The organism is Azospirillum sp. TSO22-1, assembly GCF_003116015.1.
In the GTDB taxonomy this organism is placed as follows: Bacteria; Pseudomonadota; Alphaproteobacteria; order Azospirillales; family Azospirillaceae; genus Azospirillum.
This window is the reverse complement of sequence record NZ_LGQZ01000120.1, coordinates 1-43,089: the sequence shown is the minus strand read 5'-3', so window position 1 is coordinate 43,089 and position 43,089 is coordinate 1. Positions and strand designations below refer to the sequence as shown.

The window sequence follows — 43,089 nt, the reverse complement described above, 5'->3', positions numbered from 1 at the left end:
GCAGCGTCACCTCGCCGCCCGCCGGCACGGTCAGCGTCAGCGCCATGCCGCGCCGCTCGAAGGGCAGCGGCTTGCCGCCCGCCGTGGCCTCGGCGACGGTCAGCTCCGGCGCCAGGACCAGGGTCTGCGGGCCGGGCGGCAGGCTCAGCCGGTCGCGCACCTCCAGCCGCCGCGCGGGCGGATCGAGCGTGACGTCGAGGTCGTGGTGCACGCCGGCCGCCAGCGCGGGCCAGGCCATGAGGAACGCCGCGAGGGCGGGGAGGATGCGGAGCATCCCCCCTATATAGCGCGTCAGGCGACGCGCCGCTTCACCGCGCGCAGCAGCGCCGCCAGCCGGGCGTCGTGGATGCCCAGCTGCTCCAGGTGCTCGACGGTGTTGGTCAGGTACTCGATGTTGGGGCCGCGCTCACCGGCGCAGCAGGCGATACGCTCGACCATCTCCGCCTCGTCCAGGCAGGGGCAGTACTGCGAGTGCTCGCGGTCGACCACGAAGGTGCAGGCTTCGGTCACCCGCCGCCCGCAGCCGAGGTGGACCGGCAGCAGCCGCGGGCGGTAGGTGCGGTTGATCATCTCCCGCTCCCACAGGCAGTCGAGCGTCGCCGCCGCGTGCTCCGCCGCCACCCGGAAGGCCATGCCGCGGCACGAGCCGCCGCGGTCGAGGCCGAGCACCAGCCCCGGCCGCTCCGGCGTGCCGCGGTAGCGGTGCGAGGCGACGCAGAAGCGCCGGTGGTAGCCGTGCAGCACCGCCATGTGGTGCTCCAGGTACGGGAACCCCGGATTCCACATCAGCGAGCCGTAGGCGAACACCCACAGCTCCGCGTCCGCGGCGACCGGAATATCAGCGGCCCAGGCGGAGGCCGGCTTGCAGGGGGCCGGCTTACAAGGGGAAGGGGAGAAACGCGTGTCGAGCAGCATGGCGTCGCAGGTCGCAGAAGGCTCGGGGTCGAGCCTAGCACGCACACCATATGGGAGCTATAACACGCCCGTCACAGTCCGGACATACCACCGATGCTCCTCTCCAAGCCCCTGCGGAAGCGCCTGACCATCGCCGCCTCGGTCATCGCCGCCGCGCTCCTCGCCGCGTGGTGCGCGGCGTGGTGGATCGTCGCCGGCACGGTGGAGCGCGGGCTGCACGCCTGGGCCGAGACCCAGCGCGCCCAGGGCGCCACGGTGGAGTACAGGGACCTCAAGGTCGGCGGCTTCCCGCTGCTGGTGCGCGCCAGCGCCTCCGACGGGCGGGTGGCGGCGCGCGGCATCGACTGGCGCGGCCCGGCCATCGTCGCTGAGGCGCCGCTGTGGGACCCGGCGCGCATCGAGCTGAGCCTGCCTGGCGAGCAGCGCCTGCGCCTCAACCCCAACGCCGGCCCGCCGGTGGAGCTGGCGGCGCGGCACGGCGGCGCCGGCTACCTGACGATGTCGAGCACCGGCACGCCGCTGGAGGGGCGTCTGACCTTCCCTGGCGCGGCGCTGGCGCCCGAGTTGCCCGGCCAGCCGGTGTTCACCGCCGCCGGGCTGGAGCTGACGCTGACCCAGCCGCCGGAGCCGCCGGCCGACCCGCAGCAGACCGGCCTGGGCGCCACGCTGACGGTGACCGACATGCAGCTTCCCGGCGCACCGCCGGCGGGCCTGGGCAGCGTGGTGCACCGGCTGGCGGTGGCGCTGCGGGTGCAGGGCCGGCCGCCGCAGATCCAGCCCGAGGCGCTGGCCGCCTGGAGCCAGGGCGGCGGCACGGTGGCGGTGGATTCCGCTGCACTGCACTGGGGGCCGCTGAAGCTGGCGCTGAACGGCACGCTGGCGCTGGACAAGGATTTGCAGCCGCAGGCGGCGATGACGGCCGAGGTGCGCGGCGCGGCGCAGGCGCTGACCGCGCTGAAGGACCAGCTGAAGCCCAACGAGATGAACATCGCCCGCAGCGTGGTCGGCATGCTGGCCCGCCCCGACGAGGACGGCGAGCCGGTCATCAAGGCGCCGGTGACCATCCAGTACCGCGGCGTCTTCGTCGGCCCGCTGAAGGTCGCGGCGGTGCCGGCGATCCAGTGGTGAGCCGCCACTTGCCCCCACCCTAACCCTCCCCCGCTGCCGCAGGGGAGGGAACTCCGCCGCTCCGCCCCCTCCCCTGCGAAGCGGGGGAGGGATGGGGTGGGGGCAATACCTTACGCCTGCTTGGCGTCGATGATCCCGCGCCGGATGGCGCGCGTCTTGGTGAAGGTCTCCTGCAGCGTGTCGCCCTCGCCCCAGCGGATGGCGCGCTGCAGCGCGGTCAGATCCTCGGTGAAGCGCTGGAGGATCTCCAGCACCGCCTCGCGGTTGTTGAGGAAGACGTCGCGCCACATGATCGGGTCGGACGCGGCGATGCGCGTGAAATCGCGGAAGCCGCCGGCCGAGAACTTGATGACCTCGGACTTGGTGTCCTCCTCCAGGTCGGAGGCGGTGCCGACGATGGTGTAGGCGATCAGGTGCGGCAGGTGCGAGGTGATCGCCAGCACGCGGTCGTGGTGCGCCGGCTCCATGATCTCCAGCTTCGAGCCGCAGCGGCGCCACAGCTCGGCCACTTTCTCCACCACCGCCTCCGGGGCGCCGGGCGGCGGGGTGAGGATGCACCAGCGGCCCTGGAACAGCGTGGCGAAACCGGCCTCCGGCCCGGAATGCTCGGTGCCCGCCACCGGGTGGCCGGGGACGATGTGCACGCCCTCGGGCAGGTGCGGGCTGACGTCGCGCAGCACCGCCATCTTCACCGAGCCGACGTCGCTGACGATGGCGCCGGCCCTCAGGTGCGGCGCCATGCGCTCCGCCACCTCGGCGCAGGCGCCGACCGGCACGCACAGCACCACGAGGTCGGCCGCGGCGACCACCTCGCCAAGGTCGGGCGTGGCGGCGTCGAGGAAGCCCAGCTCCAGCGCCTTGGCGCACACCGCCTCGCTGCGGTCGCTGCCGACGACGCTGCGCGCCAGCCCATATTCCTTGACCGCACGCGCCAGCGACGAGCCGATCAGCCCGATGCCGATGATGGCGACGCGGTCGAAGAGCGGAGCGGAGGCGTTGGTCATGGTGCGGGGCCCTGGCGCGGCTGTCCGGAAGGTCGTGGGGTTTTACAGCACCAGAGCCGCGGGGGGCCACGGCTTATTTGCCGCGCGGGGGGCCTGTGGAACGGAATGGAACACTATGGAACAGTGTGCAGGGGCTGTTCAGTACGCCTTCCCGAGGTGCGGGCACACCGACGCCCTTTGAGGATTTTCATCCTAACACGTTTCAGCTACGCCGGCAAGCGATAAAACCCCTCCCCCAGCCCCGCTGGGGGAGGAAGGGGCCCACGCCACAGGCGTAGGAAGGTGGGGGCAGCGGCGGAACTGGCAGGCATTGATTCTTGGGCGCGTTGCTGCCCCCACCCAACCACCGGTCGCCCGCAAGTCGGGCGACCGCGCTCCGCCTACGATCGCCTTCGGCGCTCGTTGCCTCCGGCATCGGCTCTACGCCCCTGCCGGAGGCGGGGGAGGGCTTTTGCAGGTCACCCCCCCGCCAGAAAGCCCTTCAGCGCGTCCACCACGGCGCGCATCTCCTCGTCGGTGCCGATGGTGATGCGCAGGCAGTCGGGCAGGCCGTAGGCGTTCATCTGGCGCACCAGGATGCTGCGGTCCTTGAGGAACTGCCGCGCCGCCTCGGCGTCGTCCTTGCCGGGCTTCTGCCCCTGGAAGGACACCAGCACGAAGTTGGCGATGCTCGGGTGCACGGTCAGGCCCAGCGCCTTCAGCTCGCCGACGAACCAAGTCCGGCAGCCCTCGTTGTGGGCGCGGGCACGCTCCAGGAACTCGCCGTCCTCCAGCGCCGCGACGCCGGCCGCCTGGGCGGCGCCGGAGACGTTGAACGGACCGCGCACCCGGTTCAGCACGTCGGCCACCGGCGCCGAGGAGTACGACCAGCCGAGCCGCAGCGAGCCCAGCGCGAAGATCTTGGAGAAGGTGCGCGTCATCACGACGTTGGCGTGCTTCTCCACCAGCTCGACGCCCGAGGAATAGTCGCCGCCCGGCGGCGCGAACTCGGCGTAGGCGGCGTCGATAACCAGCAGCGCGGTCGGCGGCAGGCCGGCGTGAAGGCGGGCCAGCTCCTCGCCGGTCAGGTGGGAGCCGGTCGGGTTGTTCGGGTTGGCGACGAAGACGATCTTGGTGCGCGGCGTGACGCGCGCCAGCATGGCGTCGACGTCGGTCTTCAGGTCGGTCTCCGGCGCCGCGACGGGGGTGGCGCCCACCGACTTGGCGGCGATCGGGTACATCAGGAAGCCGTGCTGGCTGTACAGCACCTCGTCGCCGACACCGGCGTAGGCGCGCACCAGCAGGCCGATCAGCTCGTCCGAGCCGGCGCCGCAGACGATGCGGCCGGCGTCCAGGTTGAAACGCTTGGCCAGCGCCTCGCGCAGCTCGGTCGAGCCGCCGTCGGGGTAGCGGTGGATGCTGCCGGCCACCCGCGTGTAGGCCTCCATGGCCTTGGGGCTCGGCCCCAGGGCGCCCTCGTTGGAGGCGAGGCGGATCGTCCCGGCGGCCTCGCCGCCGATGTAGGGGGCAATGTCCATGATGCCCGGACGGGGCACCGGCGCAATCGGCGTGCTCATGTCGAAATCCGCTGCAGCAGGTGGTTGAAGGACGAATTCCCTTTCACCGTCATCCCCGCGAAAGCGGGGATCCAGGAAACGCGGCAACGCCGAGGCCTTGCAAGGTGCTCTGGATCCCCGCTTTCGCGGGGATGACGAACAGGGGAAAGACTTAAGGAAGCCTCAGCGGCACCGCGTAGCCGCCGATGGTGTTGACGCGGGCCGGGATGTCGCCCAGGCGCTCGACCAGGGCGCTCAGCCGCGGGTCCTGCGGGTCGACGAAGTCGGCGACTTCCACCAGATGCACCGACGCGCCGTGCAGGTCGCGCGCGTGCCAGGTGCAGAAGCCCACCGCCGGCAGGCCGACCGATTCCAGCATGTCCTTGAAACGGCCGCGGCTGAGGTCGCCGCCCAGCTCGATGCCGAGCAGCGTGCGGTCGTCGCCGGTCGGCTCGTGCGGGATAAGCCCGATGGCCAGCGCGTCGCGGTCCTCGCCGCGGGCGTTGCCGCGGCCGCCGAACGGCAGGCGGGCCACCACACGCGGCGTGCGCACGTCGCCCGACACCAGGAAGCGCCACCACGGATCGGCGTCGTCCTCGGCCGGATAGGGAACGATGCCCACCGTCGCCGTGCCCTCGGACACCGCGCGCACGGCGGCGACCGGCGAGTTGACCGCGGTCATCGGCACGAAGCTGCCGAAATGGTCGCGCGCCACGTCCCAGAAGCCGCGGCGGTCCTCCGGCGCGTACACCGCGACGGCGAACGGCCCCTGCAGGCGGGTCAGCGCCGAGATCATCTCGCGCCATATGCGCACCACGACGCCGGCCGGGAAGGAGCCGGTGTGGCGTGCCATCAGGCGGCGCAGGATCACCGCCTCGCGCCCGGGGCGCAGGAAGATGCCGCCGGGGCCCTTGGCCGCGCCGATGCGCTCGACCACCTGGGCGCGCCGCATCAGCAGGTCGTGCAACTGGTTGTCGATCTGGTCGATCTCGCGGCGCAGGTCTTCCAGGGGGGCTTTCGAGGGCGGCATCGGAGCGGGAACCATGTCTGGCAAAGCCGGATAGTAGTAGTCTGCGAAGCCGCTAAAATCAAAGAAAACGTTGACACCTTCGGACCTTGGTCGGTACGTCTACGCTCCCGCTCCGGAACAGGCTTTTTGCGCCCCCGATGTCCGCCTCCAAGCCCTCCGCGACCGCCCCGATCGACACGGCGGGCCTGCCCGGAAAACGCGTCCGGCTGGGCGCCGACCGGCCGATGCCGCTCGACAGCGGGCTCGACCTCGGCCCGTTCACGGTGGCCTACCAGACCTACGGCACGCTCAACGCCGACCGCTCGAACGCGGTGCTGGTCTGCCATGCGCTGACCGGCGACCACTACGTCCTCGACCGCCACCCCGTCACCGGCAAGGCCGGCTGGTGGGAGCAGATGATCGGCCCCGGCAAGCCGGTGGACACCGATCGCTACTTCGTCATCTGCTCGAACGTCATCGGCGGCTGCATGGGCTCGACCGGCCCGGCGGAGGCCGACCCGGCGACCGGCCGTCCGTACGGACTGAACTTCCCGGTCATCACCATCGCCGACATGGTGCGCGCGCAGAAGCTGCTGATCGACCACCTGGGGATCGAACAGCTGTTCGCCGTCATCGGCGGCTCCATGGGCGGCATGCAGGTGCTGCAATGGGCGGTGTCGTACCCGGAGGCGGTGTACGCGGCGATTCCCATCGCCACCGCGTCCATCCATTCGGCGCAGAACATCGCCTTTCACGAGGTCGGCCGCCAAGCCATCATGGCCGACCCGGAATGGGCCGGCGGCGACTACCTGAACCAGGACCGGCGGCCGCAGCGCGGGCTGGCGGTGGCGCGCATGGCGGCGCACATCACCTACCTGTCGGAGACGGCGCTGCACCGCAAGTTCGGCCGCAACCTGCAGGACCGCACCACCGTCACCTACGGCTTCGACGCCGATTTCCAGGTGGAGAGCTACCTGCGCCACCAGGGCATCAGCTTCGTCGAGCGGTTCGACGCCAACTCCTACCTCTACATCACGCGCGCCATGGACTATTTCGACCTGGCGGCGGACCACGGCGGGGCGCTGGTCAACGCGTTCCTCCCCAACGGCAAGCCGACGCCGGTGCGCTTCTGCCTGGTCAGCTTCTCCAGCGACTGGCTGTTCCCGACCCGCGAGTCACGCGCCGTCGTGCACGCGCTGAACGCCGCGGCGGCCAACGTCAGCTTCGTCGAGGTGGAGACCGACAAGGGGCACGACGCCTTCCTGCTCGACGAGCCGGAGTTCCACCAGGTCATCCGCGGCTTCCTGGAGGGCTGCGCCGAGCACCGCGGCCTGACCGCGCGCCGCCACGCCCGCACCGCCTGAGGCCCCGCCTTTGAGAGCTTGCCCGTGACCGTCCTCGACGACCGCCCCGCCTCCGCGCTCAACGGCACCGGCCGCCCCGCCGACATCCGCATCGACCTGCGGCTGGTGGCGGACATGGTGGAGCCGGGCTCGCGCCTCCTGGACATCGGCTGCGGCGACGGCCAGTTGCTCTACCACCTGACGCACGAGAAGAACGTCGACGGCCGCGGCATCGAGCTGAGCATGGACGGCGTGCACCGCTGCGTGAAGCAGGGCCTGTCGGTGATCCAGGGCGACGCCGAAACCGACCTGAAGGACTATCCCTCGGGCGCCTTCGACTACGTGGTGCTGGGCCAGACGCTGCAGGCCATGCGCGAGCCGCGCGCGGTGCTGGAGCAGCTGGTGCGCATCGGCAAATACGCCATCGTGTCGTTCCCCAACTTCGGCTACTGGCGCATCCGCCTGCAGCTGCTGCTGCAGGGGCGCATGCCGGTGACCCAGCGGCTGGGCTACCAGTGGTGGGAAACGCCGAACATCCACTTCTGCACCATCGCCGACTTCGTCGACCTGTGCCGGCGGTGCGGGGTGAGCATCGAGCGCACCATGATCCTCGACCGCGCCGACCGCGTGGTGTCGCACAAGCACGGGCGCCTCGCCAACCTCCTGGGCGAGCAGGCGGTCTTCCTCCTCAAGCGCCGGTAAGGGAACCCGCGCCGGACCGGCGGGTTGTTGCTTGGGCGCGATCCGTCACCGGAGGGTGCCCATGCGTTCGCTTCGACTCGTTCCGCCGGCCCCATTCCTCCTCATGGGAGCCCTGCTCATCGCGGGCCTCGCAGCGGCCCAGCAGCCGCAGCCGCTGACCATGCTGCCGCCCGACGGGCGCGGGCTGCCGCGCGTCGCTCCGGCGGCGCAGCGCCCGCTGACCGCCGCCGAGGCGCAGTCGCTGATCGGCAAGAGCGTCGTCACCAGGGACGGCGAGCCCGCCGGCGAGATCCGCGACTTCGTCCTGGGCGGGCCGGACGGCCGCATCGACAGCATCGTGCTGGCGCAGGGCGGCTTCCTTGGCATCGGCACGCGGGTCTACGCGGTGCCGGCCTCGGCCCTGCGGGTGGGCGCGGCGCAGCGGGTTCCGGAGCGCGGCCAGCGGCACCCGATGGAGGTCAGCATCGACCTGACCGCCCGCGAGCTGGCCGACGCGCCGGAGTTCGCCTACGGCGCCGAGACGCTGTCGCTGGTGCGGCGGCGGTAAGGGGGGTCACTCCACCGGCGGCGGCGGGGCGGTGAGGGCCAACTGGCTGGCGATCACCGCCGCCTGGGTGCGGGTCAGCACACCCATCTTGCGCAGGATGGTGGTGACGTGCGCCTTCACCGTCTTCTCGGAGATCGTCATCTCGTAGGCGATCTGCTTGTTCAGCTTGCCCTCGGCGATGCCGGCCAGCACGCGCAGCTCCTTCGGCGTCAGGGCGGCCATGCGCTGTTCCGGGTCGGCGTCGGTCGAGTCGTCCACCGCCTCCACCGTCGGCATCCAGATCTCGCCGTCCAGCACGGCGCGGATCGCCTCGCCGATCTCGGTGTTGGGCGCCGACTTCGGCACGAAGCCGGAGGCGCCGCAGTCGATGGCGCGCCGGATCGTCGCGTGGTCCTCCGACGCCGAGACCACCAGCACCGGGATCGCCGGATGGTCGGCGCGCAGCATCATCAGGCCGATGAAGCCGCTCATGCCCGGCATGTGCAGGTCGAGGATGATGATGTCGGTCGGCTCCGGCCCCTCCAGCAGCGGGGCGATCTGCTCGAACCGGGCGGCCTCGGCGACCTCGGCCTCGCCCAGCGCCTGGGCGATGGTCTGCCGCAGCGCGGTCCGCATCAGCGGGTGGTCGTCGGCAACCAGAACGCGATAGGACATGGACGCCCCAGGGGGTGAGAACCGTACGCCAGTATTCAACGCCCACCCTGCGGTTGACAACCACAGTTGGCGTGTGGGCGCATCCGCCCCGGAGCGAGGACGCCGAACCGCTTGACGCCCGACTCCCCGGCGTGAGAATCCGCAGTACGCCATTGACGGGATGGTGCGGTGCGCACACGTCACCTCAAGGGCCGGACAACCATAACGCCACAACAACACGGCAGGAGCGACGCATGGAGCCCAAGACCACAATGCCGGGGCATGCCCCCGTCCGACAGGTCGGCACGGTGACGGTGACCGACGACACCACCGGACGCACGTTCAAACTGCCTCTGCTGGAAGGTGCTACGGGCCCGCGCACCATCGACATCCGCAAGCTCTACGCCGAATCCGGCTACTTCACCTTCGATCCCGGCTTCACCTCGACGGCCAGCTGCGAGTCCGCCATCACCTACATCGACGGCGACGAGGGCGTGCTGCTGCACCGCGGCTACCCGATCCAGGACCTGGCGGAGCACTGCGATTATCTGGAGGTCTGCTACCTTCTGCTGAACGGCGAGCTGCCGGACGCCCAGCAGAAGGCGGACTTCGAGCGCACCATCACCTACCACACCATGGTGCACGAGCAGCTGATCCGCTTCTACAGCGGCTTCCGCCGCGACGCGCACCCGATGGCGGTGATGTGCGGCGTCGCAGGCGCCCTGTCGGCGTTCTACCACGACTCGACCGACTTCACCAATCCGGTCCACCGGATGATCACGTCGCACCGGCTGATCGCCAAGATCCCGACCATGGCCGCCATGGCCTACAAGTATTCGGTCGGCCAGCCCTTCATGTACCCGCGCAACGACCTCGGCTACGCCGAGAACTTCCTGTACATGACCTTCGCCACGCCGTTCGAGCCGTACAAGGTCAACCCGACCCTGGCGAAGGCGCTGGACAAGATCCTCATCCTGCACGCCGATCACGAGCAGAACGCGTCGACCTCGACCGTGCGCCTCGCCGGCTCGTCGCACGCCAACCCGTTCGCCTGCATCGCGTCGGGCATCACCGCGCTGTGGGGCCCGGCGCACGGCGGCGCCAACGAGGCGGTGCTGAAGATGCTGGAGGAGATCGGCTCGGCCGATCGCATCCCGGAGTTCGTCAAGCGCGCCAAGGACAAGAACGACCCGTTCCGCCTGATGGGCTTCGGCCACCGCGTCTACAAGAACTACGACCCGCGCGCCAAGATCATGCGCGAGCTGTGCTACGAGGTGCTCGGCGAGCTGGGCATCAAGGACGAGCCGCTGCTCGACATCGCCATGAAGCTGGAGAAGATCGCACTGGAGGACGAGTACTTCGTCGAGAAGAAGCTGTACCCGAACGTCGACTTCTACTCGGGCATCATCCTGAAGGCGATGGGCTTCCCGACCAGCATGTTCACCGTGCTGTTCGCGCTGGCGCGCACCGTCGGCTGGATCTCGCAGTGGAAGGAGATGATCGAGGACCCGCAGCAGAAGATCGGCCGTCCCCGCCAGCTCTACACCGGCGCCACGCCGCGCTCGGTCGTGCCGCTGGCCCAGCGCTGACACCCGTGAACTGACGGGCGGCACCGAAGGACGCCCCGGCCCCGCGGCCGGGGCGGTCCCGCGCGAGAGCGCCGAGCCGCCGCAAAGGAAAAGAATGCCCGACAGCCCCCGACCGAACCACCACTCGTCCAGTTTCCGTCTCGCCTTCGAAGACCGCGACTTCCTGCTGAGCCCGTCGATGCGCGGCGTGCGCTTCATGCTGGAATACTCCAAGCCCGAAGAGATCATGCAGGCCTGGGGCGTGCGCTCCACCATCGTCGTGTTCGGCAGCGCCCGCGTGCCCTCGCCCGAGAAGGCGGCGGAGCTGCGCGCCAACGCCCGCACGCCGGAGGAGACGCGGCTGGCCGAGCTGCGCACCGAACAGGTCGCCTGGTACGAGGAGGCGCGCCGCTTCGCCCGCCTCGTCTCGGAGAAGGGCGGCGCGCTGGCCCCGGATGAGAACGGGATGCGGGACAACGTCATCGCCACCGGCGGCGGGCCGGGCCTGATGGAGGCCGCCAACCGCGGCGCCAGTGAGGCCGGGGCGCCCAGCATCGGCTACAACATCGTGCTGCCGTTCGAGGAGCACCCGAACCCCTACAGCACGCCGGATCTCACCTTCCGCTTCCACTACTTCGCCATCCGCAAGATGCATCTGGCGATGCGCGCCAACGCGCTGGCGGTCTTCCCCGGCGGCTTCGGCACGCTGGACGAGGCGTTCGAGATCCTCAACCTGCAGAACACCAACAAGGCGACCCGACTGCCCATCGTGCTGGTCGGCACGGCGTTCTGGAACGAGATCGTCAACTTCGACGCGCTGTCCCGCCACGGCATGATCAGCCCTATCGACCTCGACCGCTTCGACATCGTCGACACGGCCGAGGAGGCCTGGGAGACCATCCTGAAGCGTGGCCTGAAGCGCGGCATCCCGCCGCTGGGCCCCGCCGGCACCGGCAAGTCGGCGGAGGACGAGCCGGCGTAGGCCCGCCCCATCCGTGGCAATCGCTTGAAAGCCCCTCTCCCCTTGAGGGAGAGGGGTTGGGGTGAGGGGTAGAGCGGCCGGCAGGCCGTAAAAGAGTTCCTTTCCCGCCTGTCGGCGGTAATCCCCCTCTCCCCAAACCCCTCTCCCTCAAGGGGAGAGGGGCATTTCGGGACGTCGATCCTTCAGGTGATCGCCCTGGACCCCATCCGTGGGCGTATTGACAATCTTCCTCCCCGCCCTTTAGCTTTGTCGGATAAACCCACATTCCGCAACGCGGACAGAATGGGAGCAGGGAGGAGAGAGTGTCCAACGACAGCGCGCCGGTCCTGCTGGACCGCGACGGCGCCGTTGCGCGGCTGCGGCTGAACCGGCCGGCCGTTCTCAACGCGCTCGACGAGGCGACGGCGCAGGCCTTCCTGGCCGCCGTGCGCGCCGTCGCCGACGATCCCGACGCCCGTGTGCTGGTGGTCTCCGGCAATGGCCGCGGCTTCATGGCCGGCGGCGATCTCGGCCGCTTCCGCGCCGACCCGGAGCACGGCGCCGACACCGCCCGCGCCATCATCGGCCCGCTGCACGAGGCGCTGCAACTGATGCAGCGGCTTCCCATCCCGGTGCTCGCCTCGGTGCACGGCCCGGTGGCCGGGGCGGGGATGAGCCTCGCGATGGCGACGGATCTGTGCCTCGCCGCGGACGACGCCAAGTTCACGCTCGCCTACGCCCGCATCGGCGCCTCGCCGGACGGCTCGGGCAGCTACTATCTCCCGCGGCTGGTCGGCCTGCGCAAGGCCATGGAGATCGCGCTGCTGGCCGAGACCATCGACGCGGCGGAGGCGTTGCGCCTCGGGCTGGTCAACCGGGTGGTGCCGGCCGCCGAATTGGCGGCGGAGACCGACGCGCTGGCGCTGCGGCTGGCGAACGGCCCGACGGCGGCGTACGGGCGGATCAAGGGGCTGCTGTACCGCTCCGGCACCGCGGGCTTCGCCGACCAACTCGCCGCCGAGGAGGAGAGCTTCGCGGCGCTGGCCGGCACCGCCGACTTCCGCGAGGGCATCGCGGCGTTCTTCGAAAAGCGGGGGGCGCGATTCGATGGCCGGTGACGGCACGCCGATCCTGGAGGTGGACGCCCTCACCCTCGCCTTCGGCGGCGTGCGGGCCTTGAGCGGCGTGACGTTCCCGGTGGCGCGCGGCTCCATCACCTCGGTCATCGGGCCGAACGGGGCGGGCAAGACCTCGCTGTTCAACTCGATCTCCGGCTTCTACCGGCCACAGGGCTCGGTGCGCTTCGAGGGGCAGAGCATCGAACGGCTGGCGCCGCCGAAGCGGGCGAAACTGGGCCTCGCCCGCACCTTCCAGAACATCGCGCTGTTCCGCGGCATGACCGTGCTGGACAACATCAAGCTCGGCCGCCACGCGCACATGCGGACCGGCGTGCTGGACGCGCTGTTCTACCTCGGCCGCGCCCGGCGCGAGGAGATGGAACTGCGCCGCGACGTCGAGGAACGGATCATCGACTTCCTGGAGATCGACCACATCCGCAAGGCCCCCGTGGGCTCCTTGCCCTACGGGTTGCAGAAGCGGGTCGAGCTGGCCCGCGCGCTGGCCATGCGGCCGAAGGTGCTGATGCTCGACGAGCCGGTCGCCGGCATGAACCGCGAGGAGACCGAGGACATGGCCCGCTTCATCCTCGACGTGCGCGAGGAATGGGGCGTCACCGTGCTGATGGTCGAGCACGACATGGGCATGGTGATGGACATCTCCGACCATGTGGTGGTGCTGAACTTCGGGCAGGTGATCGCGCAGGGGCTGCCGCGCGACGTGCAGGCCGACCCGCAGGTGGCGGCGGCGTACCTCGGCTCGGGGAACGTGGACGATTTGCGAGCGAAACTGGGTGCCGACGCGCGGAAGGTGGCGTGATGCGGAAATTTCATCTTTGCCCTCCCCCCGCGGAGCGGGGGGAGGGCCGCATAAGGGTGCCTGATGGAAACCGACTGGCTCCTCCTGTTCGAGGTCAGCCTCGCCGGCCTGGGCACCGGCGGGCTGTACGCGCTGACCGCGCTGGCTTTCGTCGTCATCTACAAGGCGACGCGCGTGGTAAACCTCGCCATCGGCGAGATCCTGATGCTGGGTGCCTACGCCTTCTTCGGGCTGGCGGCCGGCTGGGCGCTGCCGTGGTGGGCGGCGGCGCTGGGGGCGCTGGCGGTGGCCGGGCTGTTCGGCGCGGTGGTCGAGCGGACGGTGATCCGGCCGATGCTGGGCGAGAGCCCGATCTCGGTCTTCATGGTCACGGTCGGGTTGGGCAGCGTGCTGATCGGCATCGTCGAGATCGTCTGGACCGCCGACCCGCACCGCCTGCCGGAGTTCATGCCGAACGCCCCCGTCTTCATCGGCGAGGCGTTCCTGGCGCCGAAGATCGCCTACTCCTTCCTGGTCGCCGCGGTGGTGATCGCCGTGTTCGTCCTGCTGTTCCGCTTCTGGCGCGGCGGCGTCGCCCTGCGCGCCACCGCCAACGACCAGGCCGCAGCCTATTCCATGGGCATCAACGTGCCGGGCGTGTTCTCGCTGGCCTGGGTGGTCGCCTGCATGGTCGCCGCGGGGGCGGGAATTCTAGTGGGAGCCATCGGCGGCATCTCCTCCACCATGGGCGTGTTCGGGCTGTCGGTGCTGGTGGTGGTCATCGTCGGCGGGCTGGACAGCGTGCCGGGCGCGCTGGTCGGCGGGCTGCTGATCGGGCTGGTCGAGGCGCTGGCCGGCATCTACCTCGGCGGTGAGTACAAGCTGCTCGCCACCTTCACGCTGCTGATCGCGGTGCTGATGGTGCGCCCCTACGGCCTGTTCGGCACCCACGAGATCGAGAGGCTGTAGGGCATGCGCATCGCCTCCGCCAAAGAGAGCTACGCCACCGACGAGGCGCTGTTCGACAGCGCGGTGCAGCGCGCGTGGTTCGCGGTGCTGCTGCTGGCGCTCGCCCTGTTTCCGTTCACGGTCAATCAGTACTGGGCGTACCTTGCGTGCCTCGCCGCCATCAACGTGATCAGCGCGACCGGCCTCAACATCCTGACCGGCTACACCGGGCTGGTCAGCCTGGGGCAGGCGGCGTTCATGGGGGTGGGCGCCTACACGGTGGCGGTGCTGGAGGCACGGCTGGGCACGCCGTTCCTGCTCAACCTGCTGCTCGGCGGGTGCATGGCGGCGGCGGTCGGCATGGTGTTCGGCATCCCCAGCCTGCGGGTGAAGGGGCTGTACCTCGCCATCTCGACCATCGCCGCGTCCTTCATCCTGCACTTCGTCTTCGCCAACTGGACGAGCGTGACGAAGGGCGTCAGCGGCATCAACGTGCCGCCGGCGCGGCTGTTCGGCATCGACCTGGACACGCCGTTCAAGCTCTATTGGGTGATCGTGCCGCTGGCGGTGCTGATGCTGCTGGGGGCGGCCAACCTGTTCCGCACCCGGGTCGGGCGCGCCTTCATCGCCGTGCGCGACCGCGACATCTCGGCCGAGGTGCTGGGCATCCCGCTCTTGCGCACCAAGCTCACCAGCTTCGCGCTGTCGTCCTTCTACGCCGGGGTGGCCGGGGGCCTGTGGGCCTACTTCTTCCGCGTGGTGACGCCGGAGAGCTTCCCGCTGCTGATGTCGATCTTCTTCCTGGCGGCGATCATCGTCGGCGGCATGGGAACGATCCTCGGCGGCATCCTGGGCGCGGTGTTCATGACCCTGGTGCCGGAACTGCTGAAGCTCGGCGTCGGGGTGGTCAGCCCGTTCTGGCCCGAGGCGGCGGTGGTGCTGTCGCCGGTGCGCACGGTGGTGTTCGGCGCGCTGATCGTCGGCTTCCTGGTCTTCGAGCCGCAGGGCCTGACCGAGATGTGGCGGCGCACCCGGCGCTTCTTCCACCTGTGGCCGTTCAAGACATGACAATAAATGGGGAGGACACGAGATGCTGAGGCTTTCGAGACGCGGGCTGGGTGCGCTGGCACTCGCGGCCGGCATGGCGGCGGCGGTTCCCGCCAAGGCCGCCGACGACATCGTGCTGGGCGGCTCCATCCCGATGACCGGCGTGTTCGCCTTCGCCGGGATCGGCATCCAGGCGGGCATCAGCGACTACCTGAAGATCGTCAACGACGCCGGCGGCGTGAAGGGCCGCAAGGTGCGCTTCGCCTTCGAGGACACCGCCTACAAGGTCGACGCCTCGGTCGCGGTGTTCAACAAGATCGTCGCGCAGGACAAGCCGAACCTCTACTACGGCGACTCCACCGCCTTCTCCAAGACCATCAACCCCGAGCTGGAGCGTTCGGGCCAGATGATCATGGCCGGCGCCTCCTTCGCCACCGAGCTGAACGACCCAAAGAAGTATCCCCTGCAGTTCATGGCCGGCCCGGACTACACGGAGATGTTCGGCATCCTGCTGCGCTACATCGCCAAGGAGAAGCCGGGCGCCAAGGTCGCCTTCGTCAACTCCGACACCGAGTTCGGCCGCGACCCCATCGCCACCTCCGAGAAGAAGGCGGTCGAGCTGGGCCTCAAGGTGGTCGAGAAGATCGTCACCCCGCCGGGCAGCGTCGATGTCTCCACCGAGGTGCTGAAGCTGCGCCGCTCCGCGCCGGACTACACCATCTTCCACGGCTACGTGATGGCGCCGATCCCGGAGTTCATCGCCCAGGCCAAGCAGATGGGCATGACCAGCAAGTTCATGGGCACGTTCTGGAGCATGGACAACTCCATGGTCCAGAAGATGGGCGAGCTGGCCGACGGCTTCATGGGCGTGATGCCCTACCGCTACTACTACGACGAGGACGGCAACGCGCCGATGCTGGCGAAGATCCGGCAGATGCGGCCCGAGTACCAGTCCACGCCGTACATGCAGGGCTTCCTCACCGCCATGCTGATGGTCGAGGCGGCCAAGCGCACGCTCGACAAGGGCGAGCCGCTGACCGGCAAGACCCTTAAGGCGGCGCTGAACTCCATCAAGGACTTCGACACCGGCGGCATCATCGGCGTTCCGATCTCGGTGCCCGGCAACTCGATCCCGGTGGGGCGCATCTACAAGGCCGACGTGCAGAAGAAGCTGATGGTTCCCGCCTCCGACTGGATCAAGCTGGAGCAGTAAGGCCATGGCCGCGGAGCCGATCCTCGAGGTCAACAACGTCGAGGTCATCTACAAGAAGACCATCCAGGTGCTCCGCGGCCTGTCGCTGGCGGTGCCCAGGGGGGAGATCGTCGCCCTCCTCGGCTCCAACGGGGCGGGCAAGTCGACGACGCTGAAGGCGATCTCCAACCTGCTGGCCCTGGAGAACGGCGCGGTCAGCGCCGGGCACATCCGCTTCGCCGGGACCGAGACCGCCGCCAAGCGTCCGCACGAGCTGGTGCGCGCCGGCCTGTTCCACGTCATGGAGGGCCGGCGCATCTTCGACGAGCTGACCGTCGAGGAGAACCTGACCGCCGCCACCTATGCCCGCGACGGCAAGTCCGGTTCGGCGGCGGCGCGGTTCGAGCTGGTCTACGAGTACTTCCCCAACCTGCACACGCGGCGCGGCGTGCGGGCCGGCTACCTGTCGGGGGGCGAGCAGCAGATGCTCGCCATCGGCCGCGCGCTGGTGGCCGAGCCGCAGCTGATCCTGCTGGACGAGCCGTCGCTGGGGCTGAGCCCCAAGCTGGTCGAGGAGATCTTCGCCATCATCGCCCGCATCAACGCCGAGCAGCGGGTGTCGATGCTGCTGGTCGAGCAGAACGCCGCGGTGGCCTTCGCGGTGGCCTCCTACGGCTACATCATGGAGACCGGGCGCATCGTCATCGACGGCCCGGTCGAGCGGCTGACCCGCGACCAGGACGTGCGCGAGTTCTACCTGGGCCTCGGCGGGCACGAGGGCGGGGCGAAGAGCTACCGCGACATCAAGCACTACAAGCGGCGCAAGCGGTGGCTGTCATGACCCTCCCCGACCTCACCCTGCCGCAGATGCTGCGCCAGCACGCGCGCAGCAACCCGCAGGGCCTCGCGCTGCGCCAGAAGGACTTCGGCATCTGGAACCCGGTGACCTGGGCGGACTATTACCAGCGCGCCCGGCATTTCGGGCTGGGCCTGCTGGCGCTCGGCCTGCCCGAGGGCGGGCACGTCGGCATCATCGCGGAGAACCGGCAGGAGTGGGTGTTCGCCCAGCTCGGCTGCGGGGTGGTGCGGGCGGTGCCGGTCGGCGTCTACTCGACCAGCCCGTCCAACGAGGTCGCCTACGTGCTGGGCCACGCCGACGCGTCGTTCGTCGTCTGCGAGGACCAGGAGCAGACCGACAAGGTGCTGGAGGCGCTGGACCAACTGCCGCAGCTCCGGCGCATCGTCGTCATCGACATGAAGGGCCTGCGCCACTACCCGCGCGACCGCATCGTCTCCTTCGACGAGGTCGAGCGCCTTGGCGCCGACTACGAGGCGCAGCATCCCACCCGCGCCGACACGTTGCTGGACGCCCAGCGCCTGGAGGACCTCGCGCTGATGGTCTACACCTCGGGCTCCACCGGCAAGCCCAAGGGGGCGATGCTCAGCTACCGCAACCTGCGCGCCATCGCGCCGGGGATGATCGAGCGGCTGGGCCTGACGCCGCGCACCACGCACCTGTCCTACCTGCCGCTCTGCCACGTCGCGGAGCAGATGCTGACCACCTTCGCGCCGCTCTATCTCGGCTCCGTGGTGAACTTCGGCGAGTCCATCCGCACCGTGCAGGAGGATCTGCGCGAGGTGGCGCCGAGCCAGTTCCTCGGCGTGCCGCGCATCTGGGAGAAGCTGCACTCCGCCATCCACATCAAGATGGCCGAAGCCGGCGGCATCCGCCGCTGGCTGTTCGAGCGCGCCATGGCCGCCTGCGAGCCGTGGGCGGAGACCATCCCGGCCCGCCGTCCCCCCGGCGCGCGGCTGGTCTACGGGTTCTGGTACCTGCTGGTGTTCCGGGCGCTGCTGAACAGCATCGGCCTGCGCCGCGCCCATGTGGCGCTGACCGGAGCAGCGCCCATCGCGCCGAAGATCGTGCGCTTCTTCCGCACGCTGGGGGTGCCGCTGGTCGAGGTCTACGGCCTGACCGAAACGGCGGGCATGGTCACCGGCCAGTACCTGGACAAGCTGGTGCCCGGCTGCGTCGGCCCGGCCATCCTCGGCGCCGAGGCCAGGGTGGGCGAACATGGCGAGCTGCTGATCCGCGGCGGCACGGTGTTCGAGGGCTACTACAAGAGCCCGGAGGCGACGGCGCAGAGCATCCGCGACGGCTGGCTGCACACCGGCGACGTGGTGGAGGTGGTGGACGGGCAGTTCCGCGTCGTCGACCGCCTGAAGGACATCATGATCACCGCCGGCGGCAAGAACCTCAGCCCGTCGGAGATCGAGAACGCCGTCAAGGCCAGCCCCTACGTCAAGGAATGCATCGTCATCGGCGAGGCGCGCAAGTTCGTCTCGGCGCTGATCCAGATCGACCTGGAGACGGTCGGCAAATGGGCGGAGGAGCACGGCATCCCCTACACCCACTTCCGCAGCCTCGCCGAGAACCCGGCGGTGCGCGAGTTGGTGCAGCGGGAGATCGACGCTGCCAACGCCACGCTGGCCCAGGTGGCGCACATCAGGCGCTTCCACCTGCTGACCAAGGAGCTGGACCACGACGACGACGAGGTGACGGCCACCATGAAGGTGCGCCGCTCCAACATCCAAACGAAGTACGGCGCGGAGATCGAGGCGCTGTACGCCAACCAGAGCACCATGCAGGGAGCAGCGTGAGATGAGTTCCGCCGTCATCGCCGGCTACGTCCGGTCGCCCTTCACCTTCGCGCGCAAGGGCGAGCTGGCCGGCATGCGCCCCGACGACCTCGGCGCCGCGGTGATCCGCGCGCTGCTGGAGCGCTTCCCGATCCCGGCTGACGAAATCGAGGACGTGCTGTGGGGCTGCGCCTTCCCGGAGGGCGAGCAGGGCCTCAACATCGGTCGCGTCGTCGGCATGCTGGCCGGGCTGCCGCGCAGCGTGGCGGGAGCCACCATTAACCGCTGGTGCGGCTCGTCGATCCAGGCGGTGCAGGTGGCGGCCGGCATGATCGCCACCGGCTGCGGCGAGGCCTTCCTCTGCGGCGGCACCGAGTGCATGTCGCGGGTGCCGATGATGGGCTTCAACGTCCTGCCCAACCCCACCTGGAGCAAGCCGGAGGTCGATGACTACATCAGCGTCGGCCTGACCGCCGAGCGCGTCGCGCAGCAGTACGGCATCACCCGCGAGGAGCAGGACGCCTTCGGCCTGTGGAGCCAGACCAAGGCGCTGGCGGCGCGGCGCGAGGGCCGCATGGCGGCGGAGATCACCCCCATCGCCGTCGAGGGCCGCACCGTCACCGAGGACGGCTGCGTGCGCGAGACCTCCCTGGAGAAGCTGGCCGGGTTGAAGCCGGCCTTCCTGGAGAACGGCACGGTGACCGCCGGCACCTCGTCGCCCACCACCGACGGAGCGACGGCGCTGCTGGTGTGCACCGAGCATTTCGCGCGCCGGCACGGGCTGGTGGTGCTGGCGCGGGTGAAGAGCTTCGCGGTGTCCGGCTGCGAGCCGGGGGTGATGGGGCTGGGACCCATCGAATCGACGCGCAAGGCCTTGACACGCGCCGGCATCACTATGGCCGACGTGGACGTGGTGGAGATGAACGAGGCCTTCGCCTCCCAGGCCATCGCCTGCGCCCGCGACCTGGGGATCGCGCAAGAGAAGCTGAACATCGACGGCGGCGCCATCGCCATCGGCCACCCGCTGGGCGCCACCGGCGGCCGGCTGGTCGGCAAGGCGGCGCAACTGCTCAAGCGCACCGGCGGCCGCCACGCCGTCGCGACGCAATGCATCGGCGGCGGCATGGGCATCGCCATGGTGCTGGAGGCGGTGTAGGCGCCTTTTGCCCTCCCCCAGCCCCCGCTGGGGGAGGGTTGGGTGGGGGCAGCGGCTTGTCGGGAAGGCCGTAGCCCCCACCCTCCCGCTGCGCGGGTCCCTCCCTCCCCCATCGGGGATGGGGGAGGGAAAATACTCAGAACGCCGCCCCCGGCTGCTTGAGGAACTCCACCTCCTCCGCCGTGCTCTCGCGCGCCAGGATGGCGTTGCGGTGGGGGAAGCGGCCGAAGCGCTCGATCACCGCGAGGTGCCGTTCGGCCCACTCGATGAGTTCCGGCGCCTGGACGCGCTCGCGGATCAGCCGGACCGACAGGCGCTGGCTGTCCAGGTCCTCGTGGTGCTCGAAGGGCAGGTAGAGGAACAGCCGCTCCTCCGGCGTGCACTCCAGGTCGAATTCATTCTTGATGACATGCCGGGCGACGGCGAGGGCCTTCTCGTCGGTGGCGAAGGCCTGCGGCGTGCCGCGGAAGACGTTGCGCGGCACCTGGTCGAGCAGGATGCACAGCGCCAGGCAGCCGTCCACGTCGCCCAGCCACGGGTCGAGTGCACCCGCCGCGGCGCGCCCGTACGGCTCCCGCAGCATGTCGGCGACCTGCCGGTCGAAGCTCGGCGTCGGCGCAAACCAGTAGGGCTTCACATCCTCGCCGAACCAGTACTCGACGATCTCATCGATCAGCGGATCCGCCATGCTGCTGTCTCCCCATTCCATCGGCCCATAACAGAACAGGGCGCCCGGGGGCGCCCTGTCCAGTGCTTTTCCGCGATGCGGACGCCGCTCAGTGGAGCTTGGCCCACATCTGGCGCTTGGTCGCGTACATCAGGCCGGCGAGGACGATCAGGAACAGGATCACCTTCACGCCCATCTGCTTGCGCTCGTCGAGCTTCGGCTCGGCGACGAAGGTGAGGAACGTGGCGATGTCCTTGGCCTGCTGCTCGACCGTGGCCTTGGTGCCGTCGGCGTACTGCACGCCGTCCGGCTGCAGGATGTTCGGCATGCCGACCTGGTGGCCCGGGAAGTACTTGTTGTAGTTCATCCCCGGCATCAGGTTGACGCCCTCGGGGGCCGAGTCCTCGAAGCCGGTGAGGAACGCGTAGAGGTAGTCCTCACCGCCGACGCGGGCCTTGGCGACCAGCGACAGGTCCGGCGGCAGCGCGCCGTTGTTGGACGCGCGGGCGGCGTTGTCGTTGGCGAACGGCGACGGGAAGCGGTCGGCCGGGATGCCCGGACGCATGAACATCTCGCCGTTGTCGTTCGGGCCGGCCTGGACCTCGTAGGTCGCGGCCAGCGCCTTCAGCTCGTCGTCCTTGAAGCCGATGCCGGTCAGGGTGCGGATCGGGACCAGCTTCATCGAGTGGCAGGCCGAGCAGACTTCCTTGTAGATCTGGAAGCCGCGCTGCGCCGACGCCTTGTCGATGGTGCCGAACACGCCGGAGTGGCCCCAGCTCTGCGTCGGGAGCTTCACGCCTTCCGAGGCGAGCGCCGAACCGCCGAGCCCGAGAGCCACCGCGGCCGAGAGGATGACAGTCTTCAGGGCGCGCATCAGGCCTTCTCCATCGGCTTGGCATGGGCACCGGCCGCAACCCGGCCACCGCCCTTCAGAACGGGTTCGCTGATGCTGGCCGGCATCGGCGACGGACGCTCCAGCTTGCCGAGGACCGGCAGCAGGATCAGGAAGTGGAAGAAGTAGTACGCGGTGCCGATGCGGGCGATCAGCAGCCAGTGGCCCTCGGCCGGCATGGCGCCGGCGTAGCCGAGCACCAGCGCGTCGAGCGCCAGCACCCAGAAGAACTGGCGGTAGATCGGCCGGAACTTGCAGCTGCGCACCTTCGAGGTGTCGAGCCACGGCAGAACCACCAGCACGGCGATGGCGCCGAACATGGCCAGCACGCCGCCCAGCTTGTCCGGGATGGCGCGCAGGATGGCGTAGAACGGCAGGAAGTACCACTCCGGCACGATGTGCGCCGGCGTCACCAGCGGGTTGGCCGGAATGTAGTTGTCCGGGTGGCCCATGTAGTTCGGCATGAAGAAGACGAAGATCGCGTACACGATCAGGAACACGACCACCGCGAACAGGTCCTTCACCGTGATGTACGGGTTGAAGGGGACGGTGTCCTGCGGGCCCTTCGGGTCGATGCCCAGCGGGTTGTTCGAGCCGCAGATGTGCAGCGCCGCCGTGTGCAGAATGACCACGCCGAGGATCACGAACGGCAGCAGGAAGTGCAGCGCGAAGAAGCGGTTCAGCGTCGGGTTATCGACCGAGAAGCCGCCCCACAGCCAGGTGACGATCGGGTCGCCGACGATCGGGAACGCCGAGAACAGGTTGGTGATCACGGTGGCGCCCCAGAAGCTCATCTGGCCCCAGGGAAGCACGTAGCCCATGAAGGCGGTCGCCATCATGAGGAGGAAGATCACCACGCCGATGATCCACAGGATCTCGCGCGGCGCCTTGTAGGAACCGTAGTAGAGACCGCGGAACATGTGCAGGTAGACGGCGATGAAGAAGAACGACGCGCCGTTGGCGTGCACGTAGCGCAGCAGCCAGCCGTAGTTCACGTCGCGCATGATGCGCTCGACCGAATCGAAGGCGATCGCCGTGTTCGCGGCATACTGCATGGCCAGCACGAGGCCGGTCGCGATCATGATCACCAGCATGATGCCGGCAATCGCCCCGAACGCCCACAGATAGTTGACGTTCTTGGGCATCGGGTATTCGTTGTACTCGTGGTGCAGCATCGTGAAGATCGGCAGCCGGCTGTCGATCCACTTCACCACGGGGTTCTTGAAGTTCGAGGCGTGAGCCTGAGCCATAATGGGAGTCTCCCGAGACCTTGGGCCGCTTAGCCGAGCCGGATGCGGTTGTCGCTGAGGAAGGCGTACTGCGGCACCACCAGGTTGGCCGGCGCCGGACCCTTGCGGATGCGGCCCGCGGTGTCGTAGTGCGACCCGTGGCAGGGGCAGAACCAGCCGTCGTAGTCGCCGCGCGGATCGGTCGGCTTCTGGCCCAGCGGCACGCAGCCCAGGTGCGTGCAGACGCCGACCAGGATCAGCCACTCCGGCTTCTGGACGCGCTTGTCGTCCGGGGCCGGGTCGCGCAGCTCGGACAGGTTGACCTTCTTGGCCTCGTCGATCTCCTTCGCCGTGCGGTGGCGGACGAAGACCGGCTTGCCGCGCCAGGTGACGGTGATCGACTGGCCCTCGGCCACCGGGGCCAGGTCTACCTCGATGGAGGCGAGCGCCAGGGTGTCGGCGGCCGGGTTCATGCTGTCGATGAACGGCCAGGCGGCCGCGGCGACGCCGACGGCTCCGACCGCACCGGTGGCAAGGTACAGGAAATCACGGCGGGACGTACCGTCGTCGCCGCCGGGGGCCCCATGGGCACCCGTGCCGGACGGATGCGTGGTCTCAGCCATTAGCGTCTTTCTCCTCAAGACTGCGCAGCGCGGGGGAGCGCCGGGTGAATTCGCGGAGGGTGCTTTAGCATGTTGCGGGCCACCCGCCCTTCACCCCTCACGCCCACGGGCATGACTGACGAACGGCGGACCGCCCCTGCCTTTGGGGGTGCGGTATACCGTCGCGGAGCGCCGTTGAAAAGGCCTAGTCTTCGGACACGTTGTCGCGCGTTGCGTTGCAGCATCAGAGAAACATGATCCAATTCCGGGAAACCCATGCGACTCGTACTTTTCGAACCCGACATTCCGCAAAACACCGGGACGTTGATGCGCTTGGCCGCCGGGCTCGGCGTGGCGATGGATCTGGTCGAACCGTGCGGCTTCATCCTCGACGACCGGCGGCTGCGCCGGGCCGGCATGGACTACCTTGACCGGCTCGACCTGACCCGCCACGTGTCGTGGTCGAGCTTCCTGCGCGGGCGGAATCCGGGGCGACTCGTGCTGCTGACCACGCGCGCCGCGGTGCCCTACACGGCCTTCGCCTTCCGCCCCGACGACCTGCTGGTGCTGGGCCGCGAGAGCGCCGGCGTGCCGGAGGAGGTGCACGGCATCATGGACGCGCGGGTGGTGATTCCGCTGCGCCCGCCGGCGCGCTCGTTGAATGTGGCGCTCGCCGCCGCCATGGTTGTTGGCGAAGCCCTGCGCCAGACCGGCGCCTTTCCGGAGACCCCATGAGCATCGACCGCCCCGACACCAAGACCCGCGCCCGCGCCTGGTTCGAGGACCTGCGCGACCGGATCTGCGCCGAGTTCGAGCGGATCGAGGACGACCTGACCGGCACGCACGCCGACCTGCCGCCCGGCCGCTTCGTGCGCAAGGCGTGGGACCGGCCGGACCCCTATGGAGAAAATGGGGGCGGTGGCGAGGGCGGCGGCGGCGTGATGTCGCTCCTGCACGGCCGGGTGTTCGAGAAGGTGGGCGTCAACGTCTCGACCGTGCACGGCACCTTCAGCGAGGAGTTCCGCAAGAGCATCCCGGGTGCCGCGGAGGACGGCCGGTTCTGGGCCTCGGGCATCAGCCTGGTGGCGCACCTGCGCTCGCCGCTGGTGCCGGCGACGCACATGAACACGCGCCACATCGTCACCACCACCGGCTGGTTCGGCGGCGGCGCCGACCTGACCCCGACCTTTCCAGAAGAGGCCGACACCGCGGCGTTCCACGGCGCGCTGCAGGGTGCCTGCGACCGGCACGACCCGGCGTGCTATGCGCAGTACAAGGAGTGGTGCGACCGCTATTTCTACCTGCCGCACCGCGGCGAGGCGCGCGGGGTGGGCGGCATCTTCTACGACAGCCTGAACACCGGCGACTGGGAGCGGGACTTCGCCTTCACCAGGGACGTCGGGCTGGCGTTCCTGGACGCCTACCCGAAGATCGTCCGGCGCTGGATGAACGAGCCCTGGACGGCGGAACAGCGGGACGCGCTGCTGGTCAAGCGCGGGCGCTACGTGGAGTTCAACCTGCTGTACGACCGCGGAACGACCTTCGGGCTGAAGACCGGCGGGAACACCGAGGCGATCCTGATGAGCCTGCCGCCAGAGGTCAAGTGGCCGTAGGCGCCCCAACACTTGCCCCCACCCTCCCCAGGCTTCGCCTGGGTCCCCTCCCTCCCCCGCTGGGCAGGGGAGGGAGAAAAGCCCAAGCCCCCTCCCCCGCCCAGCGGGGGAGGGTTGGGGTGGGGGTGACAGGTTATCCAAGCCGACGCTTCAACTCCTCCAGACACGCCTCCCGCCCCGGCCGGAAGTCCTGCCCGCTCCACCACGACTCCACGTCGCGCAACGCCTCGCCGACGTGCCGCCCGGGCCTGGCGCCCAGCGCCAGCGCGTCGCGGCCGGACAGCGGGAAGCGCAGATCCGGCAGGTCCTCCGCCGTCGCCAGCACCTCCCTGACGTGGCCGAGCGACACCGGCCCCGGCGCCTCGGCCGCCTCCAGCCGCACGAGGTCGCGGTACAGCCTGGCGTCGCCCAGTCGGTAGAGTGCGCGCCGCTGCGCCGGACGGTCGTCGTGCAGCGACACCGCCACCTTGGGCTCGACCATGGACGCCAGCCGGTCGCGGTCGGCGTTGGACAGCTTCAGCGTCTCCGCCGCCGTCAGCGCCCCGGCCCGGTCGGTGTCCAACGCCGCGGCCAGCCGCAGCAGCGAGTCCGGAGCTTCGTCCAGGTCGTGCTGCACCTCGACCATCCGCGACAGCCGGGCCACGTTGGTCGCCGCGGGCAGCAGGTGCGCCATCACGCCCTGGTCGATCATCAGGTGCCAGACGTCCGCCGCGCCCGCCGCAGTGAGCAAGCGCAGGATCTCCCCCTGCAAGCGCTCGCCGGACAGGGTGGGCAGGCGGTCGGCCATGCCGCGGCAGGCGGCCAGCGCCTCCGGGTCCGGCGCGCCGCGGCCGTAATGCGCGTGGAAGCGGAAGAAGCGCAGCAGGCGCAGCACGTCCTCGTGCAGGCGCTGGCGCGCGTCGCCGACGAAGCGCACCCGCCCCGCCGCCATGTCCTTCAGCCCGCCGAACGGGTCGTACACCGTGCCGTCCGGCGTGCAGGACAGCGCGTTCATGGTGAAGTCGCGCCGGGCCGCGTCCTCCTTCCAGTCGTCGGTGAACTCGACCCGCGCGTGCCGGCCGAAATTCTCGACGTCGCGGCGCAGCGTGGTGATCTCGAAATGCTCGCGCCCGATGACCGCGGTCACCGTGCCGTGCGCGATGCCGGTGGGGATGGCGCGGATGCCGGCGTCCTCGAGGATGCGCAGCACCGCCTCCGGCGGGGCGTGGGTGGCGATGTCGATGTCCTTGACCGGGCGCTTCAGCCAGGTGTCGCGCACGCAGCCGCCGACGAAGCGCGCGTCGGCGCTCCCGGCGCGCAGGGCGTCGATCACCGCGCGCGTCTCCGGGGCGGTCATCCAGGGGGGAGGGTCGAGGCGTCCGGCGGGCTGCATCCGGTCAACCTAGCCCGCGGCAGCGCGCGTTTCCAGCCGGCTCACCGCGCCTCGGCCAGCACGTCGCGCAGATTCACCAGCATGCCGGCGGTAGCGCCCCAGATGTAGCGCTGCTCGTAGGGGAACGCGTAGAAATACCGCTGCTGCCCCATGAACTCGCGGCTGTGCCGCTCCGGCATCGCCGGGCCGAGGATGACGGTCAGCGGCACCTCGAACACCTCGTCCACCTCGGTCGGGTCCGGGGAGACCGCGAAGGGCGGCTTCAGCAGCCCGACCACCGGCGTCACCCGGAACCCGGTGCGCGTCAGGTAGGTGTCCAGCCGCCCGACCACCTCGACGTGGTCGCGGGCGATGCCGACCTCCTCCTCGGTCTCGCGCAGCGCGGTGTCCTCGGGCGAGGTGTCGGCGGTCTCGCGCCGGCCGCCGGGGAAGCTGATCTGCCCGGCGTGCGCGCTGAGGTGCGCGGTGCGCTGGGTGAACAGCACGGTCAGCCCCTCCGGCCGGTCGACCAACGGCACCAGCACGGCGGCCTCGCGCAGCCGGTCGCGCGGCAGCCGGAAGCCCGGGTTCAGATCATGGTCGCCGCGCACCGCATCAGGATCGCGGAGCGGGTCATGGCTTTCCGAGAAGCGTTTGCGGATATCGACGGGTGTCACGCGCCGGACAGCCTGCCCAGCACGAAGAAGCGTCCGTTGCTCCATACGCCCACCTCAGCCTCCTTCCCTTCGGGGCCGTTCGTCGTCGCGCAGTGGTTCACCATGTCGTAATAGACGGACCGGGCGATGCGCGCCTCCAACCCCATTCTTATAGCGATGTACGGGGTCGGTTCCCCGGTCTCCAGATCGTGCGCCACCCGGATCGGATGATCCGGGCCGGCCTCCACCCAGTCGTCGAGGTTGGTGCGGAACGCGAGGACCTGCTCCTCGCCGCTGCCGCGCGCCGTCATCTCCACGGCGACGAACGGGACGTCGTCGACGACTATGCGCCCGCGCTCCGCGGGTGTCACCAGCCAATAGTCGCCGGCCTCGTCCCGCCGCAGCACGCTGGCGAACAGCTTGGACAGCTCGATCCGCCTGATCGGGTCGCCCTCGTGGTACCAGGTGCCGTCGCGGGCGATGCGGATGTCGAAGCGCTGCTCCCCCGCAACCAGGGGCACCATCGGGGGTAATTCGACCGAAGACGGGGGCTTTGCGTTCACATTCGGCTTGTCATCCTGCATCTCGCCCCCGACCTTGTTCCTGACGGCAGCGCCCGCCCACTGGTTTCCGGGCCGTCCGATTTGCGCAACGTAATTTCGCCACACTCGTCACATAGGTCGGCGAGGCTGGATTTTAACAGGGAGAGTGCCCCGTGAGCGCCACCGACGCCATCCTCCCAGCGCCGACCCCGGAAAACCCGCAGCAGCTCCTGGCCGAGGTGGAGACCCTCGGCGGCCGGCTGCAGCTGGTGCGCGACCGCATCGGCCGCATCATCTTCGGCCAGCAGGAGGTCGTCAACCTGACCCTGGTCACGTTGCTGGCCGGCGGTCACGTTCTTTTGATCGGCGTCCCCGGCCTCGCCAAGACGCGGCTGGTGGAGACGCTGGGCACCGTGCTCGGCCTCGCCGAGAAGCGCATCCAGTGCACGCCCGACCTGATGCCGGCGGACATCCTCGGCTCCGAGGTGCTGGAGGAGTCGGAGACCGGCCGGCGCTCCTTCCGCTTCATCCCGGGCCCGGTGTTCAGCCAGTTGCTGATGGCGGACGAGATCAACCGCGCCAGCCCGCGCACCCAGTCGGCGCTGCTGCAGGCGATGCAGGAGCACCGGGTGTCGGTGGCCGGCCACTACCACCCGCTGCCGCAGCCGTTCCACGTGCTGGCCACCCAGAACCCGCTGGAGCAGGAGGGCACCTACCCGCTGCCCGAGGCGCAGCTCGACCGCTTCCTCATGCAGATCGACGTCAGCTACCCCGACCGCGACGCCGAGCGGCGCATGATGATCGCCACCACCGGCGTCGATGCCGAGAAGGCGGTGACCGTGCTCACCCCCACCGACCTCCAGGCCGCCCAGCGCCTGGTGCGCCGCATCCCGATCGGCGAGAGCGTGGTGGAGGGCATCCTCGACCTCGTGCGCGCCGGCCGGCCGGAGACGTCGGACATCCCCGAGGTGCGCACCCACGTCGCCTGGGGGCCGGGGCCGCGCGCCAGCCAATCGCTGATGCTGGCGGCCCGCGCGCAGGCGGTGCTGGACGGCCGGCTGTCGCCGTCGCTGGACGACGTGGTGGCGCTCGCCAAGCCGATCCTGCGCCACCGCATGGCGCTGAACTTCGCGGCGCGCGCCGACGGCGTCACCATCGACGACGTCATCGATCGCCTGTGCGCGCCGCTGCTGTGATGGCGACGACGCGGCCCTCGCTCACGGTCAACGCGCTGCGCGCGCAGCAGCGCGCCGAGACGCTGGCCGCCCGCCTGCCGCCGCTGCTGGTCGCCGCCGAGCGGGTGGCCTCCACCGTGGCGCAGGGCGTGCACGGCCGGCGCCGCGTCGGCCTGGGCGAGACCTTCTGGCAGTTCCGCCGCTACCAGCCCGGCGACGCGCCGCAGATGATCGACTGGCGGCAGTCGGCCAAGACGCAGCCGGTGTTCGTCCGCGAGAACGAGTGGGAGGCGGCGCAGAGCGTCTGGCTGTGGCGCGACCGTTCCGGCTCCATGGAATACCGCTCCAGCCCCGAGCTGCCGACCAAGCGCGAGCGCGCTGACCTGCTGCTGCTGGCGACCTCCGTGCTGCTGATCCGCGGCGGCGAGCGGGTGGCGCTGCTGAACTCCGGCGTGCGGCCGGACCACGGCAAGCACACGCTCAACCGGCTCGCCAACCTGCTCAGCGATCCCCAGGCGACGCCGCGCGCCGATGGACTGCCGCGCGTCGAGCCGCTGCCGCGGCACGCCCAGGTGGTGCTGTTCGGCGACCTGCTGTCGCCCCTCACCGAGATCCACGCCACCGTGTCCGGTCTGTCCGGGCGGGGGTTGCGCGGCCATCTCCTCCAGGTGCTCGACCCGGCCGAGGAGACGCTGCCCTTCGACGGCCGCGTGGAGTTCGCCGGGTTCGAGGGCGAGGAGGAACTGCTGGTGCCGCGCGTCGAGGCGGTGCGCGCGGCCTATCTGGAACGGCTGCGGGCGCAGCAGGAGGGCCTGGCCGCGCTGGCGCGCGCCGCCGGCTGGACCTTCGCCGTGCACCGCACCGACCGACCGCCGCAAACCGCGCTGCTGGCGCTGTGGGGTGCGCTGGCGCAGGAGGCGGTGTGAGGGTTCGTTTTGCCCCCTCTCCCCCGGCCCCTCTCCCGCAAGGGGAGAGGGGGGACAGCGGGAAAAGCCCCTCTCCCCCCGCGGGAGAGGGGTTGGGGAGAGGGGGATCGGGTTAGCAACGTTCGCGCAGAGTTTGGAGACACATGCTCGGTCTCGGGTCCTTCGCCTTCGCCACCCCGTGGGTGCTGTCAGCGCTGCTGGTGCTGCCGGTGCTGTGGTGGCTGCTGCGCGTCACCCCGCCGGCGCCGCGCCTCGTGCGCTTCCCGGCGATCCGCCTGCTGCGCGACCTCGTGGCGCGCGAGGAGACGCCGGCGCGCACGCCCTGGTGGCTGCTGCTGCTGCGCCTGATCATCGCCGCGCTGGTCATCCTGGCGCTGTCCGGCCCGCTGCTGAACCCGCGCGCCGCCCTGCCCGGCAGCGGCCCGCTGGTGCTGGTGGTGGACAACGGCTGGGCCGCCGCCCGCGACTGGCCGAGCCGCCGCCGCGCCATGGAGGAGGTGGTCGGCCAGGCCGAGCGCCAGTCCCGCCAGGTCATCGTGCTCGCCACCGCGCCGCCCGCCGCCGGCGACAAGATCGCCGCCAGCGCGCCGCTGCCGCCGGTCGAGGCGCGCCGGCTGATCCAGGCCCTGGAGCCGCACCCCTGGCCGACCAACCGCGCCGCGGCGCTGGAGGCGGTGCGCACACTCCGCCCGAATGGCACGCTGCACAGCGTCTGGCTGGCCGACGGCGTCGGCGACCGGTATGCCCGCGACCTCGCCTCCGCGCTGCAGCGGCTCGGCTCCGTCGAGGTGCTGGACGATTCCGCCGCCCGCCCGCCGCACCTGCTGCTGCCCCCGGCACCCGAGGGCACGGCGCTGGTCACCCGCCTCGTGCGCGCCGACCCCAGCCGGCCGGAGCCGGTGACCGTCCGCCTCGGCGCCGCCGACGGCCGGCTGCTGACCCGCGAGACCGTCGCCTTCGACGCCGGGCAGGCCAGCCGCGAGCTGCGCCTGGACGTCCCCGTCGAGCTGCGCAACGAGGCCGCCAGCCTGCGCATCGAGGGCGAGACCACCGCCGGCGCCACCGTGCTGCTGGACGAGCGCTGGCGCCGCCGGCCGGTCGGCTTGGTGTCCGGCCGCCCGGCCGGCGAGAACCAGCCGCTATTGTCCGACCTGCACTACCTGGACCGCGCGCTGGCCCCCTACAACGAGGTGCGCCGCGGCGCGATCGGCGACCTGATGAAGCGCGAACTGGCCGTGCTCATCCTCTCCGACGTCGGCGCGCTGTCCGGCGAGGAGGCGCAGGCCATCGAGGCGTGGGTGAAGAAGGGCGGCCTGCTGCTGCGCTTCGCCGGCCCGCGGCTGGCGCAGAACGCCGACCAGCTGGTGCCGGTGCGTCTGCGCCTGGGCGACCGCACGCTGGGCGGCGCGCTGTCCTGGTCCGAACCGGCCAAGCTCCAGCCCTTCGGCGAGAAGAGCCCGTTCTACGGCCTGAAGGTGCCCGATGACGTGCTGGTGCAGCGGCAGGTGCTGGCCGAGCCGTCGGTGGACCTCGCCGACCGCACCTGGGCGCGGCTGGCCGACGGCACGCCGCTGGTCACCTCGGAGAAGCGCGGCGCCGGCTGGATCGTGCTGGTGCACACCACCGCCAGCCCGGACTGGTCCAACCTGTCGCTGTCCGGCCTGTTCGTCGAGATGCTGCGCCGGCTGGCCGGCCTGAGCGAGGGCGTGGCGGGCGCCGCCAGCGCCGCGACGCTGGAGCCGCTGGAGGTGCTGGACGGCTATGGCCGGCTGATCCCGCCGCCGCCGACCGCGTTCCCGATCCCCGGCGACGCCTTCAAGCCGGAGGCGATCGGCCCGCGCCATCCGCCGGGATTCTACGGCACCGAGGAGGCCCGCCGCGCCCTCAACCTCACCGCCGGGCTGACGAAGATCGAGCCGCTCGGCCCCCTGCCGGCCGGCGTCGCCGTGGAGGGCTACGCCCAGCGCGGCGAGGTGGCGCTGAAGCCGGGGCTGCTGGGGATCGCCATGGCGCTGACCATCCTCGATCTGCTGATTGCGCTGGCGCTGCGCGGGCTGCTCGGCCGCTGGGCGCGCCCGCGCCGGGCCGGAGCCGCCGCCGCGGCGCTGCTGCTCGCCATGGCGTTCCCGTACGGCACGGCGCGCGCCGACGACATGCACAACACCAAGGTGACCGCCGAGACCTACCTCGCGCACGTCCGCACCGGCGACGCAAACGTCGATGAGGTTGCCCGCGCCGGCCTCGACGGGCTGGTCGAGGTGCTGAACCGCCGCACCGCGGTGGAGGCCGCCGGCACCCAGGGCGTCGATGTCGAGGTGGACGAGCTGGCCTTCTACCCCCTGCTCTACTGGCCGGTGACGCCGAACGCCCGGCCGCTGAGCGACCACGCCCGCTCGCGCATCAACGAGTACCTGAAGAACGGCGGCACCATCCTGTTCGACACCCGCGACCAGGCCACCGCGCTCGGCCCCGGGTCCGGCCAGGGCGGCCTCGCCCTGCAGCGTCTCGCCCAGGGGCTCGACATCCCGCCGCTGGCGCCGGTGCCGCCCGACCACGTGCTGACCAAGGCGTTCTATCTGATGCAGGACTTCCCCGGCCGCACCGCCGGCGGCGACGTCTGGGTGGAGGCGCGCGAGGGCCGCGCCAACGACGGCGTCTCGCCGGTGCTGATCGGCTCCAACGACTACGCCGCCGCCTGGGCGGTGGACGGCCGCGGACAGCCGCGCTTTGCCGTGGCGCCGGGCGGCGAGCGTCAGCGCGAGATGGCCTTCCGCTTCGGCGTCAACCTCGTGATGTACGCGCTGACCGGCAACTACAAGGCCGACCAGGTGCACGTCCCGGCCATCCTGGAGAGGCTGGGCCAATGACCGACCTGCTGTCCGGCGGCAACTCCATCGTCGTCAACCCGCTGCTGCCCTGGGACTGGCTGATCCCGCTGTTCGCGGTGGCGGCGCTGGTGGCGCTGCTCGGTCTGGTCCGCCGCGCCCGCGGCGCGCTGCTGCGCCTCCTGGCTCTAGCGGTGCTGGCGCTGGCGCTGGTCAACCCGTCGCTGGTGCACGAGAAGCGCGAGCCGATCAAGGATGTGGCGGTCGTCGTCGTCGATGAATCGCCCAGCCAGAACGTCGGCGAGCGCAAGGCGCGGGCCGAGCGCGCGCTGGCCGAGCTGACCGACAGGCTGAAGCGCTTCGACGACCTGGAGGTGCGCGTGGTGCGCGCCGGGGCCGGCGAGTCCGGCGCCTCGGCGATCAACGAGACGCGCCTGTTCGACGCGCTGAACCGCGCCATGGCCGACGTGCCGCGCCGCCGCAGCGCCGGGGCGGTGCTGATCACCGACGGCCAGATCCACGACGTGCCGGAGAACACCGCCAAGCTGGCCGAGGGCGGCCCGGTGCACACGCTGCTGACCGGCAACCGCGACGAGGGCGACCGCCGCCTCGCCATCGTGCAGGCCCCCGCCTACGGGCTGGTGGGCAAGCCGGTGGAGCTGGTGATCCGCGTCGACGACATGCCCAGGGCGCAGTCGCCCAGCGCGCTGGTGACGCTGCGCCAGGACGGCGGCACGCCGCGGCAGTTCCAGGTGCCGGTGGGCCGCGACTTCCACATCGACGTGCCGGTCACGCACGGCGGCCAGAACGTGCTGGAGATGGAGGTCGAGGCCGCCAGGCAGGAACTGACGCTCGCCAACAACCGGACCGCGGTGGTGGTGAACGGCGTGCGCGACCGGCTGCGCGTGCTGCTGGTGTCGGGCGAGCCGCACGCCGGCGAGCGCACCTGGCGCAACCTCTTGAAGGTCGACCCGGCGGTGGACCTCGTCCACTTCACCATCCTGCGCCCGCCGGAGAAGCAGGATGGCACGCCGATCCGCGAGCTGTCGCTGATCGCCTTCCCGATCCGCGAGCTGTTCGAGATCAAGCTCGACGAGTTCGACCTGATCATCTTCGACCGCTACCGCCGGCGCGGCGTGCTGCCGCAGATGTACCTGGAGAACATCGCCCGCTACGTCGAGAAGGGCGGCGCCTTGCTGGAGGCCTCCGGCCAGGGCTTCGCCGGCGCCCTGTCGCTGGCCCGCACGCCCTTGGGCGGCGTGCTGCCGGCCGAGCCGACCGGCACCACCTTCGACCAGCCCTTCCGCCCGACGGTGACCGAGCTCGGCCGCCGCCACCCGGTGACCTCCGGCCTGCCCGGCGACCGTGCCGACGGCGAGCCGACCTGGGGCCGCTGGTTCCATCAGGTGGAGGTGACCTCGAAGGGCGGGTCGGTGGTGATGAACGGCGCGCAGGGCACGCCGCTGATCGTGCTGAACCGCGTCGGCGAGGGCCGGGTGGCGCAGATCGCGTCCGACCAGATGTGGCTGTGGAGCCGCGGCTTCGAGGGCGGCGGCCCGCAGGCGGAGCTGCTGCGACGCCTCGCCCACTGGCTGATGAAGGAGCCGGAGCTCGAGGAGAACGACCTGCGCGCCCGGGTGGACGGCAACCGGATCACGGTGGAGCGCCGCTCGCTGGAGCCCGACCCGCGTTCGGTGACGCTGACCACGCCGTCGGACGAGACGCGCACGCTGGAGATGGCCGACGACAAGACCGGCCGCGCCGCCGCCACGGTGATCGCCGGCGAGCCCGGCATCTACCGCATCACCGACGGCGAGCGCACCGCGCTGGCGGTGGTCGGCGCCGTCAACCCGCCGGAGCTGGCCGACGTACGCTCAACGCCCGACAAGGTGAAGCCGGTGGCGCAGGCGACGGACGGCGGTGTGCAGTGGATCGCCGACGGCGCCGTGGACGTCCGCCGCACCAAGGCCGACCGGGCGCAGAGCGGCTCCGGCTGGATCGGGCTGCGCGCCAACGGCGACTTCGTGGTGACCGGGGTGTCGGATGTGCCGCTGCTGCCGGTGGCGATGGTGCTGCTGCTGGCGTTGGGGGCGATGATCGTGGCGTGGCGCCGCGAAGGGCGGTAGGCCGTTCCCGCGGGTTGCACGCCGCGGGATTTGCGGTTAAGGTCCCGACCCTTCCCAGGATTGGGGCGTCGCCAAGCGGTAAGGCAGCGGTTTTTGGTACCGCCATTCCCAGGTTCGAATCCTGGCGCCCCAGCCATACGGACCCCTTGGAAACTCTCGGTTTCCAAGGGGTCCGGCACCCTCCAGATGTGTTCCCTCCCGTTGCGGCATGGAACCAACGAAACCGTTGGAATTCCTAGCGTTCGCATCCGTTCCAAATTGGTCCGGGGAACACGGCTGACAACACGAAACGGCCGATTTGTTCGCCCTGCGTTCCCGTGGAAATGGCGCTGGCGTCGTTTCAATCCACGCTCCCGTGGGGGGAGCGCCTCACGGGCGATGCCAACGTTCTCACCGCGCTGAAGTTTCAATCCACGCTCCCGCGCGGGGAGCGCCGGTGTTGGCCGGCGCGTCGCCCGGCTCGGTGGCGTTTCAATCCACGCTCCCGCGCGGGGAGCGACTCCCTCCAGAGGCGGAGCACCGCCTTGCACCAGTTTCAATCCACGCTCCCGCGCGGGGAGCGACGAGCGCTGCGGCGCCAGGAATGCGCAGGTCCAGGTTTCAATCCACGCTCCCGCGCGGGGAGCGACGCTCGCGCTTAGCCCCGCGCTCGTACCAGCGGATGTTTCAATCCACGCTCCCGCGCGGGGAGCGACAGTCAGGCCGTCATCGAGCGTCCGCTACAGGCGCTGGTTTCAATCCACGCTCCCGCGCGGGGAGCGACGGTAGGTGTCCGGATAGCCCTTCGTCTGGATCCAGTTTCAATCCACGCTCCCGCGCGGGGAGCGACGATGTCCGAGGGCTTGACCGGGTCGCCGACGGCGTTTCAATCCACGCTCCCGCGCGGGGAGCGACGGCGAGCTGGGGCGTCGGCCAAGTGCTCGGCATGTTTCAATCCACGCTCCCGCGCGGGGAGCGATGGCAGGACTCCGGACGCAGGCCGGTTTCCTGGTGTTTCAATCCACGCTCCCGCGCGGGGAGCGACGACGACCTTGTCGATGTCGCCCATCACGGACTCGTTTCAATCCACGCTCCCGCGCGGGGAGCGACAGCGCGTGGCACTCATCCGCCGCCAGGGCGGTGTTTCAATCCACGCTCCCGCGCGGGGAGCGACGCGCTCGAACTCCGCGAGCGCCGCCATCATGTGGTTTCAATCCACGCTCCCGCGCGGGGAGCGACCGTTGCGGGCGTCTGCGGCCTCTTGCCGGCGGATGTTTCAATCCACGCTCCCGCGCGGGGAGCGACAGTCGGTGCGCCAGTTTCTCAGCAACGCAGGTGTGTTTCAATCCACGCTCCCGCGCGGGGAGCGACCCCTCCGGCACCTTGACACCCCACAGCGCGAATGAGTTTCAATCCACGCTCCCGCGCGGGGAGCGACCCCCCCGAGTATAAGAGCTTGGGCGTACAGCGAGAACGGCGCTGTTCGCGAGAACCTGCGGCGTCGCAACCGATAAATGCGAAGCTGAACGGACCCAAGCCCGAAAAATGGCCCATCGGGACAGGACATATTCCCCACGCGAACCCTCCCGGCAAATCATGGCCGCTTGGGGTTCGCGCCGCGCGGGGACCGCGTCACAGGATCAGCGGCTCGTCCAGGTCGGTCGGCGGGCGGGTGCCGACGTGCTCCACCTTGTGCCGGGCCGAGGAGCCCAGCAGGTAGAAGCGCAGGCTGTCGGTCTTCGGGTCGATGATCTCCATCAGCCGCGCCCGCAACGCCGTCCACTGCGCCGGGTCCACCGTGCACTCGAACACCGAGAACTGGACGCGCACGCCATGGTCCTGGCACGCCCTCGCCACCCGGCGCAGCCGCCGCTTGCCGCCGAGGGTCTCGGTCGACACGTCGTAGCAGACGAGCACCAGCACCCCTCCCTCCCCTCACTTCCACAGGAACGGCGGATAAGCGTCCAGGTCGCCGCGCAGGTGCCGCGCCAGCAGGCGCGCCTGCGCGTGCCACATCAGGCCGAACGGCAGCTTCTCCGCCAGGAAGGGGTGCGTCAGCTCCTCCTTCTTGCGCTTCTGGTAGGCGACCAGCACCGCCTTGCGGGCATCGCCGGTCAGCGTCACCGCACCGGTCTCGCCAATCTCGAAGTCGTCCGCCGCCAGCTCCTGCCGGTTGATCAGCGTCAGCACCAGCCGGTCGGCGAAAGGCGCGCGGAACTCCTCCACCAAGTCGAGCGCCAGCGACGGCCGGCCCGGCCGGTCGGCGTGCAGGAACCCCACCTGCGGGTCCAGCCCCACCGCCTCCAGCGCGCCGCGCACGTCATGGGTCAGCAGCGTGTAGGCGAAGGACAACAGGCAGTTCACCCGGTCGAGCGGCGGGCGGCGGCTGCGCCCGCACACGCGCCATTCCTCGCCGTCGCGCCGGACCATGGCGCCGAACGCCGCGAAGTAGGCGGCGGCCGCGTCGCCCTCCACGCCGCGCAGCCGGTCGACCTCGCCCGCCGGGTCGAGCACGCGGTCGAGCTGGGTCAGCGCCCGGCTCAGCGTTTCCTCCGCCGCGGCGAGCGCGCCGCTGGGATCGTCGTGGTCGCGGCGGTGGCGGCGCACCACGGTGCGCTGGTTGGCCAGCTTGCCGGCCAGCAGGCTGCGCGTCACCGCCGCCGCCCGCTCCGGGTCTTCGGAGGCGCGGTACTGTGCCCGGCGCAGCAGCACGTTGCCGGACACCGGCCCCTCGATGCGGGCCAGGAAGCGCCCGTTCTCGGTCAGGAAGCCGACCGACACGCCGCGCTCGGCGCAGTGGCCGAGGATGTAGGGGCTGGCGCCCACCGCACCGAACGCCAGCACGCCCTCCAGCGCCAGCAGCGGCACCAGGGTGCGGGTGCCGTCCTCGCGCCGCACCTCGATGGCCTCGCCCTCCTTGGACAGGTAGCTGCCGGGCGTGGTGACGTAGAGCGTGTTGAGCAGGCGCTTCACGGCGCATCCTCCTTCAGCGCGCGGGCGAGCCACGCGGCGGCCGAGCGGCCGGCGGCGACGCCCGGCAGGCAGAACGGCTCCAGCGAGCAGGAGTGGCACTTCGGCCCCGGCTCGGGCGGCGGCGTGACACCGGCGGCGAGCAGCGCGTGCAGGCCGGCCGCGGCCGCCTCGGTGCGCGCCCGCAGGGAGTCGTCCAAGACGACCTCCTCGCGGCGGCGCGGCTGGCCGTAGAACAGCGCGCCGCGCGGCACCGGGGTGTCCAGCATCTCCTCCAGGCACAGCGCCTGGGCACAGAGCTGCACGCGGTCGGCGTCAAACGGTTTCGGCTTGCCGCGCTTGTACTCGACCGGATAGGGCACCGGCGGGCCGCCGCGGCGGGCGTGGAACTCCACCACGTCGGCCTTGCCGATCAGCCCCAGCCGCCGGCTGCGCAACGCCACGCCGCGGGCGACGCGCACGCTGCGCCGGCTCTCGCCGGGCGCCTCGTCCACCCGCTCGTGCAGCACGCGGCCCTCGGCGGTCAGCGCGTTCTCCGCCCAGGCGCCCTCCAGGTGGATCAGCGCGCACTGGCGCGGGCAGAAGGCGAGGTGCTGCAACGCCGACAGCGGCGCCAGGGCGGCATCCGGATCGGCAGCGTCCACGGCGCTACAGCCGCTCGTCGATCTCCACGCCGTCGGGCAGGCCGTCGCGGTCGATGGCGACGTCGTAGTCGTCGTACGACCGCCCGACCGCCACCGTGTTCTTCCGCTTCACCGTGACCCGGTCGAACAGCTTGTGCGCCGGCGCCTCGCCAAGCGGCGAACGGTGGCGGAAGACGATCAGCCGGCGCGCCGCCATCTCGCCGCGCGCGGCCGAGCGGTCGTGGTCGAACATCAGCACCAGCGCCTGGAAGAACGCCTCCAGGTCGGCGTCGGAGAAGCCGCTCTGCTTCGCCAGATGCGGCGAGACGAAGCCGTGCGCCCGGTACAGGCCGTAGGGGACGATGTACTTGCGGCCCATGGTGCGGTTGTCGCCCGACTGCTTCTCGGCCTCGGCCTCGGTGGTCACCGCCATGCGGGTGACCGACACCTCGGTCGGCACGATGGGGTCGATGCTCTCGGCGAAGGTCAACTGCACGGGGCCGCGCACCTGGCCGCAGTTGATCTCGGTGGTCATCACCGCGCCGAAGGTGCGCACGTCGAAGAACGTCCGGCACATCCACTGCGTCACCGCCGCGGCGCCGTCGCCCTTGGGCAGCTTGCGCGGCTCCGGCTTCAGGCCGGTGCCCTCGTAGGCACGGCCGTGCTGGAGGTTCAGCACCGCCTTCTCGCGCACGTAGATGTCGTAGCCGGCCTGGTTGCCGCGGGTCAGCTCGATGAGGTTGCGGACCTTGCGCTTCAGGCAGACGTCGGTGACCAGCCCCTTGCCGGTCTCGGGGTCGAGGCGCGGCATGTTGCCGGCGTCGGGGTCGCCGTTCGGGTTGCCGTTGCGCACGTCGAACAGGTAGACGAACTCGATGCGGGACTCGTGGATGCCCATGGCGGCTCACTCCGGAACGGGGAGGGGTTCGACGGGATCAAGGGTGGGATCGGCGGCCTTGCCGGTCTTGCGGTCGGCGCGCTCGTGGTAATAGCCGAGGAAGAACAGCCCGCGCTGCTCCAGGTCGAGCGTCGCCGGGAAGCCCCGCAGCGGCTCCTGGATCTCCTGCAAGGCGATGTCCAGCACGCGGGCGAGCCCCGGTTTGCCGCCGCGCACCTTCTTCAGGTGCTTCTGGGCGAGGTCGAGCAGGAACGGGAACGCCGCGCGCGGCGTCGAGGACGCGGCACCGACGTGCTTGTCGCGGATGGTGGCGTTGAGGTCGCGGCCGTCGGCGGCGGCCTGCTGGATGCGCTCCAGCACCGCGAACAGCCGGCCCAGGCGGTAGCCCACGTCGGTGCGGTTCGGATCGAGGCTCACGAGGCCCTCCCCTTCTTCAGACAGGCCGGCTTCAGACAGGCCGGCCAAAGCCGCGTTGGTTCGCCGGCGGCGCACCAGCACCGCCTTCAGCAGCGCCATGCGCGGGTGGTTGACGGTGCGGTCGGCGCGCAGCCGGTCGAGCAGAACGGCCAGCAGGCTCTCCGGATAGCGGGTGCCGCTCAGCACCGCGCGCAGCAGGTCGCCCTGCAGCTTCGCCAGCCCCTTGTCGTTGGGGTCGGGGCGGGCGTGGTCACCGTCGCGGCGGTACTTGGCCTTGGTCTCGTTGGCGAGTGCCCAGACCGTGGGGTAGCGCGGCTGGTTGTCCCACTGGGTGACCAGGTCGAGGTCCCGGAAGTGCTGCGCCAGACGGTCGGCCATGACGCCCAGCCCGTCGGCGACCCAGAAGCGCACCGCCAGCCGCGCCGCGTTGCCCGACAGGCCGAGCACGAGGAAGCGCGCGTCCAGCTCCTCCGGCATCACACCGTGCCGGCCCTTGGCGAGGCGGTCCAGCGCGGCGCCGACCGCCGTCAGCGTGTCGGCGTCCTCCGGCCGGTCGGCGCGGCCGAAGACGAGGCCGACGTCCTCCTCGAACCGCGTGCGGCGGTCGGTCCAGAACACCACCGAGACGTCGCCCACCACCATGTGACGCGTGCCGCGCTGTGCCAGCAGGTGGTTCAGCGCCGCGGTGTAGCCGTGCGCCACGCGGGTCGACATCGGCGCGTTGAAGTTCTGCGTCTTGCCGTAGGAGGTGTAGGCGTCGTCGTTGAACGACACCAACGCCGCGCCGCTGGACTGCGCGCCCGGCACGCCCTTCACCGCCGGATGGATGCGGGCGATCGGCTGCCCCTGCTCGCCGGTGGCGAGGCACTGGCCGGTGACCGCCCCCTCCTCCTCGGCCAGCAGCGTGCGCTCCCAGGCGGCGCGGATCTCCGGCACGTCGTGGACGCAGTCGTGCTCGTGCATCAGGCGGAAGGCCAGCCAGCCGGCGAGGACCTCCGGGTCGGAGGCCGGCGGCTCGGCGCCCGGCTCCCAGGTGCGGAAGAAGGCGAGCACCGCGCGGGCGGCGGGATGGTCGATGCCGTCCAGCACGGCCTCGTGCCGGGTGCGCGAGGCGGCGAACTGCTCCAGCGCGCGGGCGCGCCGGTCGCCCTCGGCCCAGCCGAACAGGTAGGCGGCGGAATCGCACAGGAAGCCGGACAGGATCGCCACCGTGCGCTTCGGCGGCTGCGGCACGTCGAGCAGCGAGGGGCGTTTCACCGTCCTTTTGCCGGCGGCGACGTCCTGGCGCAGGTCCTCGACGCGGTGAACGCCGCCGTCCGGCGTCAGCACGACGCAACCCGTCACCTTCTCGTTCGAGAAGCCGTAGGGCGGCAGTTCGCCCGCGTCGCGCAGCCGCTCGTAGGTGCGGAAGAGTTCGGCGACGATCATCGCTCAGCCTCCCGCGCCGGAGAGCGGCGGCACGTCGATGACGCCGTCCACCATGGTGGCGCGGAAGAAGCGCGGCGTCATGCCGTCGCCGAAGTCGATGTCGTGCAGCATCCAGCCGAGGTCGCGGGTGCCGCGCAGGCCGTCATGCACCGCGACCGGTCCCTCGGCCGGCTCGAACCACGCCGGAAACTCGCGGCAGCCGAGGCAAGGCTGCCAGACGCACTGCCCCCGGGCGATGCGGCGGCGCGCCATGTCCAGGTGCTTGCCCGGGCTGTCCTGCGGCCCGGCGCGCGAGGTCATCTCGAAGTGCGCCTCGATGACGTAGCCGACGTCGCGCAGCAGGACGCTGGCGCGCTGCTGGCGTTCCTCGTCGGCGAACAGCTCGGGCAGCGCGCCGCCGGCCATGCCCTGGCGCGCCGTGGCGTAGGAGGCCTTGGAGCCCACCTCGTTGCGCCGCACGGTGTCGAAGCGGATGGGCTTGAGCACGTGGATGCGGTCGATCACCCAGCGGATCGCCGGCTTCCAGTGGATGGCTTCCAGGATGCCGCGCGCCGCCGACGGGGTGATGACGTCATAGGACACCCTCTCCGCCTTCATCTCCGGGCGGGAGAACAGGGCGCGCTCGCCCCAGACGTGAACGCGTATGCCCTGGGACATAGAAAGACCCCTCCGGCGGGTGCGCTGGACAATTCAGGCTGATCGGGAAATTTCGGATTGTCAACCGATGCGGGATTTTTCGACGGGGCTGATGTACCCGCACTTTCCTTTTTCGTCATCCCCGCAAAAGCGGGGATGACAGTAGGTAATGGGATCAATGATGGATCGCGTCACCGCCACCACCCCGTAGAGCACACGGCTCGTCAATCGCGATCGTTAAACAATGTTCTCTTCCTCCCCCCGCTCCCGCGGATCCCGCGCCATCAGCCCCAGGTCGTCATCGTAGGCGCTGCCGTCCACCAGCAGCAGGAACTGCCGCTCCACCCCCACCATCTTCACCATCTCCGCCACCAGCAGCCGCGCCACGCGCGAGCGCGGCAGCGACACCGTGTGGCGCTGGAGCTTGCGCGCCAAGCCGGCCGGCCGCTCGCTGGTGCGCAGCGCGGCGGCCAAGCCGCGGGCTTCGTCGGTATAGGGGGTGATGACCGGCAGCTGGTCGTCGTCGATCAGGCGGAAGCGCTCGGCCACCGCCCGGAAGGGAAGGCTCTTCACGCTCGCCTTGTCGAACGCCGCCCACGCCCCGCACGCGTCGAACGGGTCGCCGCCATCGACCCGGCGCAAGCGCCGGCCGGTGGCGTAGAGCGCCTTGAAGTATGCCTCCAGCACATCGGGGTTCAGCGCCTCGTCCCAGTCGCGGCCGGCCATCACCTCGCGCGCGGTGTCGCGGCGGCGGTTGAGGTCGGCCAGCCTCAGCGCGCGGTCCGTGTCGAACACCACCACGGTGCCCAGGTCGCCCTCCATCTCGCCATGGCGGTTGCAGCGGCCGGCGCTCTGCGCCACCGAGTCCAGCCCGGCCATGGCGCGCAGCACCAGTGGAAAGCTGACGTCCACCCCCGCCTCGACCAGCTGCGTCGACACCACCCGGCACGGCCGCCCGTCCTTCAGGTCGGCGCGGATGGCGTCCAGCACGGCGGTGCGGTGCTCGGCGCACATGGCGGCGGAGAGATGGCGCACGCCCTCCACCCCGCGCGCCACGAGCAACCGGAACAGATCGGCGGCGTGCATCCGGGTGTCGACCACGCACAGCGCCTGCGGCGCGTCGGTCAGCCGGTCGGCCAGCGCCTCGTCGTCCAGCGGGCCGGCGTACTCCACCCGCACCCGCCGCATGGCGCGGTGCAGGCGGGCGGGCTCGGCGACGATGGGGGGGATGGACGGCAGGCCGAAGTCCAGCGGGGCGCCCTTCGCCAGCGCCGGCTGCGTGGCGGTGCACA

The 43,089-nt window shown here is 70.6% G+C and carries 38 protein-coding genes, 1 tRNA gene, 2 pseudogenes and 1 CRISPR repeat array; of the genes and pseudogenes, 21 read left to right on the top strand and 20 right to left on the bottom strand.

Going from position 1 to position 43,089, the window contains the following annotated elements:
• Together TSO221_RS27170 and TSO221_RS27165 are read right to left on the bottom strand one after the other, a co-directional pair.
• Positions 1–274, bottom strand: a pseudogene (locus tag TSO221_RS27170) (M1 family peptidase); the annotation flags it as partial.
• Positions 275–291: 17 nt separating this feature from the next.
• Positions 292–915, bottom strand: coding sequence for a gamma-glutamylcyclotransferase (locus tag TSO221_RS27165; protein WP_109121641.1), 624 nt, complete (start codon positions 913–915; stop codon positions 292–294).
• Positions 916–1,008: 93 nt separating this feature from the next.
• On the opposite strand from TSO221_RS27165, the gene TSO221_RS27160 reads away from it, so the two are divergent.
• Positions 1,009–2,043, top strand: a complete 1,035-nt coding sequence (locus tag TSO221_RS27160) for a DUF2125 domain-containing protein (RefSeq protein ID WP_109121640.1) — start codon at positions 1,009–1,011, stop codon at positions 2,041–2,043.
• Positions 2,044–2,153: 110 nt separating this feature from the next.
• On the opposite strand, the gene TSO221_RS27155 is transcribed toward TSO221_RS27160, so the two are convergent.
• The 3 genes from TSO221_RS27155 to pheA all read right to left on the bottom strand — a co-directional run bounded on the left by TSO221_RS27155 (position 2,154) and on the right by pheA (position 5,612).
• Positions 2,154–3,047, bottom strand: a complete 894-nt coding sequence (locus TSO221_RS27155) for a prephenate/arogenate dehydrogenase family protein (protein WP_109121639.1) — start codon at positions 3,045–3,047, stop codon at positions 2,154–2,156.
• A 458-nt stretch (positions 3,048–3,505) separates the two neighbouring features.
• Positions 3,506–4,603, bottom strand: coding sequence for a histidinol-phosphate transaminase (gene hisC, locus TSO221_RS27150; RefSeq protein WP_109121638.1), 1,098 nt, complete (start codon positions 4,601–4,603; stop codon positions 3,506–3,508).
• A gap of 151 nt (positions 4,604–4,754) precedes the next feature.
• Positions 4,755–5,612, bottom strand: a complete 858-nt coding sequence (pheA, locus tag TSO221_RS27145) for a chorismate mutase (protein ID WP_109121645.1) — start codon at positions 5,610–5,612, stop codon at positions 4,755–4,757.
• A 137-nt stretch (positions 5,613–5,749) separates the two neighbouring features.
• On the opposite strand from pheA, the gene TSO221_RS27140 reads away from it, so the two are divergent.
• From TSO221_RS27140 to TSO221_RS27130, 3 genes are all read left to right on the top strand, one after another.
• Positions 5,750–6,955 carry a homoserine O-acetyltransferase gene (locus TSO221_RS27140; RefSeq protein WP_109121637.1) on the top strand — a complete coding sequence of 402 codons (1,206 nt, stop codon included), beginning with the start codon at positions 5,750–5,752 and terminating at the stop codon, positions 6,953–6,955.
• Between the two features lie 24 nt (positions 6,956–6,979).
• A complete protein-coding gene (gene metW / locus TSO221_RS27135) occupies positions 6,980–7,636 on the top strand; it encodes a methionine biosynthesis protein MetW (RefSeq protein WP_109121636.1) in 657 nt (218 codons plus the stop codon).
• A gap of 61 nt (positions 7,637–7,697) precedes the next feature.
• A complete protein-coding gene (locus TSO221_RS27130) occupies positions 7,698–8,183 on the top strand; it encodes a PRC-barrel domain-containing protein (RefSeq protein WP_109121635.1) in 486 nt (161 codons plus the stop codon).
• Between the two features lie 6 nt (positions 8,184–8,189).
• Here TSO221_RS27130 and TSO221_RS27125 read toward each other — a convergent pair whose 3' ends face one another.
• Complete coding sequence (locus tag TSO221_RS27125; RefSeq protein WP_109121634.1) at positions 8,190–8,837, bottom strand: response regulator transcription factor; 648 nt, start codon at positions 8,835–8,837, stop codon at positions 8,190–8,192.
• A 233-nt stretch (positions 8,838–9,070) separates the two neighbouring features.
• Here TSO221_RS27125 and gltA point away from each other — a divergent pair, with 233 nt between their 5' ends.
• From gltA to TSO221_RS27075, 10 genes are all read left to right on the top strand, one after another.
• Positions 9,071–10,405: a citrate synthase gene (gene gltA / locus TSO221_RS27120; protein WP_247878296.1), complete on the top strand. Its 1,335-nt coding sequence runs from the start codon at positions 9,071–9,073 to the stop codon at positions 10,403–10,405.
• A 94-nt stretch (positions 10,406–10,499) separates the two neighbouring features.
• Entirely contained in the window at positions 10,500–11,366 is an 867-nt protein-coding gene (locus TSO221_RS27115) for an LOG family protein (protein ID WP_109121633.1), read from the top strand.
• Positions 11,367–11,668: 302 nt separating this feature from the next.
• Entirely contained in the window at positions 11,669–12,463 is a 795-nt protein-coding gene (locus tag TSO221_RS27110) for an enoyl-CoA hydratase-related protein (RefSeq protein ID WP_109121632.1), read from the top strand.
• Positions 12,453–13,280 (top strand): ABC transporter ATP-binding protein, encoded by an 828-nt coding sequence (locus TSO221_RS27105; RefSeq protein ID WP_109121631.1) that lies wholly within the window; start codon positions 12,453–12,455, stop codon positions 13,278–13,280. Before TSO221_RS27110 ends, TSO221_RS27105 begins: the two co-directional genes overlap by 11 nt.
• A 63-nt stretch (positions 13,281–13,343) precedes the next feature.
• Positions 13,344–14,228, top strand: a complete 885-nt coding sequence (locus TSO221_RS27100) for a branched-chain amino acid ABC transporter permease (RefSeq protein WP_109121630.1) — start codon at positions 13,344–13,346, stop codon at positions 14,226–14,228.
• A 3-nt stretch (positions 14,229–14,231) separates the two neighbouring features.
• Positions 14,232–15,275 (top strand): branched-chain amino acid ABC transporter permease, encoded by a 1,044-nt coding sequence (locus tag TSO221_RS27095; RefSeq protein WP_109121629.1) that lies wholly within the window; start codon positions 14,232–14,234, stop codon positions 15,273–15,275.
• Positions 15,276–15,297: 22 nt separating this feature from the next.
• The gene (locus tag TSO221_RS27090) at positions 15,298–16,467 is read left to right on the top strand and encodes an ABC transporter substrate-binding protein (RefSeq protein ID WP_109121628.1); all 1,170 of its coding nucleotides are present in this window, start codon (positions 15,298–15,300) and stop codon (positions 16,465–16,467) included.
• Between the two features lie 4 nt (positions 16,468–16,471).
• Positions 16,472–17,287: an ABC transporter ATP-binding protein gene (locus TSO221_RS27085; protein WP_109121627.1), complete on the top strand. Its 816-nt coding sequence runs from the start codon at positions 16,472–16,474 to the stop codon at positions 17,285–17,287.
• Entirely contained in the window at positions 17,284–19,107 is a 1,824-nt protein-coding gene (locus tag TSO221_RS27080) for an AMP-binding protein (RefSeq protein WP_109121626.1), read from the top strand. Before TSO221_RS27085 ends, TSO221_RS27080 begins: the two co-directional genes overlap by 4 nt.
• Position 19,108: 1 nt before the next feature.
• Positions 19,109–20,242 carry a thiolase family protein gene (locus TSO221_RS27075; RefSeq protein ID WP_109121625.1) on the top strand — a complete coding sequence of 378 codons (1,134 nt, stop codon included), beginning with the start codon at positions 19,109–19,111 and terminating at the stop codon, positions 20,240–20,242.
• 136 nt (positions 20,243–20,378) lie between these two features.
• Here TSO221_RS27075 and TSO221_RS27070 read toward each other — a convergent pair whose 3' ends face one another.
• The 4 genes from TSO221_RS27070 to petA form a co-directional block, all read right to left on the bottom strand.
• On the bottom strand, positions 20,379–20,930 hold the full coding sequence (locus TSO221_RS27070) for a DUF924 family protein (protein ID WP_109121624.1): 552 nt from the start codon (positions 20,928–20,930) through the stop codon (positions 20,379–20,381).
• Positions 20,931–21,018: 88 nt separating this feature from the next.
• A complete protein-coding gene (locus TSO221_RS27065; RefSeq protein WP_109121623.1) occupies positions 21,019–21,783 on the bottom strand; it encodes a cytochrome c1 in 765 nt (254 codons plus the stop codon).
• A complete protein-coding gene (locus tag TSO221_RS27060; protein WP_199229649.1) occupies positions 21,783–23,051 on the bottom strand; it encodes a cytochrome b N-terminal domain-containing protein in 1,269 nt (422 codons plus the stop codon). The genes TSO221_RS27065 and TSO221_RS27060 overlap by 1 nt, the downstream gene beginning before the upstream one ends.
• A gap of 29 nt (positions 23,052–23,080) precedes the next feature.
• On the bottom strand, positions 23,081–23,653 hold the full coding sequence (petA, locus tag TSO221_RS27055) for a ubiquinol-cytochrome c reductase iron-sulfur subunit (RefSeq protein ID WP_109121622.1): 573 nt from the start codon (positions 23,651–23,653) through the stop codon (positions 23,081–23,083).
• 255 nt (positions 23,654–23,908) lie between these two features.
• On the opposite strand from petA, the gene TSO221_RS27050 reads away from it, so the two are divergent.
• Positions 23,909–24,367 (top strand): tRNA (cytidine(34)-2'-O)-methyltransferase, encoded by a 459-nt coding sequence (locus TSO221_RS27050; protein WP_109121621.1) that lies wholly within the window; start codon positions 23,909–23,911, stop codon positions 24,365–24,367.
• Positions 24,364–25,245, top strand: a complete 882-nt coding sequence (gene hemF / locus TSO221_RS27045; RefSeq protein WP_109121620.1) for an oxygen-dependent coproporphyrinogen oxidase — start codon at positions 24,364–24,366, stop codon at positions 25,243–25,245. Before TSO221_RS27050 ends, hemF begins: the two co-directional genes overlap by 4 nt.
• A gap of 133 nt (positions 25,246–25,378) precedes the next feature.
• Here the strand turns inward: hemF and TSO221_RS27040 are convergent, their stop codons facing one another.
• The 3 genes from TSO221_RS27040 to TSO221_RS27030 are packed head-to-tail and all read right to left on the bottom strand — an operon-like array spanning position 25,379 to position 27,776.
• Positions 25,379–26,617, bottom strand: coding sequence for a CCA tRNA nucleotidyltransferase (locus tag TSO221_RS27040; RefSeq protein WP_109121619.1), 1,239 nt, complete (start codon positions 26,615–26,617; stop codon positions 25,379–25,381).
• 41 nt (positions 26,618–26,658) lie between these two features.
• The gene (locus tag TSO221_RS27035; protein ID WP_247878295.1) at positions 26,659–27,273 is read right to left on the bottom strand and encodes a CoA pyrophosphatase; all 615 of its coding nucleotides are present in this window, start codon (positions 27,271–27,273) and stop codon (positions 26,659–26,661) included.
• The gene (locus TSO221_RS27030) at positions 27,270–27,776 is read right to left on the bottom strand and encodes a DUF1285 domain-containing protein (protein WP_247878294.1); all 507 of its coding nucleotides are present in this window, start codon (positions 27,774–27,776) and stop codon (positions 27,270–27,272) included. The genes TSO221_RS27035 and TSO221_RS27030 overlap by 4 nt, the downstream gene beginning before the upstream one ends.
• A 191-nt stretch (positions 27,777–27,967) precedes the next feature.
• Between TSO221_RS27030 and TSO221_RS27025 the strand changes: the two genes are divergently transcribed.
• From TSO221_RS27025 to TSO221_RS27005, 5 genes are all read left to right on the top strand, one after another.
• On the top strand, positions 27,968–28,990 hold the full coding sequence (locus tag TSO221_RS27025; protein ID WP_109121616.1) for a MoxR family ATPase: 1,023 nt from the start codon (positions 27,968–27,970) through the stop codon (positions 28,988–28,990).
• Positions 28,990–29,895, top strand: coding sequence for a DUF58 domain-containing protein (locus TSO221_RS27020; RefSeq protein ID WP_109121615.1), 906 nt, complete (start codon positions 28,990–28,992; stop codon positions 29,893–29,895). Before TSO221_RS27025 ends, TSO221_RS27020 begins: the two co-directional genes overlap by 1 nt.
• A 143-nt stretch (positions 29,896–30,038) precedes the next feature.
• Positions 30,039–32,762: a DUF4159 domain-containing protein gene (locus TSO221_RS27015; RefSeq protein WP_109121614.1), complete on the top strand. Its 2,724-nt coding sequence runs from the start codon at positions 30,039–30,041 to the stop codon at positions 32,760–32,762.
• On the top strand, positions 32,759–34,846 hold the full coding sequence (locus tag TSO221_RS27010) for a hypothetical protein (RefSeq protein ID WP_109121613.1): 2,088 nt from the start codon (positions 32,759–32,761) through the stop codon (positions 34,844–34,846). Before TSO221_RS27015 ends, TSO221_RS27010 begins: the two co-directional genes overlap by 4 nt.
• A gap of 61 nt (positions 34,847–34,907) precedes the next feature.
• A tRNA-Gln gene (locus TSO221_RS27005) sits at positions 34,908–34,982 on the top strand.
• Between the two features lie 201 nt (positions 34,983–35,183).
• Positions 35,184–36,263: direct repeats of the CRISPR family, unit length 32 nt; unit sequence GTTTCAATCCACGCTCCCGCGCGGGGAGCGAC.
• Between the two features lie 194 nt (positions 36,264–36,457).
• Here the strand turns inward: TSO221_RS27005 and cas2 are convergent.
• From cas2 to TSO221_RS35675, 7 genes and pseudogenes are all read right to left on the bottom strand, one after another.
• Positions 36,458–36,748: a CRISPR-associated endonuclease Cas2 gene (gene cas2 / locus TSO221_RS27000; RefSeq protein WP_109121612.1), complete on the bottom strand. Its 291-nt coding sequence runs from the start codon at positions 36,746–36,748 to the stop codon at positions 36,458–36,460.
• A 12-nt stretch (positions 36,749–36,760) separates the two neighbouring features.
• Entirely contained in the window at positions 36,761–37,798 is a 1,038-nt protein-coding gene (cas1c, locus tag TSO221_RS26995; protein WP_109121611.1) for a type I-C CRISPR-associated endonuclease Cas1c, read from the bottom strand.
• A complete protein-coding gene (gene cas4 / locus TSO221_RS26990) occupies positions 37,795–38,439 on the bottom strand; it encodes a CRISPR-associated protein Cas4 (RefSeq protein ID WP_199229648.1) in 645 nt (214 codons plus the stop codon). Before cas4 ends, cas1c begins: the two co-directional genes overlap by 4 nt.
• 4 nt (positions 38,440–38,443) lie before the next feature.
• Complete coding sequence (cas7c, locus tag TSO221_RS26985; protein ID WP_109121610.1) at positions 38,444–39,316, bottom strand: type I-C CRISPR-associated protein Cas7/Csd2; 873 nt, start codon at positions 39,314–39,316, stop codon at positions 38,444–38,446.
• Between the two features lie 6 nt (positions 39,317–39,322).
• On the bottom strand, positions 39,323–41,161 hold the full coding sequence (gene cas8c, locus TSO221_RS26980) for a type I-C CRISPR-associated protein Cas8c/Csd1 (protein ID WP_109121609.1): 1,839 nt from the start codon (positions 41,159–41,161) through the stop codon (positions 39,323–39,325).
• A 3-nt stretch (positions 41,162–41,164) separates the two neighbouring features.
• Positions 41,165–41,818, bottom strand: a complete 654-nt coding sequence (cas5c, locus tag TSO221_RS26975; RefSeq protein ID WP_109121608.1) for a type I-C CRISPR-associated protein Cas5c — start codon at positions 41,816–41,818, stop codon at positions 41,165–41,167.
• A gap of 216 nt (positions 41,819–42,034) precedes the next feature.
• Positions 42,035–43,089, bottom strand: a pseudogene (locus tag TSO221_RS35675) (CRISPR-associated endonuclease Cas3''); the annotation flags it as partial.

What these genes read in the sequence shown, in the direction of transcription:
- TSO221_RS27165 (WP_109121641.1), bottom strand. Translation starts at nt 915, where the DNA reads ATGCTGCTCGACACGCGTTTCTCCCCTTCCCCTTGTAAGCCGGCCCCC.
- TSO221_RS27160 (WP_109121640.1), top strand. Translation starts at nt 1,009, where the DNA reads ATGCTCCTCTCCAAGCCCCTGCGGAAGCGCCTGACCATCGCCGCCTCG.
- TSO221_RS27155 (WP_109121639.1), bottom strand. Translation starts at nt 3,047, where the DNA reads ATGACCAACGCCTCCGCTCCGCTCTTCGACCGCGTCGCCATCATCGGC.
- hisC (WP_109121638.1), bottom strand. Translation starts at nt 4,603, where the DNA reads ATGAGCACGCCGATTGCGCCGGTGCCCCGTCCGGGCATCATGGACATT.
- pheA (WP_109121645.1), bottom strand. Translation starts at nt 5,612, where the DNA reads ATGCCGCCCTCGAAAGCCCCCCTGGAAGACCTGCGCCGCGAGATCGAC.
- TSO221_RS27140 (WP_109121637.1), top strand. Translation starts at nt 5,750, where the DNA reads ATGTCCGCCTCCAAGCCCTCCGCGACCGCCCCGATCGACACGGCGGGC.
- TSO221_RS27130 (WP_109121635.1), top strand. Translation starts at nt 7,698, where the DNA reads ATGCGTTCGCTTCGACTCGTTCCGCCGGCCCCATTCCTCCTCATGGGA.
- TSO221_RS27125 (WP_109121634.1), bottom strand. Translation starts at nt 8,837, where the DNA reads ATGTCCTATCGCGTTCTGGTTGCCGACGACCACCCGCTGATGCGGACC.
- gltA (WP_247878296.1), top strand. Translation starts at nt 9,071, where the DNA reads ATGGAGCCCAAGACCACAATGCCGGGGCATGCCCCCGTCCGACAGGTC.
- TSO221_RS27115 (WP_109121633.1), top strand. Translation starts at nt 10,500, where the DNA reads ATGCCCGACAGCCCCCGACCGAACCACCACTCGTCCAGTTTCCGTCTC.
- TSO221_RS27105 (WP_109121631.1), top strand. Translation starts at nt 12,453, where the DNA reads ATGGCCGGTGACGGCACGCCGATCCTGGAGGTGGACGCCCTCACCCTC.
- TSO221_RS27100 (WP_109121630.1), top strand. Translation starts at nt 13,344, where the DNA reads ATGGAAACCGACTGGCTCCTCCTGTTCGAGGTCAGCCTCGCCGGCCTG.
- TSO221_RS27095 (WP_109121629.1), top strand. Translation starts at nt 14,232, where the DNA reads ATGCGCATCGCCTCCGCCAAAGAGAGCTACGCCACCGACGAGGCGCTG.
- TSO221_RS27090 (WP_109121628.1), top strand. Translation starts at nt 15,298, where the DNA reads ATGCTGAGGCTTTCGAGACGCGGGCTGGGTGCGCTGGCACTCGCGGCC.
- TSO221_RS27085 (WP_109121627.1), top strand. Translation starts at nt 16,472, where the DNA reads ATGGCCGCGGAGCCGATCCTCGAGGTCAACAACGTCGAGGTCATCTAC.
- TSO221_RS27080 (WP_109121626.1), top strand. Translation starts at nt 17,284, where the DNA reads ATGACCCTCCCCGACCTCACCCTGCCGCAGATGCTGCGCCAGCACGCG.
- TSO221_RS27075 (WP_109121625.1), top strand. Translation starts at nt 19,109, where the DNA reads ATGAGTTCCGCCGTCATCGCCGGCTACGTCCGGTCGCCCTTCACCTTC.
- TSO221_RS27070 (WP_109121624.1), bottom strand. Translation starts at nt 20,930, where the DNA reads ATGGCGGATCCGCTGATCGATGAGATCGTCGAGTACTGGTTCGGCGAG.
- TSO221_RS27065 (WP_109121623.1), bottom strand. Translation starts at nt 21,783, where the DNA reads ATGCGCGCCCTGAAGACTGTCATCCTCTCGGCCGCGGTGGCTCTCGGG.
- TSO221_RS27060 (WP_199229649.1), bottom strand. Translation starts at nt 23,051, where the DNA reads ATGGCTCAGGCTCACGCCTCGAACTTCAAGAACCCCGTGGTGAAGTGG.
- petA (WP_109121622.1), bottom strand. Translation starts at nt 23,653, where the DNA reads ATGGCTGAGACCACGCATCCGTCCGGCACGGGTGCCCATGGGGCCCCC.
- TSO221_RS27050 (WP_109121621.1), top strand. Translation starts at nt 23,909, where the DNA reads ATGCGACTCGTACTTTTCGAACCCGACATTCCGCAAAACACCGGGACG.
- hemF (WP_109121620.1), top strand. Translation starts at nt 24,364, where the DNA reads ATGAGCATCGACCGCCCCGACACCAAGACCCGCGCCCGCGCCTGGTTC.
- TSO221_RS27040 (WP_109121619.1), bottom strand. Translation starts at nt 26,617, where the DNA reads ATGCAGCCCGCCGGACGCCTCGACCCTCCCCCCTGGATGACCGCCCCG.
- TSO221_RS27030 (WP_247878294.1), bottom strand. Translation starts at nt 27,776, where the DNA reads ATGGTGCCCCTGGTTGCGGGGGAGCAGCGCTTCGACATCCGCATCGCC.
- TSO221_RS27020 (WP_109121615.1), top strand. Translation starts at nt 28,990, where the DNA reads ATGGCGACGACGCGGCCCTCGCTCACGGTCAACGCGCTGCGCGCGCAG.
- TSO221_RS27015 (WP_109121614.1), top strand. Translation starts at nt 30,039, where the DNA reads ATGCTCGGTCTCGGGTCCTTCGCCTTCGCCACCCCGTGGGTGCTGTCA.
- TSO221_RS27010 (WP_109121613.1), top strand. Translation starts at nt 32,759, where the DNA reads ATGACCGACCTGCTGTCCGGCGGCAACTCCATCGTCGTCAACCCGCTG.
- cas7c (WP_109121610.1), bottom strand. Translation starts at nt 39,316, where the DNA reads ATGGGCATCCACGAGTCCCGCATCGAGTTCGTCTACCTGTTCGACGTG.
- cas8c (WP_109121609.1), bottom strand. Translation starts at nt 41,161, where the DNA reads ATGATCGTCGCCGAACTCTTCCGCACCTACGAGCGGCTGCGCGACGCG.
- cas5c (WP_109121608.1), bottom strand. Translation starts at nt 41,818, where the DNA reads ATGTCCCAGGGCATACGCGTTCACGTCTGGGGCGAGCGCGCCCTGTTC.